At 72.6% G+C, this 57,671-nt stretch carries 50 protein-coding genes, 1 tRNA gene and 4 pseudogenes (2 of these 55 running past the window's edge); 20 read left to right on the plus strand and 35 right to left on the minus strand.

Annotated elements, in window-relative coordinates:
- Together C6361_RS35865 and C6361_RS35870 are read left to right on the plus strand one after the other, a co-directional pair.
- Nucleotides 1-677, plus strand: the end of a protein-coding gene (locus C6361_RS35865) for an ABC transporter ATP-binding protein (RefSeq protein ID WP_107271397.1). Its footprint begins 1,357 nt before the window's first position; only the last 677 of its 2,034 coding nucleotides appear in the window; the start codon falls outside the window, past its left edge; it ends in the stop codon at nucleotides 675-677.
- Between the two features lie 106 nt (nucleotides 678-783).
- A complete protein-coding gene (locus tag C6361_RS35870; protein ID WP_234359207.1) occupies nucleotides 784-1,296 on the plus strand; it encodes a Uma2 family endonuclease in 513 nt (170 codons plus the stop codon).
- Nucleotides 1,297-1,382: 86 nt separating this feature from the next.
- Here the strand turns inward: C6361_RS35870 and C6361_RS35875 are convergent, their stop codons facing one another.
- Nucleotides 1,383-1,574: a DUF397 domain-containing protein gene (locus C6361_RS35875; protein ID WP_107270546.1), complete on the minus strand. Its 192-nt coding sequence runs from the start codon at nucleotides 1,572-1,574 to the stop codon at nucleotides 1,383-1,385.
- Nucleotides 1,534-2,352 carry a helix-turn-helix transcriptional regulator gene (locus tag C6361_RS35880; protein WP_159079641.1) on the minus strand — a complete coding sequence of 273 codons (819 nt, stop codon included), beginning with the start codon at nucleotides 2,350-2,352 and terminating at the stop codon, nucleotides 1,534-1,536. Before C6361_RS35880 ends, C6361_RS35875 begins: the two co-directional genes overlap by 41 nt.
- Before the next feature lie 564 nt (nucleotides 2,353-2,916).
- On the opposite strand from C6361_RS35880, the gene C6361_RS35885 reads away from it, so the two are divergent.
- Complete coding sequence (locus C6361_RS35885) at nucleotides 2,917-3,198, plus strand: flavin reductase (protein WP_107270548.1); 282 nt, start codon at nucleotides 2,917-2,919, stop codon at nucleotides 3,196-3,198.
- A 113-nt stretch (nucleotides 3,199-3,311) separates the two neighbouring features.
- Here C6361_RS35885 and C6361_RS35890 read toward each other — a convergent pair whose 3' ends face one another.
- Nucleotides 3,312-4,982, minus strand: a complete 1,671-nt coding sequence (locus C6361_RS35890; protein ID WP_107270549.1) for a DUF885 domain-containing protein — start codon at nucleotides 4,980-4,982, stop codon at nucleotides 3,312-3,314.
- 88 nt (nucleotides 4,983-5,070) lie between these two features.
- A complete protein-coding gene (locus tag C6361_RS35895) occupies nucleotides 5,071-5,667 on the minus strand; it encodes a Uma2 family endonuclease (protein WP_107270550.1) in 597 nt (198 codons plus the stop codon).
- A gap of 85 nt (nucleotides 5,668-5,752) precedes the next feature.
- Here C6361_RS35895 and C6361_RS35900 point away from each other — a divergent pair, with 85 nt between their 5' ends.
- Nucleotides 5,753-6,757 (plus strand): DMT family transporter, encoded by a 1,005-nt coding sequence (locus C6361_RS35900; RefSeq protein ID WP_107270551.1) that lies wholly within the window; start codon nucleotides 5,753-5,755, stop codon nucleotides 6,755-6,757.
- Here C6361_RS35900 and C6361_RS35905 read toward each other — a convergent pair.
- Entirely contained in the window at nucleotides 6,743-7,816 is a 1,074-nt protein-coding gene (locus C6361_RS35905; protein WP_107257281.1) for a PHP domain-containing protein, read from the minus strand. The two genes, C6361_RS35900 and C6361_RS35905, sit on opposite strands and share 15 nt — an antisense overlap.
- A 225-nt stretch (nucleotides 7,817-8,041) precedes the next feature.
- On the opposite strand from C6361_RS35905, the gene C6361_RS35910 reads away from it, so the two are divergent.
- Nucleotides 8,042-9,889: a M48 family metallopeptidase gene (locus C6361_RS35910; RefSeq protein WP_234359209.1), complete on the plus strand. Its 1,848-nt coding sequence runs from the start codon at nucleotides 8,042-8,044 to the stop codon at nucleotides 9,887-9,889.
- A 39-nt stretch (nucleotides 9,890-9,928) separates the two neighbouring features.
- Nucleotides 9,929-10,915 carry an S-methyl-5-thioribose-1-phosphate isomerase gene (mtnA, locus tag C6361_RS35915; RefSeq protein WP_107270552.1) on the plus strand — a complete coding sequence of 329 codons (987 nt, stop codon included), beginning with the start codon at nucleotides 9,929-9,931 and terminating at the stop codon, nucleotides 10,913-10,915.
- Here the strand turns inward: mtnA and C6361_RS35920 are convergent.
- Together C6361_RS35920 and C6361_RS35925 are read right to left on the minus strand one after the other, a co-directional pair.
- Nucleotides 10,887-11,891 (minus strand): prephenate dehydrogenase/arogenate dehydrogenase family protein, encoded by a 1,005-nt coding sequence (locus C6361_RS35920; protein ID WP_107270553.1) that lies wholly within the window; start codon nucleotides 11,889-11,891, stop codon nucleotides 10,887-10,889. The two genes, mtnA and C6361_RS35920, sit on opposite strands and share 29 nt — an antisense overlap.
- A gap of 28 nt (nucleotides 11,892-11,919) precedes the next feature.
- The gene (locus tag C6361_RS35925; protein ID WP_107270554.1) at nucleotides 11,920-12,708 is read right to left on the minus strand and encodes a M23 family metallopeptidase; all 789 of its coding nucleotides are present in this window, start codon (nucleotides 12,706-12,708) and stop codon (nucleotides 11,920-11,922) included.
- A gap of 258 nt (nucleotides 12,709-12,966) precedes the next feature.
- Between C6361_RS35925 and C6361_RS35930 the strand changes: the two genes are divergently transcribed.
- The 4 genes from C6361_RS35930 to C6361_RS35940 all read left to right on the plus strand — a co-directional run bounded on the left by C6361_RS35930 (nucleotide 12,967) and on the right by C6361_RS35940 (nucleotide 15,224).
- Entirely contained in the window at nucleotides 12,967-13,506 is a 540-nt protein-coding gene (locus C6361_RS35930) for a hypothetical protein (protein WP_234359210.1), read from the plus strand.
- 296 nt (nucleotides 13,507-13,802) lie between these two features.
- The gene (locus C6361_RS37850; RefSeq protein WP_199187700.1) at nucleotides 13,803-13,970 is read left to right on the plus strand and encodes a hypothetical protein; all 168 of its coding nucleotides are present in this window, start codon (nucleotides 13,803-13,805) and stop codon (nucleotides 13,968-13,970) included.
- A gap of 160 nt (nucleotides 13,971-14,130) precedes the next feature.
- Complete coding sequence (locus tag C6361_RS35935; RefSeq protein ID WP_107270555.1) at nucleotides 14,131-14,661, plus strand: tRNA adenosine deaminase-associated protein; 531 nt, start codon at nucleotides 14,131-14,133, stop codon at nucleotides 14,659-14,661.
- An 83-nt stretch (nucleotides 14,662-14,744) separates the two neighbouring features.
- On the plus strand, nucleotides 14,745-15,224 hold the full coding sequence (locus C6361_RS35940; RefSeq protein ID WP_107271399.1) for a nucleoside deaminase: 480 nt from the start codon (nucleotides 14,745-14,747) through the stop codon (nucleotides 15,222-15,224).
- A 388-nt stretch (nucleotides 15,225-15,612) separates the two neighbouring features.
- Here the strand turns inward: C6361_RS35940 and C6361_RS35945 are convergent, their stop codons facing one another.
- The 24 genes and pseudogenes from C6361_RS35945 to C6361_RS36065 form a co-directional block, all read right to left on the minus strand.
- A complete protein-coding gene (locus tag C6361_RS35945) occupies nucleotides 15,613-16,869 on the minus strand; it encodes a hypothetical protein (RefSeq protein WP_107270556.1) in 1,257 nt (418 codons plus the stop codon).
- A gap of 272 nt (nucleotides 16,870-17,141) precedes the next feature.
- Nucleotides 17,142-18,269 (minus strand): site-specific integrase, encoded by a 1,128-nt coding sequence (locus C6361_RS37380; protein ID WP_234359211.1) that lies wholly within the window; start codon nucleotides 18,267-18,269, stop codon nucleotides 17,142-17,144.
- 532 nt (nucleotides 18,270-18,801) lie between these two features.
- A tRNA-Pro gene (locus C6361_RS35960) sits at nucleotides 18,802-18,875 on the minus strand.
- A 280-nt stretch (nucleotides 18,876-19,155) separates the two neighbouring features.
- Entirely contained in the window at nucleotides 19,156-20,559 is a 1,404-nt protein-coding gene (gene der / locus C6361_RS35965; RefSeq protein WP_107260092.1) for a ribosome biogenesis GTPase Der, read from the minus strand.
- A 103-nt stretch (nucleotides 20,560-20,662) separates the two neighbouring features.
- Nucleotides 20,663-21,346 (minus strand): (d)CMP kinase, encoded by a 684-nt coding sequence (cmk, locus tag C6361_RS35970; RefSeq protein ID WP_107270559.1) that lies wholly within the window; start codon nucleotides 21,344-21,346, stop codon nucleotides 20,663-20,665.
- A 269-nt stretch (nucleotides 21,347-21,615) separates the two neighbouring features.
- Complete coding sequence (locus C6361_RS35975) at nucleotides 21,616-22,365, minus strand: pseudouridine synthase (RefSeq protein ID WP_107270560.1); 750 nt, start codon at nucleotides 22,363-22,365, stop codon at nucleotides 21,616-21,618.
- Entirely contained in the window at nucleotides 22,352-23,287 is a 936-nt protein-coding gene (gene scpB / locus C6361_RS35980) for an SMC-Scp complex subunit ScpB (protein WP_107270561.1), read from the minus strand. The genes C6361_RS35975 and scpB overlap by 14 nt, the downstream gene beginning before the upstream one ends.
- Nucleotides 23,288-23,316: 29 nt before the next feature.
- Nucleotides 23,317-24,288 (minus strand): annotated as a pseudogene (locus C6361_RS35985) (ScpA family protein); the annotation flags it as partial.
- Nucleotides 24,289-24,499: 211 nt separating this feature from the next.
- Nucleotides 24,500-25,429, minus strand: a complete 930-nt coding sequence (locus tag C6361_RS35990; RefSeq protein ID WP_101366633.1) for a ParA family protein — start codon at nucleotides 25,427-25,429, stop codon at nucleotides 24,500-24,502.
- Nucleotides 25,430-25,675: 246 nt separating this feature from the next.
- On the minus strand, nucleotides 25,676-26,668 hold the full coding sequence (locus C6361_RS35995; RefSeq protein WP_107270563.1) for a site-specific tyrosine recombinase XerD: 993 nt from the start codon (nucleotides 26,666-26,668) through the stop codon (nucleotides 25,676-25,678).
- A 12-nt stretch (nucleotides 26,669-26,680) separates the two neighbouring features.
- Nucleotides 26,681-27,796, minus strand: coding sequence for an alanine dehydrogenase (gene ald, locus C6361_RS36000; RefSeq protein ID WP_107260101.1), 1,116 nt, complete (start codon nucleotides 27,794-27,796; stop codon nucleotides 26,681-26,683).
- Between the two features lie 285 nt (nucleotides 27,797-28,081).
- Nucleotides 28,082-28,690, minus strand: a complete 609-nt coding sequence (locus C6361_RS36005; RefSeq protein ID WP_234359212.1) for an NUDIX hydrolase — start codon at nucleotides 28,688-28,690, stop codon at nucleotides 28,082-28,084.
- A gap of 130 nt (nucleotides 28,691-28,820) precedes the next feature.
- Nucleotides 28,821-30,542: pseudogene (locus C6361_RS36010) on the minus strand (CTP synthase); the annotation flags it as partial.
- 218 nt (nucleotides 30,543-30,760) lie between these two features.
- Nucleotides 30,761-33,040 (minus strand): hypothetical protein, encoded by a 2,280-nt coding sequence (locus tag C6361_RS36015; protein ID WP_107270564.1) that lies wholly within the window; start codon nucleotides 33,038-33,040, stop codon nucleotides 30,761-30,763.
- A gap of 125 nt (nucleotides 33,041-33,165) precedes the next feature.
- Nucleotides 33,166-34,266, minus strand: a pseudogene (locus C6361_RS36020) (glycosyltransferase family 4 protein); the annotation flags it as partial.
- A gap of 86 nt (nucleotides 34,267-34,352) precedes the next feature.
- Complete coding sequence (murJ, locus tag C6361_RS36025; RefSeq protein ID WP_107270566.1) at nucleotides 34,353-36,086, minus strand: murein biosynthesis integral membrane protein MurJ; 1,734 nt, start codon at nucleotides 36,084-36,086, stop codon at nucleotides 34,353-34,355.
- 1 nt (nucleotide 36,087) lies between these two features.
- Entirely contained in the window at nucleotides 36,088-36,963 is an 876-nt protein-coding gene (locus C6361_RS36030) for a hypothetical protein (RefSeq protein ID WP_107270567.1), read from the minus strand.
- Nucleotides 36,960-37,895 (minus strand): copper transporter, encoded by a 936-nt coding sequence (locus C6361_RS36035; protein ID WP_107260109.1) that lies wholly within the window; start codon nucleotides 37,893-37,895, stop codon nucleotides 36,960-36,962. The genes C6361_RS36030 and C6361_RS36035 overlap by 4 nt, the downstream gene beginning before the upstream one ends.
- Nucleotides 37,896-37,946: 51 nt before the next feature.
- A complete protein-coding gene (gene steA, locus C6361_RS36040) occupies nucleotides 37,947-39,125 on the minus strand; it encodes a putative cytokinetic ring protein SteA (protein WP_107260110.1) in 1,179 nt (392 codons plus the stop codon).
- 178 nt (nucleotides 39,126-39,303) lie between these two features.
- Entirely contained in the window at nucleotides 39,304-41,061 is a 1,758-nt protein-coding gene (recN, locus tag C6361_RS36045; RefSeq protein ID WP_107270568.1) for a DNA repair protein RecN, read from the minus strand.
- Nucleotides 41,062-41,172: 111 nt separating this feature from the next.
- Nucleotides 41,173-42,057 (minus strand): NAD kinase, encoded by an 885-nt coding sequence (locus C6361_RS36050; RefSeq protein WP_107270569.1) that lies wholly within the window; start codon nucleotides 42,055-42,057, stop codon nucleotides 41,173-41,175.
- Nucleotides 42,054-42,890 carry a TlyA family RNA methyltransferase gene (locus C6361_RS36055; protein WP_107270570.1) on the minus strand — a complete coding sequence of 279 codons (837 nt, stop codon included), beginning with the start codon at nucleotides 42,888-42,890 and terminating at the stop codon, nucleotides 42,054-42,056. The genes C6361_RS36050 and C6361_RS36055 overlap by 4 nt, the downstream gene beginning before the upstream one ends.
- A 24-nt stretch (nucleotides 42,891-42,914) precedes the next feature.
- Nucleotides 42,915-43,178 carry a hypothetical protein gene (locus tag C6361_RS36060; protein ID WP_107260117.1) on the minus strand — a complete coding sequence of 88 codons (264 nt, stop codon included), beginning with the start codon at nucleotides 43,176-43,178 and terminating at the stop codon, nucleotides 42,915-42,917.
- 52 nt (nucleotides 43,179-43,230) lie between these two features.
- Nucleotides 43,231-43,926: a phasin family protein gene (locus tag C6361_RS36065; protein WP_107270571.1), complete on the minus strand. Its 696-nt coding sequence runs from the start codon at nucleotides 43,924-43,926 to the stop codon at nucleotides 43,231-43,233.
- A gap of 119 nt (nucleotides 43,927-44,045) precedes the next feature.
- On the opposite strand from C6361_RS36065, the gene C6361_RS36070 reads away from it, so the two are divergent.
- Nucleotides 44,046-44,384 carry an SCP2 sterol-binding domain-containing protein gene (locus tag C6361_RS36070; protein ID WP_107260121.1) on the plus strand — a complete coding sequence of 113 codons (339 nt, stop codon included), beginning with the start codon at nucleotides 44,046-44,048 and terminating at the stop codon, nucleotides 44,382-44,384.
- Between the two features lie 398 nt (nucleotides 44,385-44,782).
- Nucleotides 44,783-45,247 (plus strand): hypothetical protein, encoded by a 465-nt coding sequence (locus tag C6361_RS36075; RefSeq protein WP_107270572.1) that lies wholly within the window; start codon nucleotides 44,783-44,785, stop codon nucleotides 45,245-45,247.
- A gap of 21 nt (nucleotides 45,248-45,268) precedes the next feature.
- On the opposite strand, the gene C6361_RS36080 is transcribed toward C6361_RS36075, so the two are convergent.
- Nucleotides 45,269-46,345: a GNAT family N-acetyltransferase gene (locus C6361_RS36080; RefSeq protein ID WP_107270573.1), complete on the minus strand. Its 1,077-nt coding sequence runs from the start codon at nucleotides 46,343-46,345 to the stop codon at nucleotides 45,269-45,271.
- Between the two features lie 79 nt (nucleotides 46,346-46,424).
- On the opposite strand from C6361_RS36080, the gene fdxA reads away from it, so the two are divergent.
- The 3 genes from fdxA to C6361_RS36095 all read left to right on the plus strand — a co-directional run bounded on the left by fdxA (nucleotide 46,425) and on the right by C6361_RS36095 (nucleotide 52,015).
- Entirely contained in the window at nucleotides 46,425-46,748 is a 324-nt protein-coding gene (fdxA, locus tag C6361_RS36085) for a ferredoxin (RefSeq protein ID WP_107257873.1), read from the plus strand.
- A 35-nt stretch (nucleotides 46,749-46,783) separates the two neighbouring features.
- Nucleotides 46,784-47,887, plus strand: a complete 1,104-nt coding sequence (gene dapC / locus C6361_RS36090; RefSeq protein WP_107270574.1) for a succinyldiaminopimelate transaminase — start codon at nucleotides 46,784-46,786, stop codon at nucleotides 47,885-47,887.
- Between the two features lie 198 nt (nucleotides 47,888-48,085).
- Nucleotides 48,086-52,015 carry a ThuA domain-containing protein gene (locus C6361_RS36095; protein WP_107270575.1) on the plus strand — a complete coding sequence of 1,310 codons (3,930 nt, stop codon included), beginning with the start codon at nucleotides 48,086-48,088 and terminating at the stop codon, nucleotides 52,013-52,015.
- Between the two features lie 64 nt (nucleotides 52,016-52,079).
- Here C6361_RS36095 and C6361_RS36100 read toward each other — a convergent pair whose 3' ends face one another.
- On the minus strand, nucleotides 52,080-52,637 hold the full coding sequence (locus tag C6361_RS36100; RefSeq protein ID WP_107270576.1) for a hypothetical protein: 558 nt from the start codon (nucleotides 52,635-52,637) through the stop codon (nucleotides 52,080-52,082).
- Between the two features lie 157 nt (nucleotides 52,638-52,794).
- On the opposite strand from C6361_RS36100, the gene C6361_RS36105 reads away from it, so the two are divergent.
- From C6361_RS36105 to C6361_RS36115, 3 genes are all read left to right on the plus strand, one after another.
- Nucleotides 52,795-53,391, plus strand: a complete 597-nt coding sequence (locus tag C6361_RS36105; RefSeq protein WP_107270577.1) for a TetR/AcrR family transcriptional regulator — start codon at nucleotides 52,795-52,797, stop codon at nucleotides 53,389-53,391.
- Between the two features lie 209 nt (nucleotides 53,392-53,600).
- Nucleotides 53,601-54,338: a phosphotransferase gene (locus C6361_RS36110; protein ID WP_107270578.1), complete on the plus strand. Its 738-nt coding sequence runs from the start codon at nucleotides 53,601-53,603 to the stop codon at nucleotides 54,336-54,338.
- 321 nt (nucleotides 54,339-54,659) lie between these two features.
- Entirely contained in the window at nucleotides 54,660-54,887 is a 228-nt protein-coding gene (locus C6361_RS36115) for a hypothetical protein (protein ID WP_107257879.1), read from the plus strand.
- Between the two features lie 71 nt (nucleotides 54,888-54,958).
- On the opposite strand, the gene C6361_RS36120 is transcribed toward C6361_RS36115, so the two are convergent.
- Both C6361_RS36120 and C6361_RS36125 read right to left on the minus strand, forming a co-directional pair.
- Nucleotides 54,959-55,828, minus strand: coding sequence for a M48 family metallopeptidase (locus tag C6361_RS36120; protein ID WP_107270579.1), 870 nt, complete (start codon nucleotides 55,826-55,828; stop codon nucleotides 54,959-54,961).
- Nucleotides 55,825-56,256 carry a hypothetical protein gene (locus C6361_RS36125; protein WP_107270580.1) on the minus strand — a complete coding sequence of 144 codons (432 nt, stop codon included), beginning with the start codon at nucleotides 56,254-56,256 and terminating at the stop codon, nucleotides 55,825-55,827. Before C6361_RS36125 ends, C6361_RS36120 begins: the two co-directional genes overlap by 4 nt.
- A 143-nt stretch (nucleotides 56,257-56,399) precedes the next feature.
- Between C6361_RS36125 and C6361_RS36130 the strand changes: the two genes are divergently transcribed.
- Nucleotides 56,400-57,059, plus strand: a complete 660-nt coding sequence (locus C6361_RS36130) for an SIMPL domain-containing protein (protein ID WP_107257882.1) — start codon at nucleotides 56,400-56,402, stop codon at nucleotides 57,057-57,059.
- Nucleotides 57,060-57,364: 305 nt separating this feature from the next.
- Nucleotides 57,365-57,671: pseudogene (locus C6361_RS39400) on the plus strand (class I tRNA ligase family protein) (its annotated part continues 359 nt past the right edge of the window); the annotation flags it as partial.

Below are 57,671 nucleotides of genomic sequence, written 5' to 3' on the forward strand. Positions count from 1 at the left end.
AGACCACCCTGGTCAACCTGGTGATGCGCTTCTACGAGCTGGACGCCGGACGGATCACCCTGGACGGGGTCGACCTCACCGAACTGCGCCGGGACACCCTGCGCAGCGAGATCGGCATGGTGCTCCAGGACACCTGGCTCTTCGGCGGGACGATCCGGGACAACATCGCGTACGGCAACCCGGAGGCGAGCGAGGAGGAGATCCTCGCGGCGGCGAGGGCCACCTTCGTCGACCGCTTCGTCCGCAGCCTGCCCGACGGCTACGACACGGTCATCGACGAGGAGGGCAACAACGTCAGCGCGGGCGAGAAGCAGCTCATCACCATCGCCCGGGCGTTCCTGGCCAACCCGTCGCTGCTGATCCTGGACGAGGCGACGAGTTCGGTGGACACCCGTACCGAGGTGCTGCTGCAACGGGCCATGGCGGCACTGCGGGCGGACCGGACCAGTTTCGTGATCGCGCACCGGCTCTCGACCATCCGGGACGCCGACCTGATCCTGGTGATGGAGAGCGGCCGGATCGTCGAGCAGGGCACCCACGCCGAACTGCTGGCCGCGAAGGGCGCGTACCACCGGCTCTACCACGCGCAGTTCTCCCAGCCGGTGGCCGACGTCGAGCCGGCGATGGTGGCCGGGCCGGGCGGCGTACCGGCCGGGGCACCCCGGCAGCGGGGGTGACGGGCGCACGACGAGGTGCCGGCGCCGGCTGGGGCTCCGCCCCGGCCGGCGCCGGTAGGGTGCGGGTATGAGCTCAGAGGCTGTCGGCAGGCATATGCCCCCGGTCGTGACGCTCGATGACCTCACGGCGATGATGGCCGCCGACGAGCACCATCGTTACGAGATCAGCCCTGAGACAGTTCTCTCGATCACGCCGCCGCCCGGGTATGCCCATGCGATCATCGCGACGCGGCTGATGGTGTGGCTTGCCGGCGCGGGTGTCCCGGCCGACCGGATCGCGCAGGCGGTCGGTTTACGCATTCAGGGTCGAAACGGCGTCGGCGGACGCATCCCCGACCTGGTGGTGTGGAGCAAGGCCCAAGCCGACGGCATCTGGTTGCCGGTCGCCGACGTACTCCTCGTGGTGGAGATCGTCTCGCCGGGCTCCGAGGGCGTGGACACGGTGACCAAACGCAGCGAATACGCGGCCGCCGGCATCCCGCAGTACTGGGTGGTCGACCAGGACCCGGCCCAAACCGTCACCATGCACCGCCTGGACGGCGACCACTACGCCGTACGGGCGAGCATGCCGCTGGCCTGGGTGCTCAACACCAGCCCGAATGAGCACGACCTCGGCTGACATCCACAAGCGCAGAAAGCCCTCGACCTCAACGGCCGAGGGCTTTCATCTTCGTACTGAACTGCCCCAAGCCGGCTGGGCCGGGATCAGTTCTGCTGGCTGGCCAGGTTGACGAACGCCTGCCACTTCTCGGGGGTGAAGGTCAGCGTCGGTCCCTGCCGGTCCTTGCTGTCCCGGACCAGGACCCGGCCGGGAAGGTTGCCGGCAACCTCCACACAGTTTCCGCCGCTCTGGCCGCTACGGCTGGACGTGCGCCAACTCGGCCGCTGGGTCGTCATACTCATTCACCAACCTCAAGATCAGATCTCTTGACTGGTCACACGGGAGCGCGACTGCCGATACAGCCTGCCACGTTCGCTCCAACTCCGTTACGCGGGTGGGCTCTGCGACCACCCGATCTTCGTAGAAGTCCTCTAGGAGGCCAACCCTGCCGCCGTCCTCCAGGCATGCCAGGGTGAACGACCCGCTGCGGCCGGCATGCAGCCCGGCGGAGTCGGGGACGACGTGGACGAAGATGTTCGGCCGGGCGCTGGTGTCCGCCAGGTGTAGCAATTGGTCCTTGGCTATGCCGGGCGGGCCGCACCGGAGGGCGGCGGCGTCGATGATGAACGCGAAGGCAGGGTGGTCCTCCCGGTCGAGAATGGCGGCCTGCCGCTCCAGTCGGTTGGCGACCCGATCCGCCACCTCGTCGTCGGAGAGCATTCCGGTGCTGGCGAAGACCGCCCGCGCGTACGCCTCCGTCTGCAACAGACCGGGAATCAGGGTGGCCTGGAAATAGCGGAGGATCACCGCCGTCTCCTCCACGTCTCGCCAGGGCCGGAACCAGCTCGGGCCCGGCTTCCGGTTCTTTCTGGCCTCGGTGGACAGTTTTTGGATCTCGTCCCCGGTCTCGAAAAATGCGTCCAGGGCCGCCGCCGTGTCCTGCTTCGGAGAGAGCCGGCTCGTCTCGAACGCCGCGATCAGCGACTTGCTGACCTGCACGCCCTCGGCTACCTGATCTTGGGTAACGCCTCGCTCGGCCCGCAGTTCCTTGAGCCGTGTTGGAAGATTACTCACGTTCAGTGCCCTCCTGTAGCCGACTGCGATCCGGAGTATCCGTCGTTTGTGCCCGCCGATTATCTTCCGTCACCGTGCGGTCACAGTCCAGGGTGGATTCGGACGGAGGCACCGAAACGGCGGGGCCGCGGCGTGCCAGATATCGGCCCCGCCCCGCTCAATTTCCAGGAGGTGACGGATGCGTTTTCACCGAGTACGGCGAATACACCGACGGGACTGGCGGCGGCTGTGGCGGTACTGCCGATGCGGGTGCCGCTGGCGCTGCCCGGACGCCCATTCCCTGACGGCGGCACCGCCGAGACCCTTGGAACCACCACCGATCCCGGCACTGACCCGCCGAGGGTATCGGGCAGCCGTCCGCGCCAGGCCGCCCAAGCCGGCCGTGCCGGCAATGCCGTCCCCGCCGCAGGTCGACGGCGGGGCCGGGAAGTCCCGGCCCCGCCGTCGCCATCCCGCCGGCCGACCAATCAACGAACGGTGCTGGACGGGCACACCAGTGGCCGAGTTGGTCGCTTCACCCCGGCACAGCGGAATCGCGCTCGGCTACGCGAGCGGATGTGACCGGTGATCGGGCCGCCGGAGCGGTGGTACCGGTTCGCCGCGCGGCGGCGTCGCCGGATCTGCGTCCACGTCCCGGCACACCCGTCGTACCGCTGCCGTGACTGCGGTGCCGCCTGGCCCTGCCCGGAAGCACGGCTCTGCCTGCTGATCGGCTTTCAGGGCGACCGGGTGGGCCTGATGGTGTACCTCGCCGCACACCTCGCCCGCGCCCTGGAAGAACTCCCCGACACACATCCCGCGCTGATCGCCGGCCAGATCCTGCACTGGGTGCCCCGGCGTTACTGACCCGCCTCATCACCCGATCAGACCCGCCCCGGACCACCCCGCCTTTCCCCTGGTCCGGGGCGGGTCGCAATGCGCGGGTCAGCGCGCATCAGTCTCGTACCCGTACCCGATGGTTAGATCCGGGCCAGCGCGGCGCGGAGCGGGTCCAGGCCGAGGGAGCCCAGGTCCAGCGCGGCCCGGTGGAATTCCTTCAGGTCGAAGTCGGCACCCTTGCGGGCCTTCGCGTCCTCCCGGGCCTGCAACCAGATCCGCTCGCCGATCTTGTACGACGGTGCCTGCCCCGGCCAGCCGAGATAGCGGTTCAGCTCGAACCGCAGGTTCTCGTCCGGCACCCGGCAGTGCGCCCGCATGAACTCCCAACCCAGCTCGGGGGTCCAGCGCTGCCCCGGGTGGAAGCCGAACGGGTTGTCCCGGGGAATCTCCAGCTCCAGGTGCATGCCGATGTCCACGATCACCCGGGCGGCCCGGAGCGCCTGCCCGTCGAGCATGCCGAGCTTGTCGCCGGGGTCGGCGAGATAACCCAGCTCGTCCATCAGCCGCTCGGAGTAGAGCGCCCAACCCTCGCCGTGCCCGGAGGTCCAGCAGAGCAGCCGCTGCCAGCGGTTGAGCAGGTCGGCCCGGACCTGGGTCTGCGCCACCTGGAGGTGGTGTCCGGGCACGCCCTCGTGGAAGACGGTGGTCACCTCCCGCCAGGTGGAGAACTCGGTGATGCCCTGCGGCACCGCCCACCACATCCGGCCCGGCCGGGAGAAGTCCTCGCTCGGGCCGGTGTAGTAGATGCCGCCGTCGCTGGTCGGCGCGAGGCAGCACTCGATCCGGCGGACCTGCTCGGGGATGTCGAAGTGGGTGCCGTGCAGTTCGCCGATCGCCTTGTCGGCCAGCGCCTGCATCCAGTCCCGGAACGCCTCCTTGCCCTGGATCCGGCGGGCCGGGTCCGCGTCCAGCGCGGCCACCGCCGCGTCGATGCTGGCGCCCGGGCCGGCGATCTCGGCGGCCACCGCGCGCATCTCGGCCTCCAGCCGGGCCAGCTCCTCGAACCCCCAGGCGTACGTCTCGGCAAGGTCGACGCGGGCGCCGAGGAAGTACTGCGAGGCGAGTTCGTAGCGCTCCCGCCCGGCGGCCTGCTTGGCCCGGCCCAGCGGGGCGAGTTCGTCCCGCAGGAAGTGCCCGAACTGGGCCGTGGCGGCGGTGGCCGCCGCCGCGCCCCGGCGCAGCTCGGCGGCGAGCGCCGGGTCGGCGGGGAGCCGCTCCACCAGGGAGTGGAAGAAGTCGTCGCCGTCCGGGTCGGTCCAGATGTCGCACTGCTTGGCGACCTCGACGATCTGCGCCCGGGGGCTGACGTGCCCGGCCTTGGCGGCGGTACGCAGCGTCGTCTTGTACGCGTCGAGCGCACCGGCGAACTGGCTCAACCGGGCGGCGATGTTGCCGACCGCCTCGGCCCCCTCGGTCGGCATCAGGTCGAAGACCTGCCGGAGTTCGTGCAGTCCGCTGGCGATGACGTTCAGTTCGCTGGTCGTCTCGCCCGCGTCGTACCGGGCGAGTTCGAGGCCGAGCCGCTCCTGCATCGCCTCCTTGGCGGTCCGCTCCGCCTCGGAGTCCGGCTCGGTGGCGTTGAGGGCGGTGAGCGTACGCCGGGTCAGCTCGGCCTGTGCCGCGAAGCCATCCGGGGACAGGTCGCCGAGCTGGTCGTCGTACCCCCCGATGCCGACAAAGGTCGCGCCGGTCGGATTCAGCCGTGCCCACTCGTCGACGTAGCCGTCGGCCAACTCGTTGATTCGTCCCACGTCACGACCCTACGTGATCGGTCCGACGCCACTCATCCGCGTTATGCCGTACGCCGGGCCGTGTCGGCGGGCCACCCGGACGGCGGGGTCAGGGCAGGAGTTCCCGTGGATCGAAGTCGATCTCGAAGGGCTCGCTGGCCCGGAGCCGCTGGCCGCAGACCGCCTCGGCGGTACGCCGGTACTCCCCGTCCTCCAGGGTGAAGAACTCGACGGAGGCGTGCCGGAGCCGGCGGACGATCTCCACCCGCATGAAGTACGGCACCCCGCCCTCGGCACACCGCTTCGGCTTGTCGACGAAGTCCTGCTTCCGGCTGCCGTGCGACACGAACTCGACCGCCATCGTGCAGAGCCGGACCGGCACCCACTTGTCCTCTTCGTCGGTCTGCGGCAGCGCGTGCAGGATGGTGACGTCCGGCTGGATCCACTGCCGCAACTCGAACGTGAGGTTGACCGGGCCGTACACGTAGAAACCGGACGCTTGGGCGGCCGGTCGGAGCAGGTGGGCGAGCGTCATCTCCCCATAGCTGTTGGCGCCGACTTCTGCCGGGGTCATCACTAACCTTCCGTCGATGCACTCGTAACGTGCGGTAGGCAGCTCCGGCAGCGGAAGATAGCGGTCGGCGAGCTGGGTTGTCCACATCCCGTCGAAATCCACCAGCGGATCGAACTGTGCCGGCATCGCCATGGGCCACCTCCTCGACGCAATCGACGTTACCAACCCAACCGTTTGACGTGTGTCGCCCGCCACGAGGTCCGGAAATCGCGAGACAATGTCGTACTCCTGGCCCAGAGTGTCAGGGGTGACTGGCGCTACCACTCCTGACAAGGCCGCCCTCGGGTCATGGCTGCCGGGCTTCTTCGCCCTCGGCGCGATCTGGGGATCGAGCTTTCTCTTCATCAAGATCGGCATCCGGGAGATGCACCCGGTCTACGTCACGCTCGGCCGGGTCGGCGCGGGCGCGATCACCCTGCTGGTCGTGCTGGCGGTGCTCCGCGACCGGCTGCCCCGGGACCCGAAACTGTGGCTGCACACCGCGCTCTACTCGGCGATCGGGGTCGCCCTGCCGTTCACCCTCTTCGGCTACGGCGAGCAGCGGGTCTCCTCGATGCTCGCCGGCATCTGGAACGCCACCACCCCGCTGGTGGTACTGCCGCTGGCGGTGCTGGTGTTCCGCACCGAGCGGATGACCGTACGCCGGGGAGTGGGGCTCGGGCTCGGCTTCGTCGGGGTGCTGGTGGTGCTCGGCGTCTGGCAGGGCCTCGGCGGTGCCCAGTTCACCGGCCAACTCTTCTGCCTCGCGGCGGCGGCCTGTTACGGCGTGGCCATCCCGTACCAGAAGCGGTTCGTCGCCGGCCGGGCCGAGTCCGGGCTCTCGCTCTCGGCGGCGCAGCTGCTGATGGCGACGGCGCAGCTCGCGATCGCCGCGCCGCTGGTCGCCGGTGCCCCGCCGGCACCGACCCGGCTCTCCGGCGAGGTGATCGCCAGCGTACTGGCGCTGGGCGCGCTCGGCACCGGCCTGGCCTTCGTGATCAACCTCCGCAACATCCGGGTCGCCGGGGCCAGCACCGCCTCCACGGTCACCTACGTGATCCCGGTCTTCGCGGTGCTGATCGGAGTACTCGCGCTCGGTGAGCACCTGGCCTGGTACCAGCCGGTCGGCGCGGCGATCGTGCTGGCCGGGGTGGCGGTCTCGCAGGGCCTCTTCGGCCGGCGACGCCGCCCGGCGGTACCGGCCGGCATGCCGCCGGAACTGACCACGTCAGGCCGCGTGTGAGCCGGTCCAGTCGAGCAGTGCCTCGGCCGACCAGGTGTTGACGACCCGCTCCACCGGTACGCCGCACCGGGCGGCCCGCTCGCAGCCGAACCGCTGCCAGTCGAGCTGACCCGGTGCGTGCGCGTCGGTGTCGATGGCGAACCGGCAGCCCGCCTCCACCGCCACCCTGATCAGCCGCTTCGGCGGATCCTGCCGCTCCGGACGAGAGTTGATCTCGACGGCCTTGTCGTGTTCGGCGCAGGCGGCGAAGACGGCGTCGGCGTCGAAGTCGCTCGGCGGCCTGGTCCGCGCCCGGTGTCCCCGGTCGCCGGGCCCGGTCACCCCGGGCGGCCGGGCGGCGACCATCCGCCCGGTGCAGTGCCCGAGGATGTCCAGGTGCGGGTTGGCGACCGCCGCCAGCATCCGCCGGGTCATCCGCGCCTTCGGGTCCCGCAGGTTGCTGTGCACCGAGCCGACCACCACGTCCAGTCGGGCCAGCAGCTCCTCGTCCTGGTCCAGCGAGCCGTCGTCGAGGATGTCGACCTCGATCCCGGTGAGGATCCGGAAGCCCTCCGGCAGCGCGTCGTTGACCGCGGCGACATAGTCGAGCTGCCGGCGCAGCCGGGCGGCGGTCAGCCCCCGGGCCACGGTCAGCCGGGGCGAGTGGTCGGTGAGTACCAGATATTCGTGGCCCAGCTCGACGGCGGCGAGCGCCATCTCCTCGATCGGCGATCCCCCGTCCGACCAGTCGGAGTGGGTGTGGCAGTCGCCGCGCAGCGCCGCCCGCAGCGCGGCGGCCTCCTCGTCCAGGTCGAGCCCCTCGGTGGCCAGCAGCCGGCGCAGATAGACGGGCTCCTCACCGCGCAGCGACTCGGTGACGGTACGCGCGGTCACGTCGCCGACGCCGGAGAGTTCGGTCAGGGTGCCCGCCTCGGCGCGGGCCGCCAGCTCCGGCGCGGGCAGCTCGGCCAGGGTCTTGGCGGCCGACCGGAACGCCTTGACCCGGAAACTGGCCTCGTTCGCCCGTTCCAGCAGGAAGGCGATCCGACGGAGGTCGGCGAGGGGGTCGCGGCCGGTCATGCCGACCAGGTTAGCCAGCGGTCGGCACCGGCGGGGGGACTCGCCGGAGCGTCCCCGACCGGCCGGTGCCGCCCGGCGGACCGAACCGGGTTGCCGGCCGGCGGACCGAACCGGTTGCCGGCCGGCGGGCCGAACGGGGTTGCCGCTGTCCGACCCTCGTCGTAGTGTCCGTCCGCCGCTTCGCGCCACGGTTCGGGCGGAAGCATTCACGGGGGAGGACGAATCGTGGTAGCCACTTTCCGCGCGCTGGCGTCGGTGGTGATGCTCGCCGGGTTCTACGTCGTCGCGCTCGTCCAGCTCGGCGGCGCGGTGGCCCTGGCCATCTGGCTGGCGACCGTGCTCAACGGCGTGCTCGTACTGAAGATCGTGTTTCCGCTCTTCGTGGCCACGGTCGGCGCCGTCTCGGTCGCGCTCTGGAAGGCCGTCCGGGCCAGGCCGGAGCCGCCGGAAGGGCTTCCGGTCGGCCCCGACCAGGCCCCGGAGCTGTGGCGTACGGTGCACGAGCTGGCCGGCGTGGTCGGCACCCGGGTGCCGGACGAGATCCGGCTGCTGCCCGAGGTCAACGCGGCGGTGACCGAGGACGCCAAACTGCTCGGCCTGATCGACGGCCGACGCATCCTCTACATCGGACTCCCGCTGCTCCAGGCGATGAGCGTCGACCAGATCCGCTCGGTGGTCGCCCACGAGCTGGGGCACTACTCGGGGCGGCACACCCGGCTCGGCGCGGTCGCCTACCGGGGCCGGCTGGCCCTCGGCGGCACCATCAACCGGATCGGTTCGGCCAACCCGGTCGGCTGGGTCTTCAAGGGCTACGCCCGGCTCTACCTGCTCGTCGACAACGCCGCCTCCCGCCGCCAGGAACTGGAGGCGGACCGGGCCTCCGTGCAGGTCGCCGGCCGGGCCGCCGCCGCGTCCGCGCTGCGCGAACTGCCGGTACTCGACGCGGCCTGGGGCTTCTTCCTCCAGCGGTACGTCCACCCCGGCTGGGAGGCCGGGTTCGTGCCGGACGACCTCTTCGCCGGCTTCTACGCCCTGGTCGCCGCCCGGCAGGCGGAACTGGCAGAACTGCGCGGCAACGAACCGGACGGTACCGGGTCACGCTGGGACACCCACCCGCCGATCCCGCAGCGGATCTCGGTGATCGCCACCACCCCCGACGTACCCCGGCCGACCGACAACCGACCCGCGTACGTCCTGCTCCCGCAGATCGCCGTGCTCGGCCGCCGGCTCCAGGAACGGGTCGTCGACGTCGGCGACCGGCAGGTACTGCCCTGGCCGCAGTTCACCCACGCGATGGTCGCGGCCGGCGTGCAGCGGCAGACCGACGCCGTCTTCCGGGCACTCGGCCGGTTCACCGGGGCACCCGAGCCCGGGCTGCCGGTCCTGTTCGAACTCGTCCAGGCCGGCCGGCTCGGCGAGTTCGCCGAACAGTTCTTCCCGAACGCCACCCGCCGGGAGGCGGCCGGCAGGTTCGCCGAGCCGATGGAGACGCTGTTGCAGAGCGCGGCGGTCACCGCCCAGGCGGCCTGGTGGCAGCACTCGTGGTCCGAGCCGGCCCGGCTGGTCGGCCGGGACGGGCAGCCGATCTCGTTCACCGAGATCGCCGAACTGGCCGTCTCGGCGCAGACGCTGCCCGAGGCGGTCGCCCGGCTCACCGCGCTCGGCATCGACCCGGCGCACGGCCGGGTGGTGCAGCGCCGGGCCACCGCGAACGGCGCCCGGCTGCTCGCCGCGCTCGCCAACATCAAGGTCGACGGCGTCGACCACGACGTGCTGATGCTCAACCGTGGGCTGGTCTTCGTCGGCAACCCGGGCAAGGCGGACAAGGGTACGAAGCGACTGCGCGAACTGGTCAGCTCCGCCCCGGTCGCCGAGCTGGCCGGCCGGCACCACTTCCTGCCGTTCGAGGAGATCGCCGGTGCCACCATCGGCAAGCAGGTGCCGCTGAAGGCCGAGCTCGTGCTGCACGACGGCCGCCGGCTGGCGCTACAGGAGGCGTGGAGCAGCGAACTGCTGGAGAAGAACAGCCGGGACACCCTGCTGGAGGCGCTGAAGTCGTTCGGCGAGCGCTGACCCTGACCGGCCGCCGGAACGCGCCGTACCCTGGCGGTCATGCGCACGATCGACTGGGTTGACGGTGCCGTCGAACTGATCGACCAGACCGCCCTGCCCGCGCGGCTCACCGTACTCCGGCTGAGCACCGTCGAGGAGCTGGTCGCGGCGATCCAGCGGCTCGCCGTACGCGGCGCACCGGCGCTCGGCGTCGCCGGTGCGCTCGGCGTCGCGCTCGCCGCACACCAGCCCGGGGACGTGGCGTCGGCGGTACGCCGGCTGGAGACCGCCCGGCCGACGGCGGTGAACCTGGCCCGGGGCGTACGCCGGGCCGCCGCCCGGCTGCCGGAGGGCGCCGACGCGGTCCTCGCCGAGGCGCTGGCCGTCCGGGACGAGGAGATCGCCGCCTCGGAGGCGATGGCCCGGCTCGGCGCCGACCTGCTGGCCGAACTCTGCGGGGCGCGGCCCAGGCTGCTCACCCACTGCAACACCGGGGCGTTGGCGGCGGTGGTCGGCGGTACCGCCCTCGGCGCGGTACTGGAACTGCACCGGCGGGACGCGCTCGGCGCGGTACTGGCCAGCGAGACCCGGCCGCTGTTGCAGGGCGCCCGGCTGACCGCCTGGGAACTGGGCCGGGCCGGGGTGCCGTACCGGGTGGCGGTGGACGGAGCGGGTCCGTTCCTGATGGCCCGGGGCGAGGTCGACGCGGTGGTACTGGGCGCCGACCGGATCTGCGCCAACGGCGACGTGGTCAACAAGATCGGCACGTACGCGCACGCGCTCGGCGCCCGCCGCGCCGGCATCCCGTTCGTGGTCGTCGCGCCGGAGTCGACCGTCGACCTCGACACCGCCGACGGTGCACAGGTCGAGATCGAGGACCGGGGCGCCGCCGAGGTGCTCCGCTACGGCGGGAACCCGGAAGCCGACCCGGGACCGGACAGCGTCGACGCGGTCAACCCCGCCTTCGACGTGACCCCGTACGAGCTGGTCACGGCGATCGTCACCGAGCGGCGGGTGATCAGGCTGGATCGGGGAGAGCGGGTCTGACCGCGGTGACCGTACGCCGGTCCTCGGCGACCCGGGTCACCCAGCCACCCGCCCGGCCGAGCCGGAGCAGCGCGTCCGGCCGGGCCGGCAGCTCCACCGAACTCCCCGGGCGGGGCGGCCAGCCCTGCCGGGCCGCCGAGCCGGGCGCCAGCCACTCCCGCAGCGCACCGATCGGGTCCGCCGAGCCGACCGCCGCGCGGGCGCCCTCCAGCTCCCGCAGCACCGCGTCCAGCGCCGGGCCGACCGCGGCCGCGTTGCCGCCGCACATCGCCGCGACCAGGTCCGGCCGGGTCGCCGCGACCCGGGTGCCGTCCCGGAACGAGCCGGCGGCCAGGGTGCCGGCCAGCGGGTCACCGGCCGCGACCGCCGCGATCGCGGTGGCCAGCAGATGCGGTACGTGGCTGACGGCGGCCACCGCCCGATCGTGCTCGGCGGCGACCGCCGGCACCACCCGGGCACCGATCCCGGTCAGCAGGGCCGCCAACTCCAACCAGTCGGCCACCGGGGTCACCCCCGGTTCGAGGCAGAGCACCCAGGCGCAGCCGGTGAAGAGGCTCGGATCGGCGGCACCGAACCCGGAGGTCTCCCGGCCCGCCATCGGATGCCCGCCGACGAATCCGGCCCGCCGGTCGGTACCGCCACGCAGGTGCCGGTCGACCAGGGCGCGTACCGGCTCCTTGACCGAGGTGACGTCGGTGACCAGCCCGGTGTAGCCGGCCGAGGAGAGTTCGTCGAGCACTCCGGCGACCGCCGGCAGCGGTACGGCGACCACCACCAGATCGGCGCCGGCCACCGCGTCGCGTACCGTCCGGGCGACCTGCCAGCGGTGTGCCGGCGGCGCCTGCGCGGCGGCGGTCCGGGCGGTGGCCCTGGTCGCCGGGTCGGCGTCGTAGCCGAGCACCCGGTGACCGGTCGAGGCCAGCGCCCGCAGCACCGAGCCGCCGATGAGACCGAGCCCGATCACCGCGACGTCCACGACCGGAACTCTCGCACACCGGCCGGCGCTACGGCGCCTTCGGGCAGCCGTTGTCGGCGCGCCAGTCCCTGACCTTGGCGGCCGGCGACGTGTTCCGCTTCTTGCGCCAGGCGTCCAGGAACGACGCCGGCCAGACCACGCCGCGCCGGATCCACCAGTCGGCGGTCTTCTGGCAGGGCGGCGAGATGCCGAAGTGCAGGTGGCAGACGTTGTTGGCGTTGCCGGTCCGGCCGACCATGCCGACCTGCTCACCGGCCCGGACCCGGACACCCGCCTCGATCCCGCCGCTGACGGTGGTCAGGTGCGAGCCGTAGTAGCGCACACCGTCGTCGCCGAGCAGCGAGACGGCCTTGCCGCCGTTGTTCGGCCCCTGCGGCCCGGTCTTGCTGTACCGGTCGACCCGGCTCACCTCCAGGATCCGGCCGTTCGTGACCGCGACGACCGGCGAGCCGCAGTTGGCGAAGATGTCGGTGGCCGGGTACGCCGAGTGGGTCGGGTGGTAGGCGACGTTGCCGGTCTGCACCGGAAAGACGTACCTGTGGCTGCCGCTGGTCGTCGGCGGCGGGGTGGTCGGCTTCTTCGACGGCGACCTGCTCGGCGTCGCGCTGGCGGTCGGCGTCGGTGCGGCGCTCGGCGTACCGTCGGCGGCCGCGCTGGTGGCCGGCGTCTCCATCGGCTCGAAGGCCGGTGCGCCGGTCGGCTGCCGCGTGTCGGCGCAGCCCGCGGCGAGCGCCGTCACCGTCACCAGCAGGACGGCGACCGGGTACCCCCGGCGCCGGCCGGCCCGGCCCGGTCCCGCTGATCCTCCCCATGACATTGGGCCATAGTGGCAGACCGACCCGGAGCCCGCCGGCCCGGAACCGCCGCTGTGGCCGGGGAACCGAATCTGTACCCGCCGCACCGCCCGATGTCCGCGCCGTGCCCTGCACCGGGCCGGTGCCGGGCGGTCGTGATCCGGTCGGCCTCCGGCGCCCGCCGGGTAGGCTGCGAGCGGGTGGACCGAGCCGAAACGGGCGGAGCATCGCGCGGGCCTGGACGTGTGTGGCTACCCGTGGTGACGGGAGGGAGCGGGGTCATGGCGGAACAGCCGGCTCTCCAACCCCGGTCCGGCGTGCCGCATCCTGGGCTGCACCAGCCCGGCCAGCCCGGCCAGCCCGGTACCCCGGCCCAGCCGGGTGTGCTCCAGTTCGGCGGGCCCGGCACGCCGCCACCGCCGGCCATGCCGTCGCCGGTCGTCGGCTCCGACCCGGTCTGGCAGCCCCGACCATTCGGGCACACCCCGTCCGGCCTCTTTCCGGCCAGCCCGCCACCCGGGAACACCCACCCGACCTACCGGGAACCCCATCCGGTACGCCCCGGAGCCGTCGCCGCGGGCGCCGCGTCCACCGCCGCCTGGCTGGTGGCCTTCGGCCTGCTCGGGCACGACCTGCGCGGGTACGTGCTCTGGACGCTGCTGGCCGGCGGGTTGGCCTGGCTCGTCGCGCTGTTGCTGACGCAGCGGGGCAACCGGGGAGCCGGTGCCGGCATCGCCCTGGCCACCGGGATGGGTTGGGCGATCGCCGGGGTGGCCGTCGCGACGCGCTGGTACACCAGCGCCGACTGGCCGTTGTGGTGACCGTCCGCCCGGTTCCCTCAGTCCGCTCAGTCCGTTCCGTCCGCTCGGTTCCCTCGGTCCGCCCGGGCTGCTCCGGCCGTCCGGGGTGCTCCGGCCGTCCGAGATGCTCTGTCCGTTCCGTCTGCTTTCGTCGCTTCCGGTGGCGATCGCTGCGGCCCGCGTCGCAGCTCCGGGCCGGTGCCGGCGGGTTCTCGGAGACTCCGAGAATCGCTCGCAACAGCCGCGCTGAGTGAGGTGACCGCTGCGCACCGCTACCGGCCTTGACGAACCGGGCCCGACTCGGCACTCTCGGCGGTATGGCCTGGACAGAGCATCGGCTCGACCCTGAACGCAGCCGTCGTCGGTTGCAGCTCCTCGCCGAGCTCGCCGGGGCGAAGTCGGTGCGCGAGCGTGAGCATCCGCGACGTGCCCGGGTGGACCGCCTGCGCGAGCTGATCGCCACCCGTCGCCGCCTGGTGAACTGACCGCAGCCTCGCCCACTTCGATTCCCCGTCCCTCCTTCGGGGCGTTGCGTGGGCTCGGCTGGATACGACCGGATACCGTCACGCGTGACAGAGAGCCGGCTGTGCACCGGAAAAGTCGGCGTGATGTGCGGCTGGGGGCCGCTGGGTAATTGGGGGGACCGTGTCGTACTTCGCTGCGGCGGTGGTGCGCCGCCAGTCCGGCTGGGCCGCGACAGAAGTTGATCTCAATGGCGCGGGCGACATCGACGAGGTCGCCGACCTGCTCCGCGACGTCGACCCCGACGCCGAGATCTCCTTGCTGTTCGTCGAGTCCGACGACGCCTACCTGGCCATCGTGCGGCTGGACGAGGGTGACGACCTGCGGATCTTCGGTTCGGACTCGGCGTTCGCCGAGGAGTCGCGGCTCGGCGCCCTGCTGGTCGGCGACATCAAGGCGCCGGCCCTGGACATCGACGACGTGGTCGAGCCGGTGGAGCGCGCGGCCGGGTCGTCCGACGACGACGAGGAACCGGCCGTCGATCCGGACGCCGACCCGGTGGGCGACGCCGATCTCCTCGCCGACCTCGGCGTCTCGGCCCACCGCCTGCTCGCGCTCTGCGCCCACGAGGGGATGCTGCCGGCCGACGTGACGGCCGAGGTCTGCCAGATCATCGGCTGCGGCAACGAGGTCGAGGAACTCCGCGAGGCGTGACCGGACCAACGGGTCGGGCCGCCGGTGAACCCGACCCGTCCGACCAGCCGCTGACCGGGCGTCGACACCGGCACGAGGCGTGGATGCGGCGGGCGCTCGAGGTCGCGGGTGCGCCGCCCGGCCCCGGCCCGATCCCCCCGGTGACCGGCCGAGCCGACGAGGTGGCCGTCGAGGCGCTGGCCGGAGACGTACCGGTCGGAGCGGTCGTCTACGCCCCGGACGGTACCGAGTTGTCGAGCGCCCGCAACGAGCGCGAGCTGACCGGCGATCCCACCGCGCACGCCGAGGTACTGGCCCTGCGCCGGGCCGCCCGCACGGTCGGCGCCTGGCGGCTGACCGGCTGCACCCTGGTGGTGACCCTGGAGCCGTGCACGATGTGCGCCGGTGCGCTGGTACTCGCCCGGATCTCCACGCTCGTCTTCGGTGCCTGGGAGCCGAAGACCGGTGCGGTGGGTTCGCTCTGGGACGTCGTACGCGACCGGCGGCTCAACCACCGCCCCGAGGTGTACGGCGGGGTCCTGGCGGCCGAGTGCGCCGCGGCACTACAGTCCTTCTTCCGCTGACTGTGAGCATGGCGGGGTCGGTTCATCAGTGGTGAGCTGATAGTCGGTAGTAGTGGGCGTGACTCTTCGTCTGACTGGCCTTTGGTGCCTTCGCGTGGACTTGTCCGCCCGCTGCTGCCGGCGCGCCGGCAGCAGCGGGCGGACAAGTCCACGCGAAGGCACCAAAGGCCAGTCAGACGAAGAGTCACGCCCACTACTACCGACTATCAGCTCACCACTGATGAACCGACCCCGCCATGCTCACAGTCAGCCGAGAGGCTCTCGGTGTGCAGGAGTTCACCAGAGCCGGGTCGGCGGATCCGGATCGACCAGTCGGTGCTCACGCCGGGCTCGGTCGGCAGTGTCAGCCGTGGGGCCGTCGCGATCACTGGTGCGCCGGCGAGGCTGCTCACTCCGGGCAATGGCTGGGCGAGTTGCAGTTGGGCGCGGCGGGCACCCTTGACCCGGCGCGGTGTTCCGCCGCCAAGCCGTAGCTGCGACACCTGGCGAAGGTCGGCGCGGCGCAGCGTCCAGCCGAGCCAGCCGTACGGGGCCGGCACGTCGTACGTGTCGACCAGGTCGCCATCCACCTGCAGCTCGAGCGGCCCACCGCCGTCGCTCTCGTGCGGTACAGCAGCCAGACCGGATCGGGCGGAAGGCCGGTGGTAGCGGGCACCCGCCGGCCGTCCTCGGTGAAGACCAACAGGGGATCCCGCGGGTCGACAGCATCCAGCTCGTACTCCTGGTCGTAGCCAGCCACCTCGACAGTCACCTGACGCGCGGGGCGTGCGATGGCTACCGCTGCTGCGGGCGCGGTCTCGCTGGTGCCGGGCCAGCGGGACTGGCTGACGACCGATTCGACCTCGCCGTCGAAGCGCAACTGCCACATGACGCGACCGTCCGCTGCGTCATGGACCGGCGGCAGCCACACCATCAGGCCTCGGCCGAACGGCTCCAACTCCAGGTGAGGTCGCTGCGGCGCCGCCTGCGCGGCCGGCCCGCCGCGCTCCGAGCTGCCTGTCCAGTCGAGCTGCTCCGCCTCCGCGAGCGCCTGAGCTCTTTCGATGAGGTGTGGGGAGAGTCCGAGTCCGTCGGCGGTGAACCCCGGCTGCCGCAACCGTTCCAACAGGTCGAGGCAACGGTCGACAAGGTCCGCCGCGTAGTCCTCGCCGCGCTGGATGAACCGCTGCACCGGCTTGTCGGTCCCGTGCAGGCGCGACTCACGCCCGGGCGCGAGCGCCCAGGCGAGGAAGCTCTCGCCAGTGAGTCCGGGCTCGCGGGCCTGGCGGTGCAGGAGGAGATTCAACAGGTCGCCGAGGCAGTATGCGGGAACCCCGGCATGCATGAGGATCTCACCGACGTAGACCTGCGGCAGACCAGGGAACCGGGCCAGCCGGAAGTAGTCGAGGTTGACGCGGAAGGCCCTCCCCCAGAACGTCTGGTCAACCTGGCCCGGCGCCTCGTTATGGACGGCGCTCCAGTAGTCGCCGTGCTCGTACCCGACGGCACCTATCCCGGCCAGACCGACGACCAGGCACGCGGGGTATTGACGGGTGAGCAGCTGCTGCCGTTTAAGGGAGGCGCTGTACCAAAAGACTTGTCCCAGTGCGCGGATGACCTCTTTGGCGTGGCCCTCCGGTGCGTCAATCTCGGCGACGAGCGACACCGCGCGCAGAGCTGGCGCCCACTCGGCTTCCCGGAGCCGAAGTATCTCGGATGCGTGTGACACGGTCTCCCTCTTGTGGATTGTCGTCGTCAGCGCGGTAGGACCGACTATGCAAGCAAGCCACGGCGTCTTCAAGACAAAGCGAACGCCTCGGCATCCGCCCGATCCGATCGGTCATTGAGGTGAAACCGGTTGGCGGCAGCGGTGGACAGGTCAGATCGGACGCCGCCCCACTCAGGGGAGTGAGAATTGGCAGTGTTGACCTCGCCCGCCTAGCGGACAGGTGGCCGGCCCGGCACTCGGATCACTGGACTTTGCGGCGATTCAGCGAGTAGTTGTGCGATGTGGTTGGTGGCTTGGCGGCGGCGGGTGGCGTTGACGCGGGTGTAGTAGCGCATGAGGGTGGCGGGGTCGTGGCCGAGTCGTTCGGCGACTTCGTGGATGCCGTACCCGGCGTCGAGGTAGGTCGACGCGAGCAGGTGCCGAATCTGGTGGGGGCCGATTGGGCGGACTCCGGCGCGGTTGGCGAGTTGGTTGAAGCGGTTGGTGACGTTGTCAGGCCGCAGGGGTTGGCCGGTACGGCCGGTGAACATGTATCGCGAGCCGGCCGTCGTTCTTGTAGCTGTTTTCGCGTCGGTCAAGGTCTTGAGGGTTGCCGGATCAAGGAGCAGGGTGCGGGTGCTGTTGTGGGGATTTGGGGGGCTTGTCGCGCACCCGGCTGGTGGGATCTTCGACCACGCGTTGCCGGCGGACTTTGAGAGTGGCCAGGTCCGGCTCCAGATCGCGCCACTGCAAGCCGCACAGCTCGCCACGTCGCAGTCCGGTGACGAGCAGCAGCCGCCAGAGCGGGTAGAGCCGGTCACGCTGGACGTGTTCGAGGAAGCGACGAGCTTCGGTGAGGGTCCAGACGGGCCGTAGATCGTCGCTTTCGCGTGGTCTGCGTGCGCCCAGGGTCCGGCCGGTCTGCTCGCCGACTGCCTGGCCAGGGTCAGGTCGAGTGTGCGCAGGGTGGTGCGGGAGTAGCCGGCCGCCTCCAGGTCGTGGTAGGTCCGCTCGGTCATCCGGGCGCTGAGCCGCGAGATTCGTACGTTGCCCAGGTAGGGGTAGATCAGGCTGAGCAGCCAGGTGTAGTTGTAGACGGTGTTCGGCTGTAGTTCCTGCTCGCGGGCCCGCAGCCAACTCTGGCACAGGCTTTGGACGGTGTCGGTAAGCCGTGGCCGGGCGATCTGTGCGTCACGTTGGCGGCTGAGCCGACGGTACTCGACCATCGCCGTCTTCTCCGTGTCGAAACCCGTCCTGCGGGCCTGCATGCGTGCTCCGTTACGGTCGCGTCCCATCTCCACCCGGAACCCGAACAACCCGCTCACGGGATCCCGAACGATCACATCGGTATCGGCCACGACGACCTCCTCAACGCCAGGCAACGGCCTCCGGCAGAGGGCGAAGGCCCTCCACCATGGAAACCGAGTCGCCGCCAGGGATGACGGACCAAGTGGGTGCCGCCGAGCCATCCCCGTCCGGTGTTCGAGTGTCCGTTTCAATCCGTCGAGGGGAAGCGTCGAAGATCGCCGTACGGGCGTTCGTGTCGAAGGCGTGTCACGGTCATCCACATCGGACTGCTTTGCGGCCCTCGACACGAGCCATCCGACCGCGTCCAAGGCGAAGGGGGACGCGCTACGTCGAGAATCGGAGTGTGAACCGCTGTAATGCCTGCTCAACCGGCGTTTTCAATGATCAAGGTTTCGGCCCGATACCCCCGACATCGGGTGAGGCAAGGCCCACCCACGTACTTCGTCGAGGATCGAGGAAGTACCGCCGGGCGGCGACGATCCGTAAACCGTACGCTCGTATGGGCAAAATCGAGTGTCGGATCCTGCCCCAGCATTCGCGGTGATAGATGAAAAAGGCCAGCCAAGCTGGCCTTTCACCTTGTCGGGACGGCCGGATTCGAACCGACGACCCCTTGACCCCCAGTCAAGTGCGCTACCAAACTGCGCCACGTCCCGCTCCCGCCCGACCTGCGCCGTGCGACAGCCGGTACAGCGTAGCGCAGGACCGTTTCGTACGTGCAGCGGCCCACCGTCCCCCGTCGCCCCTCCTTCACGTTCCACCGCACCCCCTCACACCCCCTACGCCGTCCTAGGAAGATAGGTCATTATTCGGAGGCGAAGACGAAGACGACGACAACACGTCGAACCCGGAATCAGGCAGAAGGTCGACCCGTCCGGTTCGGAGTGAACCGGACGGGTCGGAGGATCATCGAGCTTGGTACCCGGCGTACCCGGCTCAGCCGTGCGGCTTGCCCCGCCCGCCGGCACCGACCTTCTTCCGAGGACGTACCGAGACCTCCACCGGACTGCCCTCGAAGCCGAACTCCTCGCGGAGCTTCCGCTCGACGAAGCGCTGGTATCCGGCGTCCAGCGGGCCGGTGGTGAAGAGCACGAACCGGGGCGGGCAGGTACCCGCCTGGGTGGCGAAGAGCACCCGAGGCGCCCGGCCGCCCCGTACCGGGTGCGGTGTCGCCTGCACCAGGGCGGTGAGCCACTGGTTCAGCTGCCCGGTCGGGACCCGGGTCTCCCAGCTCGCCAGGGCGGTACGCAACGCCGGGGCGAGCTTGTCCACCGCCCGTCCGGTCTTCGCCGAGACGTTGATCCGGATCGCCCAGGGAATCCGGCGCAGCTCCCGCTCGATCTCCTTGTCCAGGTAGTAGCGGCGGTCCGCGTCGACCAGGTCCCACTTGTTGAAGGCGATCACCAGCGCCCGGCCGGTCTCGGTGACGGTGGTGAGGATCCGCTGGTCCTGCTCGCTGATCGGCTCACTGGCGTCGAGCAGTACCACGGCCACCTCGGCCGCCTCGATCGCGGCGGCGGTACGCAGGCTCGCGTAGTACTCCGTACCGCTGGCCTTGCCGACTCGCTTGCGCAGCCCGGCGGTGTCCACCAGCTGCCAGACCTCGCCGCCGATCTCGACCAGGCTGTCGACCGGGTCGACGGTGGTGCCGGCGACCGAGTCGACGACCGCCCGCTCCTCCTTGGCGAGCCGGTTGAGCAGGCTGGACTTGCCGACGTTGGGGCGGCCGACCAGGGCCACCCGGCGCGGGCCGCGCGGGCCCGCCTCGCTGATCGGCGGCGCGTCCGGCAGCGCCTCCAGGATCGCGTCGAGCAGGTCGCCGGAGCCCCGGCCGTGCAGCGCCGAGACGGGCCGCGGCTCGCCCAGCCCGAGCGACCACAGCGAGGTGGCCTCGAGTTCCACGGCCGTGTTGTCGGCCTTGTTGGCGACCAGCAGCACCGGCTTGGCGCTGCGCCGGAGCATGCGTACGGCAGCCTCGTCGACGTCGGTCGCCCCGACCGTGGCATCGACCACGAACAGCACCACGTCGGCGGTGGCGACGGCGTTCTCGGCCTGGGCGGCGATCGCGGCGGCCCGGTCCTTCGCGTCCGGCTCCCAGCCGCCGGTGTCGACCACCGTGAACTGCCGTCCCGACCACTGGGCGTCGTACGGGACCCGGTCCCGGGTCACCCCGGGCGTGTCCTCCACCACCGCCTGCCGGCGGCCGATGATCCGGTTCACCAGCGTCGACTTGCCGACGTTGGGCCGACCGACCACGGCCACCACCGGCACCGGGCCGGTCGGCTCACCCTCGTCGACGTCCGGCTCCCGCAGCTCGATCCAACCATCCCCCGCGCTCACGCCGCCTCCTCAACCGCACCATCGGCGCGCACCATGACGGTGTCGCCCCGCCGGGTGCTACCCCGGTCGTCCACCAACTCACCGATCCCGCCGATCCGCCGGTTCACCGGGCGGGCCGCCGCTCGGTGAGCAGCTCGTGCAGCCGTGCGACGACCTCGTCGATGCCCAGCGCGGTGGTGTCCAGCACCACGGCGTCCGGGGCCTGCCGCAGCGGGTCCGCGGCCCGGGTGGAGTCGAGCCGGTCCCGTCGGGCCAGGTCGGCGGCGGTGGCGGTGGGATCGGCGGCGTTCTCCGCGCTGCGCCGCTGCGCCCGCGCCTCGGCCGACGCGGTCAGGTAGACCTTGAGGTCGGCGTCGGGCGCCACCACCGTGCCGATGTCCCGGCCCTCCACCACGATCCGGCCGGCTGCGGCGATCATCTCGCGCTGCTGCCCGACGAGCAGTTCGCGTACGGCGGGCACGGCCGACACCGCCGAGACCGCCGACGTCACCTCGGCGCCGCGGATCTCCCGGTCGACGGCGACGCCGTCGGCGGTCACGCTGGGCGCCTCGGGGTCCACCCCGATCTTCAGGTCGGTCTCCCCCGCCACCTTCGCCACCGCCTCGGCATCCTGCGGGTCGACCCCGGAGCGCAGCACCGCCCAGGTGACGGCCCGGTACATCGCCCCGGTGTCGAGGTATCGGGCACCGAGCGCGTTCGCCAGCCGACGGGAGACGGTGGACTTCCCCGAACCGGACGGGCCGTCCACGGCAACCACACATCGCCCGGTCCGTACCTTTTCCGCCACCGTTCCTCCTCCACCGATCCCCTGGGCGATACGCCCGGCACTGCCGAGTTTCGCGGGCGGCCGGCCGTGGCGGCCCCGCCGCGTGTCGCTGTCCATCATGCCCCGTCCGCCGTACCGGCCCGCGCCCGACACCGGACGCGGCGGCGCCCCCAAAGCCGTAGACGCGGTGGCGCCCCGGGACTGCAGCCGTGGCGGCCCCGCCGGGCGACGACGGTCAGCGCCGCCTCCCCGCCCCCGGATCAACCAGGGTCAGAGCCGGGCGACCGGGATCAGTCGCCCACCGCCTTGAAGAGCGCGGCGATCTCGGCGTTAGTCAACCGGCGGTTACGGCCGGGCCGCAGGTCCCCGAGCCGAATCGGACCGATGGCGGTACGGATCAACCGGGAAACCGGGTGCCCGACCTCCTCCAGCAGCCGCCGGACGATGTGCTTGCGCCCTTCGTGCAGGGTCAGCTCCACCTGGGCCGTACGTCCCAGCGTGTCCACGAGGCGGAACTCGTCCACCCGGGCGACACCGTCGGAGAGTTCCACCCCGGCCTTCAGCCGTCGGCCCGCGCTGCGGGACAGTGGCCCCGCCACCTCGCACAGATAGGTCTTCGGCACCCCGTACGACGGGTGCATCAGCCGGTGCGCCAGCGTGCCGTCGTTGGTCAGCAGTAGCAGTCCCTCGCTGTCGGCGTCGAGCCGACCGACGTGGTAGACCCGCTCCTCCACCCGGCCGAGGAAGTCGGCCAGCGCGGTGCGCCCCTTCTCGTCCGCCATCGTCGAGACCACGCCGCGCGGCTTGTTCATCGCCAGGTAGACCAGCCGGGTGTCGGTGACGAGCCGCTCACCGTCGACGTGGATGACGGCGGTGGCCGGGTCGACCTTGTCGCCGAGCTGCGCGACCCGCCCGTCGACGGTGACCCGGCGCCGGAAGATCAGGTCCTCGCAGGCACGCCGGGAGCCGACGCCGGCCGCGGCGAGCACCTTCTGTAGGCGCTCCACGCCGGGGGCATCGGGATTGTCATCGCGGGGCATCGGCTATCTCTTCCACGTCGTCGGGCAGGAACGGGGCCAGCGGCGGTAGCTGGGCGACGGTGTCCAGACCGAGTTTCTCCAGGAACAGCGTCGTCGTCCGGTACAGGAACGCGCCGCTCTCCGGTTCGGTGCCGCACTCCTCCACCAGGCCGCGAGTGACCAGGGTACGGATCACCCCGTCGCAGTTGACACCCCGGATGGCCGAGATCCGTGACCTGGTCACCGGCTGCTTGTAGGCGACCACGGCGAGGGTCTCCAGCGCCGCCTGGGTGAGCCGGACGGACTGCCCGTCCAACACGAACCGCTCGACGTAGGCCGCGTATTCCGGCCGGGTGTAGAGCCGCCAGCCACCCGCCGCCCGGCGCAGCTCGAAGCCGTGCCCGGCCGCCGTGTAGTCGCCGGACAACCGGTCCAGCATCGCGGCGACCCGCTCGGTCGGCTGTTCCAGCACCTGGGCCAGCAGGATCTCGGTGACCGGCTCGTCCACCACCAGCAGGATGGCCTCCAGGGCCCCGCGCAGCTCGTCCTCGTCGATCAGGGCCAGCGTCGCGGCCTGCCGGCCGGCCCCGCCGGGCTTCGGCGCCGCCGCCGGCGCACCCTCCGCCTCCGCTGCGGCATCCTCGGGTACGCCCACCGCCTCGTCCGGTTCCGCCACGGCCGCCCGAACCGACGGCTGCGGGCGTTCCTCAGCCGACGCGGACTCCCGGTCCCCGGCGCGAGAAGCAGAAGACTCGGCAAGAGGCTCGACGGAAGGCTCGGCAAAGGACTCCGCAGCAGGTTCGGCAGAGGACTCGGCGGCAGGTTCGGTGGCCGAGGACTCGACCGGAGCCTCCGGGGACGCGGTCCCGGTCGGCCGTTCCCAGGGTGGCACCCAGGCCGCCGCCTGTTCGGCCAGCGAGTCGGGCCGCTTTTCGCTGGTCACCGCGTTTCCTCCTGCGTCTCGTCCCCGGTCGCCCCGGCGGGGCGGTCCGGCGGTGCCGGCGCACCCGCGTACTCGTCGATGTCGAGTTCGGCGCCGCCGTCCTCGGGACCGGTCCACCGTACGGTGAGTTCGCCGAGCGCCTCCACCTGGGCGAAGCCGACCAGCCCCTCGCGGTACAGCTCCAGCAGGGCCAGGAACCGGGCCACCACCTCCAGCGTCGACTCGCAGTCGGCGCAGAGTACCCGGAAGGTGGCGATACCGGCCCGGCGGAGCCGGTCGCGCAGCAGCGCGGCGTGTTCCCGGACACTGACCCGGACCATGTGCACGTGGTCGATGGAGACCACGGGTGCCTTCTTCGGCGTCATCGCCCTGACCGCCAGCGCGGCGAGCCGCTCCGGTCCGATCCCGAGCACCAGGTCCGGCAGTGCCTCGGCGTACCTCGGCTCCAGGGCGACGGCCCGGGGGTAGCGGCGGGAGCCGACCGCCTCCAGCTCGGCGATGTGCCCGGCGGCCTCCTTGAACGCCTTGTACTGCAACAGCCGGGCGAAGAGCAGGTCCCGGGCCTCCAGCAGGGCCAGGTCCTCCTCGTCCTCGACCTGGGCGGCCGGCAGCAGCCGGGCGGCCTTGAGGTCGAGCAGGGTCGCGGCGACGACGAGGAACTCGCTCGCCTCGTCGAGGTCCCAGTCGTCCCCCATCGCCCGGATGTACGCGATGAACTCGTCGGTGACCCGGTGCAGGGCGACCTCGGTCACGTCGAGCTTGTGCTTGCCGATGAGCTGTAGCAGCAGGTCGAACGGGCCGGTGAAGTTCGACAGCCGTACGGTGAAACCGGCCGCCGCCTCGGCCTCGGCGGGCGCCGACCCGGCGGTCGGGTCGACCGGAACGGCGTCCCCGTCGCCGTCGGCCGGCACGGCGGGCCGGGCGTCCGCCACGGAGGGCGGTGGGTCGGGCGCGGAACGCACCGGGTCCGGCGCGGCCGGGGAGGTGGGCGGGGAACTCACCCGACGACCGTAGTCTACCGGTTCCGGACCGTCAGCCGTCAGCGTCGTCCCGGTACCGTCACTCACCCGATGATCCTCGACCCGGCGGGCACCGAACCGGGCCCGGACAAACGAAACGCGCGAGACGAACGAAACGCGCGAGACGAACGAAACGCGAGAGACGAACGAAACGGGAGACCGCCGACCGACGTCGGCCGGAGGCGCCCACCTGTTACCGCTCGGCCTGCGCGGCGATCACCTCTCGGGCGAGCTGGCGGTAGTTGCGGGCTCCGGAGGAGGCCGGATCGAGCGTGGTGATCGGCGCACCCGCGACCGTGGACTCGGGGAACTTGACCGTCTTGGTGATCACGGTCTGGTAGACCTTGTCGCCGAACGCCTCCACCACCCGCTGGAGCACCTGACGACAGTGCGTGGTGCGGCTGTCGTACATGGTGGCGAGGATCCCCTCCAGCTCCAGGTCGAAGTTGAGCCGTTCGCGGACCTTGTCGATGGTGTCCAGCAGCAGGGCGACGCCGCGCAGGCTGAAGAACTCGCACTCCAGCGGGATGAGCACGCCGTCGGCCACGGTGAGGGCGTTGATGGCGAGCAGGCCCAGCGACGGCTGGCAGTCGATCAGGACGTAGTCGTATTCCTTGCGGATCGACCTGAGCACCCGGGCCAGCGCCATCTCCCGGGCGACCTCGTTGACCAACTGGATCTCGGCGGCCGACAGGTCGATGTTGGCCGGCAGCAGGTGCAGCCCGGCGACATCCGTCTTGATCAGCACATCCTCGGCGGTGACGTCGTCCTGCATCAGCAGGTTGTAGACCGACAGGTCGAGGTTGTGCGGGTTGACGCCGAGGCCGACGGAGAGCGCCCCCTGCGGGTCGAAGTCGACCAGCAGCACGCGGCGGCCGTATTCCGCGAGGGCGGCGCCGAGGTTGATGGTCGTGGTGGTCTTGCCCACCCCGCCCTTCTGGTTGGCCATCGCGATGATCCGGGCCGGCCCGTGCTGGTCGGTCGGCATCGGTTCCGGGATCGGCTTGCGGATCGTGTAGGCGGCCGGGTCGGCCGGGCCCAGTTCGGCGCCGAGATCGAGGGCGGACTGCTGCTCGCGCAGGCTTGAGGTCCACGCCTCGGCACGGTCAGCGTTTCCAGCCATGTCCTCGTACGCCCCCTCCCGACGACTGCCCGGCGTCGGAGCCGAACGGTGGTCCTGTGCGGCGCCGCCGCGAACCTCGATTGCCGCCTCACGAGGCCGCGCCAGATCCCGACTCTACGCCACGTCGCAGCACCGTAGTGGGCACCGTCTCGGCGTGTCGAACCGGCCGCTGACCACCACGGGTCGACCGGAATCGCACCCGCCGCCCGACAGTACCCCGCCGGCGGTGCGACCGGGATCGGCCGGTCAGCCGCGCGCCCGGGGGTGTGCGGTGGCGTACACCTCGCGGAGCCGGTCGACGGTGACCAACGTGTACACCTGGGTGGTGGTCACCGAGGCGTGCCCGAGCAGTTCCTGCACCACCCGTACGTCGGCGCCGCCGTCGAGCAGGTGGGTGGCGTACGAGTGCCGCAGCGTGTGCGGGGAGACCGCCTGCGGCCCGTCCACCGGCAGTCCGGCCCGGGCGGCGGCCCGGCGCAGGATGGTCCAGGCGCTCTGCCGGGACAGCGGCCCGCCCCGGGCGTTGAGGAAGAGCGTCGGCACGCCCCGGCCGGCGGCGGCCAGCGTCGGCCGGGCCCGGACCAGGTAGGCCCGCACCGCCTCGGCGGCGTATCCGCCGACCGGTACCAGCCGGCTCCGGCCGCCCTTGCCGTGCAGCAGCACCGACCCGTCGGTCAGGTCGAGGTCGTCGATCGCCGCGCCGACCGCCTCGGAGATGCGCGCGCCGGTGCCGTAGAGGAATTCCAGCAGGGCCCGGTCCCGCAGCTCCAGCGCGGCCCGGGGCCCGGTGGCGTCGACCGCGCCGGCGGTCTCCAGCAGCGTGATCACCTCGGTGACGTCCAGCGCCCGGGGCAGCCGCCGGGGCGGGACGGGTGGCCGTACGTCCCGGCTCGCGTCCTGACCGACCAGCCCCTCCCGGACCGCGAACCGGTGCAGGCCGCGGACCGCGCTGGCGGCCCGGGCCGCCGACGCCGCCGCCAGCGGCGGGTGGCCGTCCGCCCCGGTCCGCAGCCGGGCCACGTGCGCGGCGACCTCGGCCGGCCCGACCGCCGCGAGGTCCTCGACCCCGCCGGCGGCCAGCGTCGCCAGATACCGTTCCAGATCCCGCCGGTACGACGTGAGCGTGTTCGTCGACAGCCCGCGCTCGACGGTGAGGTGGTCGAGATAGCCGCGCACCGCACGACGCAGCGCCGGTGACGGTTCGGGCCCGTCACCGGCGTGCTGCGGCTGCCCGCTCAGCAGGGTGTCCGCTCAGCCGAGCACGTCGGCCAGCGGCAGGGTGCCCATGCCGTGCGCCTCGGCGACCGGGCCGTAGGTGACCTGGCCGGCGTGGGTGTTCAGGCCGAGCGCGAGCGCCTGGTCGCGGCGCAGCGCCTCCCGCCAGCCGTGGTTCGCCAGTTCGAGGGCGTACGGCAGGGTGACGTTGGTCAGCGCGTACGTGCTGGTGTGCGGCACCGCGCCGGGCATGTTCGCCACGCAGTAGAAGAGCGAGTTGTGCACCGGGTAGACCGGGTCGTCGTGGGTGGTCGGCCGGGAGTCCTCGAAGCAGCCGCCCTGGTCGATCGAGATGTCCACCAGCACGCTGCCGGGCTTCATCCGGGAGACCAGCTCGTTGCTGATCAGCGTCGGTGCCTTGGCACCAGGCACCAGTACCGCGCCGATCACCAGGTCGGCGTCGAGGACGGCCCGCTCGATCTCGTAGGTGTTCGAGGCCACCGTCTGGAGGTGGCCCCGGTAGATGGCGTCGGCCTGGCGGAGCTGCCCGACCGCCCGGTCCAGCAGCAGCACCTCGGCCTGGAGGCCGAGCGCGATCGCGGCGGCGTTCCGGCCGGAGACCCCGGCCCCGATCACCACGGTCTTGGCGGCGTACACCCCGGAGACGCCGCCCATCAGCACGCCGCGCCCGCCGCCGGAGCGCATCAGGTGGTACGCCCCCACCTGCGGGGCGAGCCGGCCGGCGACCTCGGACATCGGGGCGAGCAGCGGCAGCGACCGGTCGGGCAGCTCGACGGTCTCGTACGCGATCCCGGTCACCTTCCGGTCGAGCAGCGCGTCGGTGCACTCCTTCGAGGCGGCCAGGTGCAGGTAGGTGAAGAGCACCTGCCCCTCGCGCATCCGGTGGTACTCCTCGGCGATCGGCTCCTTGACCTTCAGGACCAGTTCGGCGACGCCCCACACCTCGTCGGCGGCGCCGAGGATGGTGGCCCCGGCGGCGGCGAACTCGGCGTCGGCGATGGAGGAGCCGGCCCCGGCGCCGGACTCCACGTACACCTCGTGGCCGGCACGGACGAACTCGTGCACCCCGGCCGGGGTGATGGCGACCCGGTACTCGCGGTTCTTGACCTCGCGCGGAATTCCGACCTTCACGATTCCGACACCTTCCTCCGGGGCTGTCGGCCCCGGCCGCGCGACGCGCGGTGGCTCCGTTGCCACCGCGGTCCACCGTCCCGCCCGCGGAAGTCTAGGACCGGGGCGGTGCACCGGCAGCCAGCATTGTGACAGCGGGTAACCGGCAACCTTGACGGTATGTCAGCCACGCCGGAGCGGCGAATCGGCGGACCGGGCGGCAACCGGGCCGGAACCGCCGGGCGGACGGCGGTCCGGGGCGGCGGTCAGGGCAACGACGAGTCGGTCAGGGCAGCGGCGAGTCGGTCAGGGCAGCGGCGAGTCGGCGGGGCGGAGCCCGGCCCAGCCCCGGTCCCGGGAGCGGGCCGCCGCGAGGACCCCGGCGACACAGGCCACGTTGGTGATCTCACCCGCCAGGACCATCGAGACCGCCTCGTCCAGGTCGACCCGGATCACCTCCAACCCGGCCTCCTCGTCCCGCCGCTCGTGCCGCTGCTCCGACGGCACCTCGGAAAGCTCCCGGGCCAGGAAGATCCGGATCAGCTCGTCCGAATACCCCGGCGAGGTGTGCACGTCCACCAGCAGGTCGAGCCGGCCCGCGACCAGGTCCACCTCCTCGGCCAGCTCCCGCAGGGCGCCCGTCGGCAGCGCCTCACCGGCGACGTCGGTCAACCCGGCCGGCAGCTCCCAGATCACCCGGCGCAGCGGGTGGCGGTACTGCCGGATCAGCACCGCCCGCCCCCGCTCGTCCAGGGCGAGCACACCGACCGCCCCGACGTGCCGTACGTAGTCCCGGGGCACCACCCGGCCGCCCGGCATCGCCACCTGGTCGGTGACCACCGAGAAGACCTTGCCCCGGAACCGTTCCCGCCGCTCGCGTACCTCGTAGTCCGGCCCGCCGGCCCGACCGTTCACGCCCGCACCGCCGCTCCGGACGGACCGCCGCCGGTCACGACGACGAACCCGCCTTCGCCGACCGGACCTGCCCGTTGCGCCCGACCGCGTCGGCCGACTCGGCCAGCTCCGTCAACTCGGCCGGCTCCCCCGCAGAGGTGCCGGCGCCGCCCGTCGCGGGAACACCGGCGGCCGGTCCCAGCTCCACCGGGAGCTGGTCCGCGGCCGAGTACGTCACGACGGCGCCGACGAACGCGGCGAAGAGCGGGTGCGGCCGGGTCGGCCGGCTCTTCAGCTCCGGATGCGCCTGGGTCGCCACGAAGAACGGGTGCAGGTCCCGGTCCAGTTCGACGAACTCGACCAGCCGGCCGTCCGGGGAGGTACCGGAGATGTGCAGGCCCGCCTTGGTCAGCGCGTCCCGGTAGGCGTTGTTCACCTCGTACCGGTGCCGGTGCCGCTCGCTGACCTCGGTGTCGCCGTACGCCTGCGCGACCAGCGAGCCCTCGGTCAGCCGCGCCGGGTACGCACCCAGCCGCATCGTGCCGCCCAGGTCACCCCGGCCGGCGACGATGTCCTCCTGGTCGGCCATGGTGGCGATCACCGGGTGCTTCGCCTTCTCGTCGAACTCCAGCGAGTTCGCCCCGTCCAGCCCGGCCAGGTGCCGGGCCACCTCGATGGTCATGCACTGGAGGCCGAGGCAGAGCCCGAGGATCGGGATGCCGTTCTCCCGGGCGTACCGGGCGGCGCCGATCTTGCCCTCGATGCCGCGTACCCCGAAGCCGCCGGGGATGACGATGCCGTCGACACCGGCCAGCGCGGCCGCCGCACCGGAGGCGGTGACACACTCGTCGCTCGGTACCCAGTGCAGCTCCACCCGGGCCCGGTGGCCGAACCCGGCGGCCCGGATCGCCTCGCTCACCGACAGGTACGCGTCCGGCAGGTCGACGTACTTGCCGACCAGCGCGACCCGGACGGTGTGGTGCGGGTGGTGTACCCGCTCCAGCAGGTCGTCCCAGCTCTGCCAGGCGACGTCCCGGAACGACAGCCCGAGCCGGCGCACCACGTAGGCGTCCAGCCCCTCCCGGTGCAGCACCTTCGGGATGTCGTAGATGCTCGGCGCGTCCGGTGCGGCGATCACCGCCTCCCGGTCCACGTCGCAGTAGAGCGAGAGCTTGTGCTTGAGTTTGTCCGGAATCTCCCGGTCCGACCGGCAGACGATCGCGTCCGGCTGGATACCGATGTTGCGCAGTTGGGCCACCGAGTGCTGGGTCGGCTTCGTCTTCAGCTCCCCCGACGGCGCCAGGTACGGCACCAGCGAGACGTGCAGGTAGAAGCAGTTGTCCCGGCCCAGGTCGTGGCGTACCTGCCGGATCGCCTCCAGGAACGGCAGCGACTCGATGTCGCCGACCGTGCCGCCGACCTCGGTGATCACCACGTCCGGGGTACGGCCGTCCTCGTCCGGGTCGGCCATGGCCAGGATCCGGGACTTGATCTCGTTGGTGATGTGCGGGATCACCTGCACGGTGTCCCCGAGGTACTCGCCCCGGCGCTCCTTCGCGATCACCTCGGAGTAGATCTGGCCCGTGGTGACGTTCGCCTTGCCGGAGAGCGCGCGGTCGAGGAACCGCTCGTAGTGCCCGACGTCGAGGTCGGTCTCGGCGCCGTCGTCGGTGACGAAGACCTCACCGTGCTGGAACGGGTTCATGGTGCCGGGGTCGACGTTCAGGTAGGGGTCGAGCTTCTGCATCACGACCCGAAGGCCCCGCGCCGTGAGGAGGTTTCCGAGGCTGGAGGCGGTCAGGCCCTTACCGAGTGAGGAGGCAACCCCACCGGTGACGAAAATATGCCTGGTCGTCCGTACTGAAGGGGCCAAGGCCTGCTCCCGTGGTCGTCTGTCGCGGTCGTGCGAACCGGTGTGGGACCAGTGAAATGATCCACGCGATCCACGGGATTCCACGGTAACACCAACCCCGGCCGGGCTGCCGGGGGCACCCGCTTCCGGTGCCGCCCCGGTGCCGGTCAGCCCGCCGATCAGCCCGCCGATCAGCCCGCCGATCAGCCCGCCGATCAGCCCGCCGATCAGCGTGCCGGTCAGCCCGCCGGCACCTCGGCCGACGACTGCGCCGGCCCGGGTTCCGCCTCGCGCAGCACGATGCCGGAGGGCGGGGCGGCGCCGGAGGGCGGGGCGGCGCCGGAGGGGCGGTCGGGTGCCGGATCCGTGCCGGCGGTCGGCGGGGCCGCGCCGGGCGCGTCGTCCGGGCAGGGACCGGTGGCCGGCATGGTCCGGTCGGTGGCGTGGTCGAGCACCCGCAACGCGGCCAGGGCGGCCATCGGCACGGCCAGCGCCGCGGCCGCACCCGCGACGTTGAGGGCGGAACCGCCGAGCAGGCCGGCGATCACCGCCGCCACCGGGATGCCGACCATCCCGCCCCGCATGGCGGGGTAGATCCCGAAGAGCCGCTTGAGCCCACCCCACGGCCGGAGCAGGGCGAACCAGACCAGCACGGCACCGAGCAGCGCGAGTACGGTGAGCGGGCTCCCGGCCAGCGCGGCCAGGTTCGCCGCACCGGAGCGGTGCACGGTCAGCCCGCTGGTGCCGTCGCCGACGGCGGTGAGGAACCGGCCGAGGCTGCCCCGCTGGTCGATCGGCTGCCGCAGGTCCATCACCACGAAGCCGATGGTCACCGCCAGGCCGGCGATGGTGGCCCAGGCGAGCCGGCCGAGGCTGAGCCAGCCGCCGGTGCTGATCGCGGCGGCGATGCTCACCCCGGCGGTCAGCGCGACCGCGCCCACCGCGTCGGCGCCGAGGTAGGGGCTGCCGACCACGATCACCCCGAGGACGCCGACCAGCACCACCACGGCCGGCCGCCAACTGCGGCGTACCCGCTGGGCCAGCCAGGCCGCCGAGAGCAGGGTGCCGGCGATGAAGACCCCGAGCCCGACGGTGCCGAGGCCGGCGTACCGGCCGCCCTCCAGGGCCGAGTACCCGGTCACCCCGTTGAGCTGGAGACGCGCCCCGGTGACCACGTCCACCCCGACCACCAACGCGGCCAGCGCGGCCACGCTGCCCAGCGGCCAGAGGGTGCGCTGGTACGCCCGGGCGAGCCGCACCGCGGCGGTGGCCAGGCCGAGCAGCATCGCCGTGACCAGCCCGAAGTAGACCCCGGCGTGCGCACCCCGCCACCACGGGACGGCGTCCGCGACGAGCGCGGCCGGTATCGCCAGCGCGGCGGCGATGAGCAGTACCTCGACCGTCGCGACCACCCGCCGGGGCACCGGGGCGGGTCCGGACGGGCCGGCGTCGCGCCGGGCCCGGCGCAGCAGCGGCAGTACGGCGACCGCGAGCAGGCACTGGAGCCCGGCCAGCAGCAGGAAGAACCACTTCGCCACCTGCTGTTGGGCCCGGGCCTCCCGGTCGGCGTCGGCGGGGGCGGCGATCGCGGTGGGCAGGTCGGCCGGACGGCCCTCGACCACGCCCGCCGGCTGGCCGATGAAGAGCCGCTCGGGCGCCGGCCGGCCCAGCGCCGCCAACGCCGTGGGGGCCAGGTCGACGAGTTGCAGGTAGCCGTCCCGGCCGGTGCTGCGCGAGGTCAGCCAGCCACGCCCCCAGCCCGGACCGTCCGCCACCACCACGTGCAGCCGGGACGACCGGTCGGTGTCGGCGAGGCCGGCCACCAGCACCAGGGAACGTTCCGGCCGGGCGGCCAGCACCCGGGCCAGGGTCGCGTCGGCGCGGCGGGCGGCGGCGGCCCGGACGGCGGGATCCTCGCCGCTGACGGTACCGAGGTCGATGATGCCGAGTACGCAGTCGTCGAGCAGCCCGGTCGGATCCGGCGGCAGTTCCGCGGCGTACCGGTCGACCCGCCCGAACGGCCTGGCGGCGGCGACCGCCGCGCCCGGACCGACCGCGACGGTGCAGCGGACCGATTCGGCCAGCGCCCCGGGCACGGTGCCCCAGCGCAACCTGTCCTGGTTGTGGGTGACCGTCGCCCGCTGGTCGGGCAGGTTGGCGCTGATCGCGTCCGGCTGCTCGACGGCGACGTCCAGCGGCGGACACTGGTCGGTGACGACGGTGGCGTCCCAGGCGGCGAAGTTTCCGGCGCCGAGGGTCTGCCAGCCGTCGACCGGGCAGGTCGGCTGCCGGGCCGAGCGCACCGACAGCGAGCCGATGGCACCGCCCTCGGCCATCCGCCACAGCGTCGGGGTGGTCTGCGGGTCGACGTCGTCCCAGCGCAGTCCCGGTACCCCGGCCAGCAGCACGTAGTCGGCGGTCGGTGCCGGCGTCCGGGTGGCCGGCCGGACGACCAGCGCGGCGACTCCGAGAGCCACCACCGCCACGGTCAGCAGTACGGGCACCAGCCGGCGCAACATCAGCCGCGCCCCGCCGACGAGCCCGTCTCCCGGCCGGCGGAGGGCGGTCGGGAGTCACCGGACCCCTCGGACTCCTCCGCTGCCGCGCCGAACCCCGCCGGCCCCGGAGCGGCGGAGTCGGCCGCCGGCTCCGCCGGTCGGTCCGCGGTGGGCGGCGCCGCGCCGAGTTCGGCGTAGAGCGCGGCGACGGCGGCGACGGTCTCCGCCTCGGTCGGCCACTGCGCCGCCCGTGCGGTGGCCAGCCGGGCCAGGGCGGCCCGCCGGTCGGGATCGTCGAGCAGTGCCCGGACCGCCTCGTCCACCGCCTCCACGTCAGCCGGCGGCACGAGTACGGCCGCCTCGCCCACCAGCTCCGGCACGCCGCCGACCGCGGTCGCCACCAGCGGTACGCCGGCCCGCAGCGCCTCCTGGGCGAAGAGCTGCCGGGCCTCCCAGTCGCTGGTGACCACCGCCAGGTCGGCTCCGGCCAGCAGGTCGGCGACGTCGGTCCGGTGCCCGAGCAGCGTCACCGGGGCCCGGGCGGCCGAGATCCGGGCGGCCAGCGGCAGATAGCTCGGGCCACTGCCGGCGATCACCACCGCCGGTGGCGGATCCAGTTCACGCCACCGGGCGGCGGCGTCGACCAGCACGTCGTACCGCTTCTGCGGGTGCAGCCGGCCGACCGAGAGGATCAGCGGCTGGTCCGGGGCGACGCCGAACTCGGCCCGTACCGCCGAGCGGCTGCGCCGGGGCGCCGCCAGGGTGGGTGCCGCGACCGGGGCGAGCCGGGCGTCCCGGGCGCCGAGGGCGGCGGCCCGCTCGACCAGGTCGGCGGAGGCGCCGAGGCTGACCCGGGCCCGCCGGGCGACGATCCGCTCGACCAGCCGGGAGAGCCGCCCGCGCAGCCCACCGGCGAGTACCGCGTTGTGCCAGGTCACCACGACCGGGGCGGCCGGGCGGGCGAGTACCGCCACCAGGCCGGCCCGCAGCCCGTGCGCGTGTACGACGTCGACCGGTCCGGCCAGGGCCCGGCGCAGCGCGGTGACCGCCCGCGCGTCGGCCGGGGTGGGGCTGGCCGGGATCTCCACCGGCACGAACCGGGCACCGGCGGCGGTGAAGCCGAACTGCTGCTCGGTGGCGGCCGGACCGCAGACGGTGACCGACATTCCCGCATTGACCAGGCCACGGGTGAGCGAGGCGACGTGCTGGCCGACGCCGCCGGTACTGGAGGCGAGCACCAGGGCCACCGCGCCGACCCGCCCGACGGCGGCCGTCGGTGCCGGCGCGTCCGGTTCGGCGCGGTCCCCCGGTCGAGCCGGCCCACCCCGCTCGCTCACCGCGACACCCGTTCCTTCCCGTCGTCCTCGCCCGGGTCGGCCGCGTCCGGCCGGTCCGGGCGTTCCGTCTCCGTCCCGTTGCGCCGCCGTGACGCCGCCGGCCCACCCCGGCGGGCCAGCACCCCGCGCAGGCGTCCACGCAGCGTCGCCAGCAGCGGCCGGACGTCGTGCCGGTCCAGCGGATAGGCGACCGCGACGAAAGCCGCGCCCACGGCGACTCCGGACAGCATGCCCTGCACGAGTGCGTCGACTCGCGCCGGGGTACCACCCCCGAGGCCGGGCAACCAGTGTGCGCAGACCGCGCCGACCACCGCCGCGACCGCCCCGGCGAGCAGCCCGACCAGCGTTGACCTGGGCAATCCGGTCAACGCGGCCGGACCGGCGCTGCGCCGGACCGCGACGACCAGCAGCACCCCCAGCACCAGCATGCCGACCGAATTCGCCGCCGTGACCGCGAACACCCGATAGTCCACCGGGAAGGCGGCGGAGAACCCGACGGCGGCGAACGGCACGACGAGCCAGCCGGCCAGGGTGGCGACGGCGGCCGGGCGGGTGGCGCCGCGCGCGTACATGGCCCGGGTGAGCACCGCGAAGAGGCCGTAGCCGAGCAGGCCCGGTGCGAACCCGGCGACGGCGGCGACCTGGGGCGCCCCGCTGTCCGGCCAGAAGAACCGGGCCACCGGTCCGGCGGTGCCGACCAGCGCCGCCGCGCCGAGGCAGCTGAAGAGCAGCACCCGCCGGACGGTCGGGGCCAGCGTCCGGCGGTATGCCGACTCGTCGCCGGTGGCGTGCGCCGCCGCCAGGGTCGGGTACGCGGCGACCGCGAGCGGGACGGCGAGCACCGCCCAGGGCAGCAGGTACACCGTCTGGGCGAGGTTGAAGACGATCTCCGCACCGGTCGGTCCGCCGCTGAGCTGGCGCAGGCTGACCAGCAGCGCCACCTGCTGGCCGAGTACCGTCACCGCGCCGGCCAGCGCGAGCCCGCCGAGCCTGCCCCGGGCGTCGGCGGGGAAGCCGTACCCGAGCCGGGGCCGCAGGTGCAGCCGGCGCAGCGGGATCAGCAGCGACAGGGAGAGCACCACCACCCCGAGGGTGGTACCGGCGGAGAGGATCAGCTCGCCGCCCCGGCCGACCTCGGCGATGCTCGGGTGCACCCCCTCGACGGCCGCGAACGCCAGGTAGACGCCGATCACGGTCACGCTGGAGAGCAGCGGGGCGATCACCGGCCAGGCGAACCGCCGGTACGACTGGAGCACCCCGGTCAGCACGATGCCGATGCCGTAGAGCGGCAGTTGCGGGGCGAAGACCCGGAGCATCCGCGCGCCGGCCTCGATCTCGGCGGGGCTGCGCTGGTCCGAGATCAGTCCGACGATCGGTTCGGCCAGCAGCGCCACCGCGACCGCGAGCGGCACCAGCAGGCTCACCGTCCAGCTCAGCAGCGCCCCGGTGGTCGCCGCCACCGCCGCCCGGTCACCGGCGGCGACCGCGCCGGCCAGCAGCGGTACGACGAGGCTCGCCAGCGCCCCACCGGCGACGATCTCGAAGACGATGTTCGGGACGCTGTTCGCCACGACGTACATGCCGCCGAGGTCGCTGCGGTCGCCCATCACCCAGGTGAAGACGCCGGTACGCCCGAACCCGGCCAGTCGACTCGCCACGGTGAGTACGGCGATCAGCGTCGCGGCGCCGGCCACCCGCCCGGCGCCGACGAGGGGTGCCGGCCTGCCCACCTCAGGAGTGTCGCCGGCCCAGGGCGTCCAGTTCGCGCAACCCCGGGGTGTTCTGGATCACCTGGGTGAAGCTGACCTTCTCGCTGGTGGCGGTGAGCGCGGCGATCACGGCGAGCGTCCCGGCCCGCCCCACCGGCCCGGTACGGGCGGCGAGCGCGACGCCGAGCAGCGCGCCGAGGGCGTTCGCCCCGCTGTCGCCGAGCATCACGCGTTCGTCGAGGTCGGCCGGGAGCAGCGCGGCGGCGGCGCCGACCGGTCCGGCGGCGAGTCCACCGGTCGGGCCGGGCAGCAGCGGCGCGCCGAGCAGCACGCCGGACTTGAGTGCGCGTCCCGGCCGCAGGTCGAGCAGGTTGACCAGGTTGGCCGTACCGGCGATGACGCCCGCGCCGAGCAGCAGGTCGAGGGTTCCGGCGGCGCGTCCGGTGCGGCGGCGGCCGGGGTGGGACCGGACCGTCGGGTCGGCGGCGAGCAGGGCGGCGGCGGCCAGGCCGGCGGCGCCGACCCCGGCGATCTTGACGACGCCGCTGGTCACCCGCCCCTGGCGGAGTGCGGCGAGGTGTCCGGCGAAGCCCTTGGCGGTCTTCTGCTCCGGCCGGGCGCCGACCACGTCGTCGTAGAGCCCGACCGCCCCGCAGGCCAGGCCGGCGACCAGGGCGGCGCCGCCGGCCGGGCGGCTCGGCGCACCCGCGGCGGCACCGGCGGCGGCTCCGGCGGCGAGCGCCGGGCCGGCGGCGAGGGTGACGGTGCGGCCCCGGAAGTTGGTACGGCGCAGCCCGGCCGCCCACGGGCCGGCGAGCACGCCGCGCAGGGCGGCACCGGCGAGCAGCACGCCGACGCCGAGCGCCCGGGCCCGGGCGCCCCTGGGTCGGGCGGTCACTCGGGCATTTCCGGCAGCAGCGATTCGGCACCTGCACCGACGCCGTACGCGCCGGCCTGCTTCTCGGTGATCTGCCGGGTGAGCGCCAGCGCGGTGACGAGCTGTCCCTGCACGGTGTTGGCGTTGTCGACGGTCGAGATGGTCTTGGAGAGCGCGGGATCCCGGCGTACCTCGGCGACGAGGTTCCCGCCGCTGCTGCCGTTGCCGGCCACCACGATCGCCCCGGCCTTGTCGAACTGCTCGGCGAGCTGCACCACGGACCGGTCCTTGCGGGTCGCGTCCCGGTCGACGTACGGCTGCCCGCTGACCACCACGACCGCCTCGGCGGGACCGGCGATCTTGTCGGGCACGTTGAGGTAGCCCTCTTCGCTGTAGTCGTCCAGCACCGAGCGGCGGTCGGCGTCGGTCACCGGCGAACCGCCCTCCGGACGGTCGAGCAGGGCGCTGGCCAGCAGGGCGCTGGACTTCTCCACGCCCTCGCTGCTGGGCAGCCCGACGTCCGGGACGGTCGGTCTGGCCGCCTTGGCGGCGACGCCCAGCAGCAGGACGCTGCTGTCCGGGTCGAGGAACTTCTCCTGTACGTCGATCCGCCCGGTGACCGAGGCACCGCCCAGCCGGAGCATCTCGACGACCCCGTCGACCTGGTCCTGCCCGCTCGGCAGCACCAGGACCAGGACCCGCCGGCCGGCGAGGGTGCCCTTGAGCATGTGCGGTGCCGCTTCCCTGACGAAGTCCTCCTCGCGCTGGACCTCGGTCTCCAGGTTGTTCACCGACTCGCGGAGCTGCTCGTTGTGCTTGCCCAGCGCGTTGACCCGATCCTTGAGCGAGTCGGCGACCGGACCGTTCAGCGCCGCCGTACCCACGACCAGACCGATCGCCAGGGCGAGGAACACCGCGGTCAGCGAGACCACGTGGTACCGGAAATTGATCACGACAAGAGCCTCTTGATCATCAATCGGGGCCGGGAGGACACCAGCACGGGCCTAGAAGAGCTGTCCAAGCTGGAATACGACATTGTCCCACCACTCGGAGGCGACCCCGAGGTAAGCCTTTCCGACGGTGGAGACGGCGACCGCGGACGCCATCGCGGCCAGCGCCGAGAGCACCAGCAGCAACAGCGACGACCCGGAGATGCTCTGCCGGTAGAGCCGGCTCACCCCCTTGGCGTCGACCAGCTTGCCGCCGACCTTGAGCCGGGTCAGGAAGGTGGAGGCCATGCCGCCGCGCCCCTTGTCCAGGAACTCGACCAGGGTGGCGTGGGTGCCCACCGCGACGATCAGCGAGGCGCCCTTGCCGTCGGCGAGCAGCATCGCCAGGTCCTCGCTGGTGGCGGCGGCCGGGAAGGTCTGCGCGGTCACGCCGAGCCCGTTCACCCGGGCCAGTCCCGGCGCCCGCCCGTCCGGGTAGGCGTGCACGATCACCTCGGCGCCGCAGCGCAGCACGTCGTCGGTGACCGAGTCCATGTCGCCGATGATCAGATCGGGGGTGTAGCCCGCCTCCACCAGCGCGTCCGCGCCGCCGTCCACGCCGATCAGCACCGGCTTGAACTCCCGGATGTACGGGCGCAGCACGTCGAGGTCGGCCTTGTAGTCGTAGCCCCGGACCACGATCAGGCAGTGCCGGCCCCGGATCGGGGTCTCGACGTCCGGCACGCCGACACCGTCGAGCAGCAGCTCCCGCTCCTGCTTGAGGTATTCCATGGTGTTGGCGGCGAACGCCTCCAACTGCACCGACAGCCCTTCCCGGGCGTCCGACATCGCCTTCGCGACCGACTCGGCGTCCTGCCGGCTGCCGTGCCCGACCGGTTCGTCGTCGAGCAGCACGGTGTTGCCGTCGATCCGGACGGTGTCGCCCTCCCGGATCTGCTGGAAGATGCCCTCGCCGAGGTCGTCGAGGAGGGGGATGCCCGCCTTGATCAACACCTCGGGGCCGAGGTTCGGATAGCGGCCGGAGACCGACGGCTTGGCGTTGAGCACCGCGGCGACGCCGACCGCGACCAGCGAGTCGGCCGCCACCCGGTCCAGGTCGACATGGTCGATCACCGCGATGTCACCCGGACGCAGCCGGCTGACCAGGCGCTTGGTCCGGCGGTCGAGGCGCGCGGTGCCGACGACTTTGCCCGGTTCCGCGCTCCGGGCCCGGCGCAACGTGGGTAAACGCATCCCAACCATCCTGGCATGTGAGGCAGAGCTTTCTGTCGCGACATGCCTGAGCAGGGCCGCCACCCCAAGGGAACCACATGGATGCCCGGCCGGGTGTGGTCGGCGTCACACCGTTCGATTCGGTACCACGGATCGTGGCCGTCGGGGTCACGCTCCGCTGCGCACGCGGCGCCGCAGCTCAGGAGTGTCGTTCCCGGGCAGCCACCGCCAGGAGTTCCTCCGCATGGGCGATACCCAGATCGGAATCCGGCAAACCGGCGAGCATCCGGGCCAGTTCCCGGGCCCGGTCCGTGTCCTCCACCACCCGTACCCCGCTGGTGGTCACGGCGCCGCCGGTGTCCTTGGCCACCACCAGGTGCCGGTCGGCGAAGGCCGCCACCTGCGGCAGGTGGGTCACCACCAGCACCTGGTGACTGCGGGCCAACCGGGCCAGCCGGCGGCCGATCTCCACCGCCGCCTGCCCGCCGACCCCGGCGTCGACCTCGTCGAAGACCAGCGTGGGCGGCCCGCCGGAACCGGCGAAGACCACCTCGATGGCGAGCATCACCCGGGACAGCTCCCCGCCCGAGGCGCCGCGTTGCAGCGGCAGCGACGGTGCCCCCGGATGGGCCAGCAGCCGCAGCTCGACCTCGTCCGCCCCGTCCGGACCGACCCCGACCTCGACCCCGTCGACGGTGAGCGCCGGCTCGGACCTGCCGACCGGCCGGGGCAGCACCGCCACCTCGATCCGGGCGTGCGGCATTGCCAGCCCGGCCAGCTCCACCGTCACCTGCTCGGCGAACCGGGTGGCCGCCTCGCGGCGGGCCGCCGAGAGCCGGCCCGCCAGCTCGGCCACCTCGCCGGCCAGCCGCTGCCGCTCCCGGTCCAGCTCGTCGAGGAGCTCGTCGGAGGTGTCCAGCTCGGCCAGCCGGGTCCGGGCCCGGTCCGCCCAGGCGATCACCCCGTCGACGTCGTCGGCGTACTTGCGGGTCAGGCCGCGCAGCGCCGCCCGACGCTCGTAGATGACCTGCAACCGGGCCGGATCGGCGTCCAGCGCGGCGAGGTAGCCCGAAAGCTCGGCCGCGACGTCGCCGACCAGCGTGGCGACCTCCTCCAGCCGCGCCGACAGGTCGCCGAGGGTCCGGTCCACCCCGGCCTGCGCCTCCAGCGTCCGGCGGGCGTGCCCGAGCAGGGTCGTCACGTCGGCCATCTCGTCGGTCGGCTCGGCCGCGCCCGCCACGCAGAGCTGGGCCGTCTGCGCGGCCGTACGCAGCCCCTCGGCGTGCTCCAGCCGCTGCGCCTCGGCCTTGAGCTCCTCGTCCTCACCCGGCTGCGGATCGACCCGGGTGATCTCGTCCAGGCCCAGCCGCAGCAGATCGGCCTCCTGGTTGCGCTCCCGCGCGTTGCGCCGCCGGTCGGCGAGGTCGTCGGAGACCCGCCGCCAGCGGGTGTAGGACTCGCGCAGGCTCTCCAGCAGCTTCTCGTGCTCCGGGCCGCCGAACCGGTCCAGCGCGGCCCGCTGCTCGGCCGGGCGGAGCAGCCGGAGCTGGTCGGACTGGCCGTGCACGGCCAACACCTGCTCGCCCACCTCGGCCAGCATCGACACCGGCATGCTGCGGCCGGCCACGTGCGCCCGCGACCGACCCTCCACGGTGACCGTACGGCTGAGCAGCACCGACCCGTCGTCGTCCGGCTCGCCGCCCGCGTCGACCACCCGGGCGTGCACCGCCGTCGCGGCGGCGCCGGTCAACCGCAGCCGCCCCTCCACCACGGCCCGGCCGGGATCGGCCCGCACCCGGCCGGCGTCGGCCCGCCCGCCGAAGAGCAGGCCGAGCCCGGTCACCACCATCGTCTTGCCGGCGCCGGTCTCGCCCGTGATGACGTTCATGCCGCCGGTCAGCGGCAGCGTGGTGTCCTCGATGACGCCCAGTCCGGTGATGCGCAGCTCTTCCAGCACAGCAACCGACAGTAGTAGCGGGCCCCGACACTTGACCACCCGGGCGCGCGTCCCGATCGGTATCCGGCATCCGCCCCGGACCGCCGGCGACACCGTCGGCACCCGTCGTGGTCAGCGGCGGTTGCCCCGCCAGCCGTGCACCGGCAGGCCGAACTTGGCCACCAGCCGGTCGGTGAAGTGCCGGGCGCGCAGGCGTACCACCCGCACCGGCAGGGCGCCCCGCTGCACGGTGACCCTGGCACCGGGCGGCAGGTCGTAGACCCGGCGACCGTCACAGCAGAGCACCGCCAGGGTGGTGAACGGGTCCACCGTGATGGTGAAGGTCGACGTCGGCGCGGTGACGATCGGGCGGCTGAACAGGGCGTGCGCGCTGATCGGTACCAGCAGCAGCGCCTCCACCTCCGGCCAGACCACCGGCCCACCGGCCGAGAAGGCGTACGCGGTGGAGCCGGTCGGGGTCGCGCAGACCACACCGTCGCAGCCGTACCGGGACAGTGGCCGGCCGTCGACGTCGACGAGCAGCTCGAGCATCTGCGCCCGCTCGCCCTTCTCCACGCTCACCTCGTTGAGCGCCCACGACTCGATCACCGGCCCGCCCTCGAACTCGGCACGCACGTCGAGGGTGAGCCGCTCGTCCACTGTGTAGTTCCGGTCGACGATGTCCCGGACCGCCACGTCCAGGTCGTCGATCTCCGCCTCGGCGAGGAAGCCGACCTTGCCGAGGTTGATGCCGAGCAGCGGCGCCTTCGCCGGCCGGGCCAGGTCGGCGGCGCGCAGGAAGGTGCCGTCGCCGCCGAGCGCGAAGACGATCTCCGCACCCTCGGCCGCGCCGAGCAGGCTCACCGGGGTCACCCCGGGCAGTTCGAGGTCGTCGGCCTCCTCGGCCACCACCCGTACCTCGAAGCCGGCCTGGATCAGGTCCGCCGCGACCGTACGGGCGTGCTCGGTGCTGCGCCGCCGTCCGGTGTGCGTGACCAGCAGTGCCGTCCGGGTCATCGGGCTCCCTCCCGCGCCACGGCCGGACCGGTCGGCCCGGCCGTCACCACCGCCGCCACCGAGGCCTCGTCCGGCGGCGGCGCGTCGGCGCGCAGCCAGACGAAGAACTCCACGTTGCCGCTCGGCCCCGGCAGCGGGCTCGCCACCACGCCGGCCAGGCCGAGACCGAGCCCGGCGGCCGCCTCGGTCACCGCGAGCACCGCCTCGACCCGCAGTTGCGGATCGCGTACCACCCCACCGCTGCCCACCCGTTCCTTTCCGACCTCGAACTGCGGCTTCACCATCAACACCAGGTCGCCGTCCGGGGCGGTGCAGCCGGCCAGCGCCGGCAGCACCAGGCGGAGCGAGATGAACGACAGGTCCGCGACGGTGAGGGTCACGGTGCCGCCGATGGTGTCGGGCGTCAGGGTACGCACATTCGTGCGCTCGAATACCCGGACCCGCTCGTCGGTACGGATCGCCCAGGCCAACTGGCCGTAGCCGACGTCCACCGCCAGCACCTCGGCGGCACCGGCCCGGAGCAGCACGTCGGTGAAACCGCCGGTTGAGGCCCCGGCGTCCAGGCAGCGCCGGCCGGCGACGTCCAGCCCCTCGGGGGCGAACGCCGCCAGCGCGCCGGCCAGCTTGTGGCCGCCCCGGGAGACGTACTCGGTGCTCGGGTCGTCGCCGAGCACCCGGACCGGGTCCGCCGGGTCGACCATCGCGGCCACCTTCTGGGCCCGTACCCCGCGGACCTGCACCCGACCCGCCTCGACCAGCGCCGCGGCCTGTTCCCTGGACCGGGCCAGGCCGCGGCGGACGAGTTCGGCGTCGAGCCGGGTACGACGTGCCATCGAGAGTTCTCCGAGGGACTGGGCTCACGCCTGGTCGATGGTGGCGAGGGTTTCCCGCAGGGTCTGGTGCGCCGCCTCGTACTGGGCGATCTGGTCGGCCGGCGGCAGGTTCGCGGCGTTCGCCATCGCCTGGAGTACCGCGTCCACGGCGGGGTGGCCGGAGCCGCCGCCGTCCGGGCCGGTCGGCGCGCTCGACCCGCCGGCCGGGGCCGGGCCGGGAACGGGCCGGGCCGCCGCCGAGGGGGGCGGAGCCGGCCGGAACGGCCCCGGTACGGGTACCTGGCTCATGCCGCCCCTCCGCCACGTCCGGTCGCCCGGCGGGCCCGGGCCACGACGGCGATCATGCCGCATCGCCGCCCGGCGCCGGTGACCGCTTGGCAACGGCCTTGCCCGGAGTCGACTTCTTGCTGACCACCGCCTTGCTGGCGGCATTCTTCTTGGCGACCGCCTTCTTCGCGACCGTCTTCTTCGCCACCACCTGCGTGTCGACCGGCTGGCTGGTGACCGCCTCGGGCGCGGCGGCCTGCTTCGCCACCGTCTTCTTCGCGACGGCCTTCTTCGCGACCGCCTTTTTCGCCACGGCCTTCTTCGCGACCGCCTTCTTGCCGACCGTCGACTTGGCGACCGCCTTCTTGACGACCGCCTTGCGGACCGGCGCGGTGGTCCCGGTCGGCGCGTCCCCGGCTGCGGGCCGCAGGGCGGTCGCCGCACTCGCGGTGCCGCCGGACGTCCCGGCCCGAGCCGCGGCGAGTTCGCGCTCCAGCCGGGAGATCCGGTCGGTCAACGTGGTGACCTCGTCCGCCGTGGCCAGGCCGAGCGCGGCGAGGGTGCGGTCGATCTCGACGCGGATGATCCGGATCAACGCCTCCCGGTTCGCCATCCCGGTGGAGACCAGTTCCTCGGCCATGGTCTGCAACTGGGCGGCGGTGGCGCCGCTGGAGCCGACCAGCTTTCTGGCGGCGGCCTGAGCGCGCTTCTTCGACGCCTCCGTCAGCCCGAGGGCCAGCTCAAGGTAGGCCCGCCACGCATCCTGCATACCTCGGTCCTTTCGCGGGTGCCGACTGTTCAGGTTGTCACGCTACCGGGCGCCCCGACCCGCCCAGTGCGGTACGGTGCCCGGGGGACGGGCGTGGCGTGATGCGAGGGGGCACGACGATGGCGACCGTGGACGAGTGCCGGCAGGCGCTGCACGATTTGGCGGCCCGGATGGACGCCAACGCCGAGAAGGTACGCAAGCAGGTCGATCTCGACCGCACGCTGGCGTGCCGGATCACCGACCTGGACACCGCCTTCCACGGCCGGTTGACCGGCGGGCGCCTGGTCGACCTGGCCGACGGTGACGACCCCAAGGCGAAGATCGCGCTCAGCACCACCAGCGACGACCTGATCCGTCTCGTCCGGGGCGAACTGGACGTGCCGAAGGCGCTCGCCTCCCGACAGATGTCGATCAACGCCAACCCGTTCGACCTGCTCAAGCTCCGCAAGATGCTCTGAGCACGCCGGCTCCTCTGACTGTGAGCATGGCGGGGTCGGTTCATCAGTGGTGAGCTGATAGTCGGTAGTAGTGGGCGTGACTCTTCGTCTGACTGGCCTTTGGTGCCTTCGCGTGGACTTGTCCGCCCGCTGCTGCCGGCGCCAAACAAGGACTCAGCAAGAAAGAGATCATGCGCTGCCTCAAGCGCTACATCGTCCGCGAGGTCCACACCGCCCTCCTCGCCGACTTCACCGCCCTCAACACCCCTTGACTTCCATAGGAGCATCCCCCGCGTCCCGGCGCCCGCCGCCGCTGCGGTTCGGGTCCGCTCGCACCATGGATCCGGGCAGCCACGGGTGATAGAACTCTGTGGCAGGAAGCCCCGGATGGGAGGGGCCCCGAGGCAAGAGGACGTGCGATGAAGGAGCGTTGGCTGCCGGTCGGAGTACTCGCGGGTGTGCTGTTCGGGATCAACGTCGCGGCCCGCCTGGTGGCCCGGTTCGGCTTCGCTGACAACACCGAGGTGCAGGACCAGATCTCGCTGGGCATGTTCGCCGCGATCGGGGTGGTCCTGGCGACCCTCGCGTTCCTCCGGGGGCAGCGCCGTCCGCTGCCGGAGTGGGGCGGCGAGATGGCGCTCGCCGTACTGGTCGCGATGCTGCTGACCGTCCTCGTCGGCCCGTTCGTCAGCGGCAGCCAGCCGTTCGCCTCCGGGGCCGGGGCGTTCTTCTCGCAGATCTGGCTCTACGCCGGCTTCACCTTCGGCGGGGTACTCGTCGGCTACCTGCTGCTCACCGCGTTCGGCCGGGACTACCGGTCGCAGTCGCTCAAGCGGTACGCCGAGGCGAAGCAGTCCAAGCCCCGCCGGGTCGTACGCCGCTGACCCGCGTCGCCCCGGGTCGGGTCACTGCGGCGCGACCCGGGTCTGGTAGGTGTGGTGGGTGGTGAAGCCGAGCCGCCGATAGAGCGAGACGGCGGCCTCGTTGTGCTCCTCGACCTGGAGGAACGCCCGGCTGGCGCCGAGCCCCGCCGCCCATTCCGCCAGCGCCCGGATCATGTGCTGGGCGAGCCCACGGCGGCGGGCCGCCGGGACCACCTCGATCAGGCTCAGTCCCAGCCACCGGTCCTGACCGGTGACCGTGCCCCGGGCCACCGCGACCAGTTCCGGGCCGTCGCCCGGCCCATCTGTCGGCGGCGTGGCGTAGAGGTGGACGAAGCGGACCTGCCGCACGGCGGTGAGGATGTGCCGGGCGGCGGCCGGCAACTCGGCCGGAGCCCCGGGATCGGCGGGCCGCTCGGCGTCGACGGCCGGGCCGGCGCCGTCCGCGTCGAGCCGGGCGTACCGCCGGGTCTGCCTCGCCTTGCGCTGGGCGGCCAGGGCGAACCACTCCGGCGAGGCCGTCTCGGCCAGCTCCGGCGCCGGCAGGTCCGGCCGGGCGGGGACGGTCTCCAGGATCGTCGTCAGCGGCGCGGTCTGCACGAGTACCAGCGGCCGGGCCGTCCAGCCGCGCTCGTCCAGCGCCGCGCCGAGCGGGGCGGCCAGCGGCAGCGGCACGTTGACCATCGCCGGCCGGCCACGCTCGGCGTACCAGCGCTGGACCGCGTCGATCGCCTCGTCGAGCGGCCGGTCGGGGTCACCCACCGGCAGTGCGCTGTTCGCCCGTCCGGACCAGCCCTCGGCGGTACGCAGCAGCCAGTCGCCGAGCCTTTCGCGTACCGGTGCCGGCCAGGCCTCGTCCGAGGCGAGTTCGAGTTCGACCACTGCCGTCGCGTTCGGGCGCCGGGCCGGCGGCACCCGCTTGGCCCGGTGCACCTCGCCCAGCGGGACCCGGAGCGGCCCGTTCGCGGTGGCCAGCGTGAGATGGGTCTCGGTCAGGTCGACCAGCTCGCCGAGGGCGTCGCTGAAGAGGGTACGTCCGCTCTGATTTCCGACAATCCGCCGAACGACTATCCGGTGTCCCACATCGCGGCGTCCGAGCACGATCGACCCCCTCCCCGGCGACATACTAGGCTCTTACCGTCGCGGTCGATCGCGGCGTGGCTTGCGGAGGAGAAGATCGGTGACCTACATCATCGCCGAGCCGTGCGTGGATGTGCTCGACAAAGCGTGCATCGAGGAGTGCCCGGTCGACTGCATCTACGAGGGCAACCGGATGCTCTACATCCACCCCGACGAGTGTGTCGACTGCGGGGCGTGCGAGCCGGTCTGCCCGGTGGAGGCGATCTTCTACGAGGACGACGTGCCGGAGCAGTGGAAGGACTACACCACCGCCAACTACGAGTTCTTCGAGGATCTCGGGTCGCCGGGTGGAGCCTCCAAGATCGGCAAAATCGAGAAGGACACTTCCTTCGTCGCGGCCCAGCCGCCTCGGGGTGAGCACTGAGCGGCCCGGCACCGGCTGCCGGCCGTAGGCCCGAGGTGGGGCGCTCCGGCCGTACCGGCAACCTGCCCGACTTCCCCTGGGACCTGCTCGAGCCGGCGAAGGCGCTGGCCGGGCGGCACCCGGACGGGATCGTCGACCTCTCCGTCGGTACCCCGGTCGACCCGGTGCCCGGCTCGATCCGGGCGGCCCTGGCGGCGGCCTCGGACGCGCCCGGCTATCCGCTGACCGCCGGTTCCCCGGCGCTGCGCGCGGCGATCACCGAGTGGGTCGCCCGGTCCTGCGGTGCCGATCCGGAGACCGTCGGCGTGCTGCCGACCATCGGCTCCAAGGAGCTGGTCGGCTGGCTGCCCACCCTGCTCGGGCTCGGCCCCGGCGACGTGGTGGCGATCCCGCAGGTCTGCTATCCGACGTACGAGGTCGGCGCCCGGCTGGCCGGCGCGGAGGTGGTCCGGGCCGACGCCCTGACCGCGCTCGGTCCCGACCCCCGGGTCCGGCTGCTCTGGGTCAACTCGCCGTCCAACCCGACCGGTCGGGTACTCCCGCCGGAGCACCTCCGCAAGGTGGTGGACTGGGCCCGCGAGCGCGGCGTGGTGGTGGCCAGTGACGAGTGCTACCTCTCGCTGGGCTGGGAGGAGACGCCGACCTCGATCCTCGACCCGGCGGTCTCCGGCGGTGACCACGCCAACCTGCTGGCCGTGCACTCGCTCTCCAAGCGCTCCAACCTGGCGGGCTACCGGGCCGGCTTCGTCGCCGGTGACCGGAGCATCGTCGGCGCACTGCTGGCGGTCCGGAAACACGCCGGGATGATCGTGCCGGCGCCGGTGCAGGCGGCGATGGTCGCGGCGCTCGGTGACGAGGCACACGTGGCCGAGCAGCGGCTCCGATACGCCGCCCGCCGCGAGGTGCTGCGCGACGCGCTGGTCAAGGCCGGTTTCGAGATCGCGCACTCCACGGCCGGGCTCTATCTGTGGGCCGGCCGGGACGAGGACTGCTGGACCACCGTGCAGTGGTTCGCCGAGCGGGGCATCCTGGTCGCGCCCGGCGAGTTCTACGGTCCGACCGGCAACCGGCACGTCCGGGTCGCGCTCACCGCGACCGACGAGCGGGTGGCTGCCGCCGCGGACCGGCTGGCCGGCTGACCCTCCGCGCGACGGGGCCCGACGAGGTCGGTGTGACGGCGTCGGAGAGCGCTCTCGGAATTTCGTCGCGACCGCTTGACGTCGTGGCAACACGCTCGCAACGATGGATGCACATCTCTCGCGCCTCCGGTGACCACCGGTGGCGCGGGCCAGAGGGCGTGACACGGCGGACCGCCCGGTCGACGAAGGGACCGGTCCGTGCGTGGCACAACACGATCCTGGCTCGGCGCTGCGCTGAGCCTGCTTCTCGTACTCGTCGCGGTGGCGGTGACACCGCCGGTGGCGAGTGCCGCCCCCGCCTTCAGCGTGCTGGTCTTCTCCAAGACCGCCGGCTTCCGGCACGGCTCGATCGGCCCCGGCGTGGCGGCGATCCAGCAGCTCGGCACCGCCAACAACTTCGCCGTCGAGGCGACCGAGGACGCCGGGGCGTTCACCGACGCCAACCTGGCCCGGTTCGACGCGGTCGTCTGGCTTTCCACCACCGGGGACGTACTCGACACCGCGCAGCAGGGCGCCTTCCAGCGCTACATCCAGGCCGGCGGCGGGTACGTCGGAGTGCACGCCGCCTCCGACACCGAGTACGACTGGCCGTGGTACGGCGGGCTGGTCGGGGCGTACTTCGCCTCGCACCCGGCACCGCAGCCGGCCACGGTCAAGGTCGCCGACCGGGTGCACCCGTCGACCCGTACGCTGCCGCTGCGCTGGAACCGCAGCGACGAGTGGTACAACTTCCGGACCAACCCGCGCGGCAGGGTGCACGTGCTGGCCACCCTGGACGAGACGACCTACACCGGCGGGGGGAACGGGCACGACCACCCGATCGCCTGGTGCCACAACTACGACGGCGGCCGGTCCTGGTACACCGGCGGTGGGCACACCGACGAGTCCTTCGCCGAGCCGCTCTTCCGGGCCCACCTGCTCGGCGGGCTGCGCAGCGCGGCCGGGGTCGAGCCCGGGGTCTGCGGCGGCACCGTGGACAGCAGCTTCCAGCAGGTGACCCTCGCCAAGGGGGTGGCCGAGACGGGCGAGCCGATGAGCCTGACCGTGCTGCCGGACCGGGGCGTACTGCACACCGCCCGGGACGGCACGATCCGGCACACCGACGCGGTCGGCAACACCAAGCTCGCCGGCCGGCTCCCGGTCTACACCTCGGACGAGGAGGGCTTGCAGGGGATCAAGGCCGACCCGAACTTCGCCAGCAACCGCTGGGTGTACCTCTACTACGCGCCACCGCTGAACACCCCCGGCGGCGGCGCCCCGGCCACCGGTACCCCGGCCGACTTCGCCCCATGGAACGGCGTCAACCGGCTCTCCCGGTTCACCGTACGGGCCGACAACACAATCGACCTGGCGAGCGAGACGCTGGTGCTGGACGTGCCGACCAGCCGGGGGATGTGCTGCCACGTCGGCGGGGACATCGACTTCGACGCCGCCGGCAACCTCTATCTCTCCACCGGCGACGACACCAACCCGTTCGACTCGGCCGGGTTCAGCCCGCTCGACGAGCGGGCCGGCCGGAACCCGGCGTTCGACGCCCAGCGGACCTCGGCGAACAGCAACGACCTGCGCGGCAAGGTGCTGCGGATCAGGCCGGGCGCGGGCGGCGGCTACACCGTGCCGGCCGGCAACATGTTCGCGCCGGGGACGGCGAACACCCGGCCGGAGATCTACGCGATGGGGTTCCGCAACCCGTTCCGGATGAGCGTGGACCGGGCCACCGGGGTGGTCTACCTGGGCGACTACGGCCCGGACGCCGGCACCGCCGACCCGAACCGGGGGCCGGCCGGGCAGGTGGAGTTCGCCCGGATCACCGCGCCGGGCTTCTACGGCTGGCCGTACTGCACCGGCAACAACGACGCGTACAACGAGTTCACCTTCCCGAGCGGGCCGTCCGGGCCGAAGTACAACTGCGCGGGCGGGCCGGTGAACGACTCGCCGAACAACACCGGGATCCGGAACCTGCCGGCGGCGGTGCCGGCCTGGCTGCCGTACACCGGGTCGCAGCCGCCGGAGTTCCCCGGCGGCGGGCTGTCGCCGATGGCCGGCCCGGTCTACCGGTACGACCCGAACTCGACCTCCGAGGTGGCCTTCCCGGAGTACTACCACGGGACGTTCTTCGCCGGTGAGTTCGGCCGGCGCTGGATCCGGAACATCGTGCTCGACGAGGCGGGGAAGCCGTTCAAGATCAACCCGTTCCCGTGGTCCGGTACCCAGGTGATGGACCTGGAGTTCGGCCCGGACGGCGCGCTCTACGTGCTCGACTACGGCACCGGCTTCTTCAACGGCGACGAGAACTCGGCGGTCTACCGGATCGAGTACGCCCGCAGCGGCCGTGCCCCCAAGCCGGTGGTGGCGGCGACCCCGACCTCCGGGGTGGCGCCGCTGACCGTCAGCTTCTCCTCGGCCGGCACCCTCGACCCGGACGGCGACCCGATCAGCTACGCCTGGGACTTCGACGGCAACGGCAGCACCGACTCCACCGCCCCGAACCCGACCTTCACCTATTCGAGCAACGGCACCCGGAGTGCGACGCTGACCGTCCGGGACTCGACCGGCAAGACCGCCACCGGCAGCGTGGTGATCACGGTCGGCAACACCGCCCCGACGGTCCGGCTGGAGTTGCCGGCCAACGGCCAGACCTTCACCTTCGGCGACACGGTGCCGTTCCGGGTGGTGGTGACCGACCCGCAGGACGGCAGCGTCGACTGCTCCCGGGTGAAGGTCAACTATCTGCTCGGGCACGACGCGCACTCGCACCTGCTGGCCAGCGCGCAGGGCTGCACCGGCACGCTCCGGACGCTCGCCGAGGCCGACCACGGCGCCGCCGCGAACGTCTTCGGGGTCTTCGACGCCGAGTACACCGACAACGGTGGGGGCGGGCAGGCGCCGCTGACCACGCACGCGCAGAGCATCCTGCAACCGCGGGTACGCCAGGCCGAGCACTACTCGTCGAGCAACGGCGTACAGACCAGCGCGCCGGGACAGGCGCACGGCGGCCGGGCGGTCGGGTACGTCGACAACGGGGACTGGATCGCGTTCACCCCGTACAACCTGACCGGGGTACGGTCGTTCTCGGCCCGGGTTGGCGCGAACGTCGGCGGGCACACCCTGGAGTTCCGGGTCGGCTCGCCGACCGGACAGTTGATCGGCTCGGCGACGGTTCCGGCGACCGGCGGCTACGGCGAGTTCCGGGACGTCACCGGCGGCATCACCGCGCCGGCCGGCACCCACGAGCTGTACCTGGTGTTCCGGGGCACCGGCGGCGGGCTCTACGACATCGACGAGTTCACCCTGCTCGGCGAGGGCGGCGGGCCGGGGCCGGACCCCGAGCCGACCGGCAACCTGGCGCGCAACCGGCCGGCCACCGCGTCGAGCGTGCAGGGTGCCGACGTGCCCGCCTCGGCGGCGGTGGACGGCAACCCGGCCACCCGTTGGTCCTCGGCCTTCGCCGACCCGCAGTGGATCACCGTCGACCTCGGGGCGTCGTACCAGCTCAGCCGGGTACGGCTGAACTGGGAGGCGGCGTACGGCAGCGCGTACCAGATCCAGACCTCGCCGGACGGCACCGCCTGGACCACCGTGAAGTCGGTGACCGGCGGCGACGGCGGCCTCGACGACCACCCCGGGCTGACCGGCGCCGGCCGGTACGTCCGGATCAACGGCACCGCCCGGGGCACCGGCTTCGGCTACTCGCTCTGGGAGTTCGAGGTCTACGGCACCCCGTTCGGGCCGGGCGGTGGCGGCAACCTGCTGCTGAACCGGCCCGCCACCGCGTCCAGCTCGGAGGGCGCCGACGTGCCCGCCTCGGCGGCGGTGGACGGCAATCCGGCGACCCGCTGGTCGTCGGCGTTCACCGATCCACAGTGGATCCGGGTGGACCTCGGGTCGGCGCGGCCGATCGGCCGGGTGAAGCTGGCCTGGGAGTCCGCGTACGGCAGCGCGTACCAGATCCAGACCTCGACCGACGGCACCGCCTGGACCACCGTGCGGTCGGTGACCGGCGGCGACGGCGGCACCGACGAGCACACCGGGCTCGGCGCCGCCGGCCGCTACCTGCGGATCAACGGCACCGCCCGGGGTACCGGCTACGGCTACTCACTCTGGGAACTGGAGGCGTATCCGAGCTGACGGTCGAACCGTCCTGCTGACGGTCGAACGTCCTGCTGACGGCCGCTGAAGGGCGTCTTCCGGGTCAGTTCGCCCCGGCGGCGCGGCCGAGGCGGATGGCCGAGAGGAGGAAGAAGACGGCGCCCGGGATGGCGTAGCCGATCGCGTTGGTCAGCACCGGGTTGTCCGTGGCGGCGGCGGCGATGAAGGACCCGCCGGCGAGTACCGAGATGCCACCGCTGACGATCATCGGCCACTGGCCACCCATCCCGCGCCGGTTGACCGCCACGATCAGCTGCACCAGCCCGGCCACGACCGCCCAGGCACCCCAGACGCGCAGCACCGCCGGTATGCCGGACGTGCCGGCGACGGCCAGCCCGACGGCGGCGAGCAGGCTGACCGCGACGTTCACGTACAGCAGGGTGGGCGATCCGGTGGCGCGCGAGGCGCGGGCGTCGACGACGGCGGCGCCCACGTCGAACAGGGGGTAGAGCACGAGCAGCGCCACGACGAGCGGGTTGAGGTGCCCGGCGATCGTGAACATCACCAGGGCCCAGGCGATGGCGAACGCGAAGCGGACGAAGTACAGCCGCCGCAGGGTGGACGCGATCGCCGGGCTGCGGGGTGCGGTGACGATGGTCATGGTGATCCTTTCGGCGGCAACTGAGGGACGACCGCGATCGAACGGGACGCGATCGGAGAAACCGCGCTGGGAGAACGAACGTTCTGTCTTGGCAAAGGTAGCGGCTCCGGGCTGGCGTCGCAAGACAGAACGTTCTACCTCTCGCTACCATGGGGTCATGGCAGGTAGCGAGACCGACATCCGGCCCTCCGAGGCGCGACAACGGCTCCTCGACACGGCGACCAGGATTTTCTACGGCGAGGGGATCCACTCGGTCGGCGTCGACCGGATCGTCACCGAGGCGAAGGTGACCCGGGCGACCTTCTATCGGCACTTCCCGAGCAAGGAGGATCTGGTCCTCGCCTATCTGAACGCGGCCGACCACGCCATCCGCAGCCAGGTGGAGACCGCCCTCGCCGCCGGCCTACCGGCGCCCGAGACCCTCCGGGCCGTTGCCGAGTCGATCGCCCAGGGCATCCGGTCCACCGGCTTCCGTGGCTGCGCCTTCCTGAACGCCGTGGCTGAGTACCCCGACCCCGACCACCCGGTGCACCAAGCCGTCCTCGCGCACCGGCAGTGGTTCCTCGACACGGTCAACACCCTGATGGCGGGCATCCAGAAAACCGACGCCGAGCCCGCCGCGCAGCACTTCGTCATGCTCCGCGACGGCGCCATGGCGGCCGGCTGTCTCTTCGACCCGGTACTGATCTGCGAGACCTTCCTCCGTGGCGTCGAAGGACTCATCCGGACCCACGCCGCACGCCAGCCATCCTGAGCCGCGCTCCCGCCTGCGGTGGCACACGCCGAACGGCGTGGACCCGGGAAGAGGACCGCGTGATCCGCACACCGGCTTCGTCCGTGGCACACACGCCGGGCTCTTCGTCCGTGGCACACACGCCGGGCTCTTCGTCCGCGACACACACTCCGGCTTTGTCCGCGACAAACTCGTGGCGACGTCGGTGACCGTCCCGCGATAATCCCCAGGTGCCGCAGGTCCAGGTCGTCGTCGCCCACAAGGAGCGCGCGACACTGCGCGTCGGCGACGTGTTCCTGAAGATCGACTCTGACCAGACGCGTACCGAGGTCGAGGTCGAGGCGATGGCGATGGCACCGATCCCGACCCCGGAAGTCCTGTGGCGGAAGCCGCCCGTGCTCGCGCTCGCCGCCCTCCCGGGTACGGCACTCGGCCGCCTCGGCGAGCCGTCCAGCGCCTCGTCGACGGCGTGGGCCGCAGCGGGTGCCGCCGCACGGAAGCTGCACGACGCGCCGCTGCCGCCGTGGCCGGGCCGGAGCCTCGACGAGATCGCAGCGGACCTCGACGGCGAGTGCGCGTGGCTCGTCGCGAAGAACGTCCTTCCCGCCGACCTGGTCACCCGCAACCGCCAGGTCGCCGAGGCTGCGCTCCGGCCGTGGAGACCGGTGTTCACACACGGCGATTTCCAGATCACCCACGTGTTCGTCGACGGTGACGAGGTCACCGGCGTGGTCGACTGGTCCGAGGCGGCCCGGGGCGATGCGCTGTACGACCTCGCCAGCCTGACATTCGGGCACGAGGAGCGCCTCGACGACGTACTCGCCGGCTACGGCGCCGACGTCGACCTCGACGTGATCCGCGCGTGGTGGTCGGTACGCAGCCTGCTGGCGGTCCGCTGGCTGGTCGAGCACGGCTTCGACCCGTTCTCGTCCGGCTGCGAGGTCGACGTACTGCGATCCCGGATGTGAGGCTGACCGAGCCCGCCGGCTGGCGCGAGCATCCAGCCTCGCCGGGCTCGGTCGGCTCGGGTCCTCAGTGCCAGTTCCGGCGGAGCCAGCGGCGCACCAGCGGCGGCACGACCCAGGAGTAGACGCAGAACACCAGCCACGACAGCCCGTTCGGAGCGCCGATGCCGCTCGGCGGGACGGGCGGGACGGGTGAGCGGATCGATCAGGATTCGAGAAGCGCACGTCGTCCCGCCGTGACTAGCGTGACCGTCATCCATCCGGTACCGCCGGATCCCGGCAGGTCGCCGGGATCCGGGCCGGTGTTCTCGCTGAGGAGTTACGGTGAACTGGAGCAGAGTGATCCGGCAGAGTCACCGTTGGCTGTCCATTGCCTTCACGGTGACCGTGATCGCCACCTTCGTCGCGCTGACCCAGGAGGAGCCCGCCGCCTGGGTGTTCTACCTGCCGCTGTTTCCGCTCGTCCTGCTGTTGTTCAGTGGCCTGTACCTGTTCGTGCTCCCATACTCGGCCAGGTGGCGCGGCCGTCGACGGACCGCTCGACCGGACTGACGCCGACGTGTGGCGCTGACGCCGCCGGGCGTTGCCGGCACGATCGCCTCGTGGCGTGCTCGGCCCGGTCCTCAGTGCCAGTTCCGGCGGAGCCAGCGGCGTACCAGCGGCGGCACGACCCAGGAGTAGACGCAGAACACCAGCCACAGCAGCCCGACCACCGCCGCGAACCCGGGCAGGCCGACCGCGCGTAACCCGAAGATCACGGCGATCGCGGCCAGCCAGACCTTCAGCGGGCCGAAGCGCAGCACCGGGCGTACCGGCAGCATCAGCGGGTGCTGCGCGATCCTCAGCTCCAGCGCGGACTCGGCGAACGTCTGCTCGGTGGGCATCGAGGCGGCGGCCTGCCGGTAGCCCTCGTACGCGGTGCCGAGTCGGCCCCGGGCCGCACTGGTCTCGCCGAGTAGCGCGTGCGCGCCCGGATGCTCCGGGTGGGCGCCGACGAACTCCCGGCTGATCCGCTCGGCGGTGCGGTCGTCGCCGCTGTTGAAAGCCACCTGGATGCGGGTGGCGTAGACGATCGGCGCCTCCGGCTCCAGCGCCGCCGCCCGCTCGACGAGCTTCGCCGCCTTGTCCAACTGGCCGTTGCTGGCGCAGACGTCGGCGTAGGTGCAGAGCAGGTCGACGTCGTGTGGTGCCTGCGCCAGCCCGTCGAGCAGGGCCCGCTCGGCGACCTGCGAGTGGCCGAGCCGGTGCTCGGCCCGGCCCAGGTGCCAGAGCAGGTCGGGGTGCGGCCCGGCGGCGGCCAGACCGGCGCGCGCGGCCTCGACCACCTCGGGCCAGCGGTCCAACTGGCCCAGTGCGGCGCAGCGCAGCCGGGTCGCGGGCACGTCGACCGCCTCGGCGGCCGGCAGCCTGGAGAGTTCCGCCAGGGCTTCCTGCGGCCGATCCGCCAGCAACAGGGCCTCGGCCCGGGCCAGCAGGGACGACGGCGCGCTCATCGGACCAGCACCAGGATGAGCATGGCCTCCAGCAGGCCGAGGCCGATCGCCGCGGCGAAGCCGGGGCCGACCAGGCTGGCGGGCTCGCCACCGGCGTACGTGTACACCCGGAACGGCGAACGCTGGAAGAAGAGTACGACCAGCCAGACGAGTGCGCCGGTGACCATGCCGGCCACCCGTACCCCGGAGTTGCCGTCGACGGCCGCGCTGACCGCGAGCCGCGCGCAGAGACCCACCAGCCCGGCCGCACCGATGGCGAGCAGACGGTTGCCGGGCAGCCCCAGCCGGCGGCCGTTGAGGAGGCCCAGCGCGGTCGCGGCCAGCGGGCCGCCGAAGGCGGCGGGGTACAGGATCGACTCGGGCCGCCACGGCGGTTTGCCGGGCGCGGGTCGCTCCTGGATCGTCGGGGTGAACAGCTCGTCCTGCATCGGATCCCCATCTCTGCCGGTCGAGGGCGCCGGCACAGCATAGTGATCGTCCTGAGCCGACCCGTCGACCGGAACCACGGCACCGCCGCCCGGGCCGGCTCCGGAGATCTGCCGCCGCGTCGCAGGCGGACTAGGGTGGGCGGATGACGGAGCAACCCTTCGTGCTGGTGCGTGGTGAGGTGGCCCGGGAGGTCCCTCCGGAGATAGCCCGGTTCTCGGTGACGGTCGTCGCCCGGGACAAGAACCGCCCGGCGGCGCTGGCCCGGCTGGCCGAGCGGTCCGCGGCGGTCCGGGCGCTGATCGACGGGTACGGCGACGCGATCGAGCGCCGGGAGACCGGCGACCTGTGGGTACGCCCCGAGCTGAAGCGCTCCGGGGAGAAGGTGACCGGTTACGCCGGCAGTGCCACCACCACCGTGACGGTGACCGATTTCGGGATGCTCGGCGAGCTGATGCTCCGGCTCGCCGACCAGGACCAGACGACCGTCGCCGGCCCGTGGTGGGCGCTGCGGCCCGGCAGCCCGGTTCACCGGGAGGCCCGGCGGGCCGCCGTCGCGGAGGCGATCGCCCGGGCCCGGGAGTACGCCGACGCGCTCGACGCCGAGGTGACCGCGCTGCTGCACCTCTCCGATGCCGGGCTGACCGAGCAGCCGCTGATGATGACCCGGGCCGGGCATGCCATGGGCTACCGGGCGGCCGGCGGAGCCCCGCCCGAACTCGACCTCGACCCGCAGGTGCAGACCGTGCACGCCACCGTCGAGGCCCGGTTCGCGATCACCCCGCCACCGCTGGCGACCGGCTGAACGCAGGCCGCCCGACCGAATGCCCTGATAGCCGGCTCGATGCCCTGCCGACGGGCTCGATGTCCTGCCGGCCGGCTCAATGCCCTGCCGACCGGCTGAATGCCGGTGCGTGGGGGCGACGTGCCGCCCTAGGATGACGTCGATGAGTGCCGCGACCCAGACCCGCCTGATGCGCCGGCCCCCGAGGGGCCGGAGCTAGGTCGCGGCGCACACCGCCCGCGTCGAACGGGCCTCTCGATCCTTCGAGGGGCCCGTTTTCGTGTGCGCAGGTCAGGGCCCCTCCCGACACCTCCGTGGAGGACGCCATGACCTACCTGACCACGCCGATCTACTACGTCAACGACCTGCCGCACGTCGGTCACGCGTACTCGACGGTGCTCGCCGACGCGCTGGCCCGGTGGGAGCGGCTCTGCGGGCGACCGGTCCGGCTGGTCACCGGCACCGACGAGCACGGCGCCAAGGTCCGCCGGGCGGCGGCCGAGGCCGGGATCGCGCCGGCCACGCTCGCCGACCGCACCGCCGGCCGGTTCCGGGCCACCTGGGACCGGCTCGGCATCGGGTACGACGAGTTCGTCCGTACCACCTCGGCACGGCACCGGGAGACGGTGACCG

The sequence above is a fragment of the Plantactinospora sp. BC1 genome (assembly GCF_003030345.1).
Lineage (GTDB): Bacteria > Actinomycetota > Actinomycetes > Mycobacteriales > Micromonosporaceae > Plantactinospora.

Coding starts and splice junctions, on each gene's coding strand:
- C6361_RS35875 (WP_107270546.1), bottom strand. CDS start 1,574: ATGACGACCCAGCGGCCGAGTTGGCGCACGTCCAGCCGTAGCGGCCAG.
- C6361_RS35895 (WP_107270550.1), bottom strand. CDS start 5,667: ATGGCGATGCCGGCACAGTTCGATCCGCTGGTGGATTTCGACGGGATG.
- C6361_RS35900 (WP_107270551.1), top strand. CDS start 5,753: ATGTCGTACTCCTGGCCCAGAGTGTCAGGGGTGACTGGCGCTACCACT.
- C6361_RS35905 (WP_107257281.1), bottom strand. CDS start 7,816: ATGACCGGCCGCGACCCCCTCGCCGACCTCCGTCGGATCGCCTTCCTG.
- mtnA (WP_107270552.1), top strand. CDS start 9,929: ATGCGCACGATCGACTGGGTTGACGGTGCCGTCGAACTGATCGACCAG.
- C6361_RS35925 (WP_107270554.1), bottom strand. CDS start 12,708: ATGTCATGGGGAGGATCAGCGGGACCGGGCCGGGCCGGCCGGCGCCGG.
- C6361_RS35930 (WP_234359210.1), top strand. CDS start 12,967: ATGGCGGAACAGCCGGCTCTCCAACCCCGGTCCGGCGTGCCGCATCCT.
- C6361_RS37850 (WP_199187700.1), top strand. CDS start 13,803: ATGGCCTGGACAGAGCATCGGCTCGACCCTGAACGCAGCCGTCGTCGG.
- C6361_RS35940 (WP_107271399.1), top strand. CDS start 14,745: ATGCGGCGGGCGCTCGAGGTCGCGGGTGCGCCGCCCGGCCCCGGCCCG.
- C6361_RS35975 (WP_107270560.1), bottom strand. CDS start 22,365: ATGCCCCGCGATGACAATCCCGATGCCCCCGGCGTGGAGCGCCTACAG.
- C6361_RS35990 (WP_101366633.1), bottom strand. CDS start 25,429: ATGGCTGGAAACGCTGACCGTGCCGAGGCGTGGACCTCAAGCCTGCGC.
- C6361_RS36015 (WP_107270564.1), bottom strand. CDS start 33,040: ATGTTGCGCCGGCTGGTGCCCGTACTGCTGACCGTGGCGGTGGTGGCT.
- steA (WP_107260110.1), bottom strand. CDS start 39,125: ATGCGTTTACCCACGTTGCGCCGGGCCCGGAGCGCGGAACCGGGCAAA.
- C6361_RS36050 (WP_107270569.1), bottom strand. CDS start 42,057: ATGACCCGGACGGCACTGCTGGTCACGCACACCGGACGGCGGCGCAGC.
- C6361_RS36055 (WP_107270570.1), bottom strand. CDS start 42,890: ATGGCACGTCGTACCCGGCTCGACGCCGAACTCGTCCGCCGCGGCCTG.
- C6361_RS36060 (WP_107260117.1), bottom strand. CDS start 43,178: ATGAGCCAGGTACCCGTACCGGGGCCGTTCCGGCCGGCTCCGCCCCCC.
- C6361_RS36065 (WP_107270571.1), bottom strand. CDS start 43,926: ATGCAGGATGCGTGGCGGGCCTACCTTGAGCTGGCCCTCGGGCTGACG.
- C6361_RS36070 (WP_107260121.1), top strand. CDS start 44,046: ATGGCGACCGTGGACGAGTGCCGGCAGGCGCTGCACGATTTGGCGGCC.
- C6361_RS36075 (WP_107270572.1), top strand. CDS start 44,783: ATGAAGGAGCGTTGGCTGCCGGTCGGAGTACTCGCGGGTGTGCTGTTC.
- C6361_RS36100 (WP_107270576.1), bottom strand. CDS start 52,637: ATGACCATCGTCACCGCACCCCGCAGCCCGGCGATCGCGTCCACCCTG.
- C6361_RS36105 (WP_107270577.1), top strand. CDS start 52,795: ATGGCAGGTAGCGAGACCGACATCCGGCCCTCCGAGGCGCGACAACGG.
- C6361_RS36120 (WP_107270579.1), bottom strand. CDS start 55,828: ATGAGCGCGCCGTCGTCCCTGCTGGCCCGGGCCGAGGCCCTGTTGCTG.
- C6361_RS36125 (WP_107270580.1), bottom strand. CDS start 56,256: ATGCAGGACGAGCTGTTCACCCCGACGATCCAGGAGCGACCCGCGCCC.
- C6361_RS36130 (WP_107257882.1), top strand. CDS start 56,400: ATGACGGAGCAACCCTTCGTGCTGGTGCGTGGTGAGGTGGCCCGGGAG.